Source organism: Clostridium sp. MCC345, from assembly GCF_018785345.1.
GTDB lineage: Bacteria > Bacillota > Clostridia > Lachnospirales > Anaerotignaceae > Anaerotignum_A > Anaerotignum_A faecicola.
Window position 1 is genome coordinate 1 of the sequence record NZ_WQPP01000006.1, and the last position, 57671, is coordinate 57671.

General features: G+C 46.9%; 55 protein-coding genes and 2 pseudogenes (1 of these 57 running past the window's edge). 24 read left to right on the top strand and 33 right to left on the bottom strand.

From position 1 onward, the window contains the following. Positions 1-82: 82 nt before the first annotated feature. The 16 genes and pseudogenes from GPK49_RS12855 to GPK49_RS01305 form a co-directional block, all read left to right on the top strand. A pseudogene (locus GPK49_RS12855) lies at positions 83-178 on the top strand (Maff2 family mobile element protein); the annotation flags it as partial. Positions 179-203: 25 nt separating this feature from the next. Continuing rightward, positions 204-1070, top strand: a complete 867-nt coding sequence (locus GPK49_RS01235) for a VirB6/TrbL-like conjugal transfer protein, CD1112 family (RefSeq protein ID WP_002578954.1) — start codon at positions 204-206, stop codon at positions 1068-1070. A 17-nt stretch (positions 1071-1087) separates the two neighbouring features. After that, on the top strand, positions 1088-1522 hold the full coding sequence (locus GPK49_RS01240; protein ID WP_215676517.1) for a PrgI family protein: 435 nt from the start codon (positions 1088-1090) through the stop codon (positions 1520-1522). Continuing rightward, positions 1482-3869, top strand: coding sequence for a VirB4-like conjugal transfer ATPase, CD1110 family (locus GPK49_RS01245; protein ID WP_008791945.1), 2388 nt, complete (start codon positions 1482-1484; stop codon positions 3867-3869). The genes GPK49_RS01240 and GPK49_RS01245 overlap by 41 nt, the downstream gene beginning before the upstream one ends. A gap of 3 nt (positions 3870-3872) precedes the next feature. Next, on the top strand, positions 3873-5609 hold the full coding sequence (locus GPK49_RS01250; protein ID WP_215676518.1) for a C40 family peptidase: 1737 nt from the start codon (positions 3873-3875) through the stop codon (positions 5607-5609). A gap of 14 nt (positions 5610-5623) precedes the next feature. After that, complete coding sequence (locus GPK49_RS01255) at positions 5624-5881, top strand: DUF4315 family protein (protein WP_002304378.1); 258 nt, start codon at positions 5624-5626, stop codon at positions 5879-5881. Further along, the gene (locus GPK49_RS01260) at positions 5871-6554 is read left to right on the top strand and encodes a DUF4366 domain-containing protein (RefSeq protein WP_215676519.1); all 684 of its coding nucleotides are present in this window, start codon (positions 5871-5873) and stop codon (positions 6552-6554) included. The genes GPK49_RS01255 and GPK49_RS01260 overlap by 11 nt, the downstream gene beginning before the upstream one ends. Positions 6555-6705: 151 nt before the next feature. Then, a complete protein-coding gene (locus GPK49_RS01265) occupies positions 6706-7938 on the top strand; it encodes an ATP-binding protein (protein WP_002304383.1) in 1233 nt (410 codons plus the stop codon). A 177-nt stretch (positions 7939-8115) separates the two neighbouring features. Then, entirely contained in the window at positions 8116-10191 is a 2076-nt protein-coding gene (locus GPK49_RS01270; protein ID WP_002578949.1) for a DNA topoisomerase 3, read from the top strand. Then, a complete protein-coding gene (locus GPK49_RS01275) occupies positions 10188-11033 on the top strand; it encodes an LPD16 domain-containing protein (protein WP_215676520.1) in 846 nt (281 codons plus the stop codon). Before GPK49_RS01270 ends, GPK49_RS01275 begins: the two co-directional genes overlap by 4 nt. Positions 11034-11046: 13 nt before the next feature. Then, positions 11047-11643, top strand: coding sequence for a YodL domain-containing protein (locus tag GPK49_RS01280; RefSeq protein ID WP_002304389.1), 597 nt, complete (start codon positions 11047-11049; stop codon positions 11641-11643). Further along, the gene (locus tag GPK49_RS01285) at positions 11643-11846 is read left to right on the top strand and encodes a transposon-transfer assisting family protein (protein WP_015564218.1); all 204 of its coding nucleotides are present in this window, start codon (positions 11643-11645) and stop codon (positions 11844-11846) included. The genes GPK49_RS01280 and GPK49_RS01285 overlap by 1 nt, the downstream gene beginning before the upstream one ends. A gap of 18 nt (positions 11847-11864) precedes the next feature. After that, on the top strand, positions 11865-20195 hold the full coding sequence (locus tag GPK49_RS01290) for an LPD11 domain-containing protein (protein ID WP_215676521.1): 8331 nt from the start codon (positions 11865-11867) through the stop codon (positions 20193-20195). Further along, on the top strand, positions 20195-20527 hold the full coding sequence (locus GPK49_RS01295) for a plasmid mobilization protein (protein ID WP_002578947.1): 333 nt from the start codon (positions 20195-20197) through the stop codon (positions 20525-20527). Before GPK49_RS01290 ends, GPK49_RS01295 begins: the two co-directional genes overlap by 1 nt. A 116-nt stretch (positions 20528-20643) precedes the next feature. Continuing rightward, the gene (locus GPK49_RS01300; protein ID WP_002578946.1) at positions 20644-20928 is read left to right on the top strand and encodes a hypothetical protein; all 285 of its coding nucleotides are present in this window, start codon (positions 20644-20646) and stop codon (positions 20926-20928) included. A 62-nt stretch (positions 20929-20990) separates the two neighbouring features. Then, positions 20991-22403 (top strand): annotated as a pseudogene (locus tag GPK49_RS01305) (relaxase/mobilization nuclease domain-containing protein). Between the two features lie 278 nt (positions 22404-22681). Here GPK49_RS01305 and GPK49_RS01310 read toward each other — a convergent pair. From GPK49_RS01310 to GPK49_RS01360, 11 genes are all read right to left on the bottom strand, one after another. Beyond that, positions 22682-23551 carry a zinc metalloprotease HtpX gene (locus tag GPK49_RS01310; protein ID WP_002588966.1) on the bottom strand — a complete coding sequence of 290 codons (870 nt, stop codon included), beginning with the start codon at positions 23549-23551 and terminating at the stop codon, positions 22682-22684. Between the two features lie 49 nt (positions 23552-23600). Beyond that, positions 23601-23864 (bottom strand): DUF1292 domain-containing protein, encoded by a 264-nt coding sequence (locus tag GPK49_RS01315; protein ID WP_002304397.1) that lies wholly within the window; start codon positions 23862-23864, stop codon positions 23601-23603. A 16-nt stretch (positions 23865-23880) separates the two neighbouring features. After that, the gene (locus GPK49_RS01320) at positions 23881-24135 is read right to left on the bottom strand and encodes a hypothetical protein (RefSeq protein WP_002588965.1); all 255 of its coding nucleotides are present in this window, start codon (positions 24133-24135) and stop codon (positions 23881-23883) included. A 9-nt stretch (positions 24136-24144) separates the two neighbouring features. Continuing rightward, positions 24145-25185 carry a hypothetical protein gene (locus GPK49_RS01325; protein ID WP_002304399.1) on the bottom strand — a complete coding sequence of 347 codons (1041 nt, stop codon included), beginning with the start codon at positions 25183-25185 and terminating at the stop codon, positions 24145-24147. Between the two features lie 19 nt (positions 25186-25204). After that, positions 25205-26074, bottom strand: a complete 870-nt coding sequence (locus tag GPK49_RS01330) for a hypothetical protein (RefSeq protein WP_002578944.1) — start codon at positions 26072-26074, stop codon at positions 25205-25207. Positions 26075-27167: 1093 nt separating this feature from the next. Then, positions 27168-27713 carry an AAA family ATPase gene (locus tag GPK49_RS01335; RefSeq protein ID WP_002304402.1) on the bottom strand — a complete coding sequence of 182 codons (546 nt, stop codon included), beginning with the start codon at positions 27711-27713 and terminating at the stop codon, positions 27168-27170. 47 nt (positions 27714-27760) lie between these two features. Beyond that, positions 27761-27922 (bottom strand): hypothetical protein, encoded by a 162-nt coding sequence (locus tag GPK49_RS13120; protein WP_002304403.1) that lies wholly within the window; start codon positions 27920-27922, stop codon positions 27761-27763. A gap of 1 nt (position 27923) precedes the next feature. Next, on the bottom strand, positions 27924-28109 hold the full coding sequence (locus tag GPK49_RS01345) for an epsilon antitoxin (protein ID WP_002293774.1): 186 nt from the start codon (positions 28107-28109) through the stop codon (positions 27924-27926). 12 nt (positions 28110-28121) lie between these two features. Then, positions 28122-28889 carry a 23S rRNA (adenine(2058)-N(6))-methyltransferase Erm(B) gene (erm(B), locus tag GPK49_RS01350; protein WP_255420040.1) on the bottom strand — a complete coding sequence of 256 codons (768 nt, stop codon included), beginning with the start codon at positions 28887-28889 and terminating at the stop codon, positions 28122-28124. A gap of 4 nt (positions 28890-28893) precedes the next feature. Further along, positions 28894-29238: a helix-turn-helix domain-containing protein gene (locus GPK49_RS01355; protein ID WP_198957774.1), complete on the bottom strand. Its 345-nt coding sequence runs from the start codon at positions 29236-29238 to the stop codon at positions 28894-28896. A 100-nt stretch (positions 29239-29338) separates the two neighbouring features. Beyond that, positions 29339-30475, bottom strand: coding sequence for a tyrosine-type recombinase/integrase (locus GPK49_RS01360; protein ID WP_002304408.1), 1137 nt, complete (start codon positions 30473-30475; stop codon positions 29339-29341). A gap of 382 nt (positions 30476-30857) precedes the next feature. Here GPK49_RS01360 and GPK49_RS01365 point away from each other — a divergent pair, with 382 nt between their 5' ends. After that, positions 30858-31235, top strand: coding sequence for a helix-turn-helix domain-containing protein (locus GPK49_RS01365; protein WP_002578940.1), 378 nt, complete (start codon positions 30858-30860; stop codon positions 31233-31235). 162 nt (positions 31236-31397) lie between these two features. Here the strand turns inward: GPK49_RS01365 and GPK49_RS01370 are convergent, their stop codons facing one another. After that, positions 31398-31952 (bottom strand): ImmA/IrrE family metallo-endopeptidase, encoded by a 555-nt coding sequence (locus GPK49_RS01370; RefSeq protein WP_002304410.1) that lies wholly within the window; start codon positions 31950-31952, stop codon positions 31398-31400. Between the two features lie 51 nt (positions 31953-32003). Beyond that, entirely contained in the window at positions 32004-32453 is a 450-nt protein-coding gene (locus tag GPK49_RS01375; protein WP_002304411.1) for a helix-turn-helix domain-containing protein, read from the bottom strand. A gap of 286 nt (positions 32454-32739) precedes the next feature. Between GPK49_RS01375 and GPK49_RS01380 the strand changes: the two genes are divergently transcribed. The 7 genes from GPK49_RS01380 to GPK49_RS01410 all read left to right on the top strand — a co-directional run bounded on the left by GPK49_RS01380 (position 32740) and on the right by GPK49_RS01410 (position 37546). Next, positions 32740-33303 carry a hypothetical protein gene (locus GPK49_RS01380; RefSeq protein WP_002304412.1) on the top strand — a complete coding sequence of 188 codons (564 nt, stop codon included), beginning with the start codon at positions 32740-32742 and terminating at the stop codon, positions 33301-33303. A 262-nt stretch (positions 33304-33565) separates the two neighbouring features. Continuing rightward, the gene (locus GPK49_RS01385) at positions 33566-33871 is read left to right on the top strand and encodes a helix-turn-helix transcriptional regulator (protein WP_002304413.1); all 306 of its coding nucleotides are present in this window, start codon (positions 33566-33568) and stop codon (positions 33869-33871) included. Positions 33872-34388: 517 nt separating this feature from the next. Continuing rightward, positions 34389-34793, top strand: coding sequence for a type II toxin-antitoxin system PemK/MazF family toxin (locus tag GPK49_RS01390; protein WP_002304415.1), 405 nt, complete (start codon positions 34389-34391; stop codon positions 34791-34793). A 6-nt stretch (positions 34794-34799) separates the two neighbouring features. Further along, a complete protein-coding gene (locus tag GPK49_RS01395; protein ID WP_002304418.1) occupies positions 34800-35036 on the top strand; it encodes a helix-turn-helix domain-containing protein in 237 nt (78 codons plus the stop codon). Between the two features lie 117 nt (positions 35037-35153). Next, a complete protein-coding gene (locus tag GPK49_RS01400; RefSeq protein ID WP_002304420.1) occupies positions 35154-35777 on the top strand; it encodes a helix-turn-helix domain-containing protein in 624 nt (207 codons plus the stop codon). Positions 35778-35781: 4 nt separating this feature from the next. Next, positions 35782-37155, top strand: coding sequence for a site-specific integrase (locus GPK49_RS01405; RefSeq protein ID WP_002304423.1), 1374 nt, complete (start codon positions 35782-35784; stop codon positions 37153-37155). A gap of 85 nt (positions 37156-37240) precedes the next feature. Further along, on the top strand, positions 37241-37546 hold the full coding sequence (locus GPK49_RS01410) for a hypothetical protein (RefSeq protein WP_002304425.1): 306 nt from the start codon (positions 37241-37243) through the stop codon (positions 37544-37546). A gap of 789 nt (positions 37547-38335) precedes the next feature. Here the strand turns inward: GPK49_RS01410 and GPK49_RS01415 are convergent. The 20 genes from GPK49_RS01415 to GPK49_RS01510 all read right to left on the bottom strand — a co-directional run. Then, positions 38336-39727 carry a tyrosine-type recombinase/integrase gene (locus GPK49_RS01415; protein WP_007862346.1) on the bottom strand — a complete coding sequence of 464 codons (1392 nt, stop codon included), beginning with the start codon at positions 39725-39727 and terminating at the stop codon, positions 38336-38338. Then, a complete protein-coding gene (locus GPK49_RS01420) occupies positions 39705-40142 on the bottom strand; it encodes a helix-turn-helix domain-containing protein (protein ID WP_117440306.1) in 438 nt (145 codons plus the stop codon). Before GPK49_RS01420 ends, GPK49_RS01415 begins: the two co-directional genes overlap by 23 nt. 104 nt (positions 40143-40246) lie before the next feature. Further along, positions 40247-40474 (bottom strand): helix-turn-helix domain-containing protein, encoded by a 228-nt coding sequence (locus GPK49_RS01425; protein ID WP_215676522.1) that lies wholly within the window; start codon positions 40472-40474, stop codon positions 40247-40249. Positions 40475-40504: 30 nt separating this feature from the next. Further along, positions 40505-40885 (bottom strand): type II toxin-antitoxin system PemK/MazF family toxin, encoded by a 381-nt coding sequence (locus GPK49_RS01430; RefSeq protein ID WP_002569115.1) that lies wholly within the window; start codon positions 40883-40885, stop codon positions 40505-40507. A 487-nt stretch (positions 40886-41372) separates the two neighbouring features. Further along, positions 41373-41921, bottom strand: coding sequence for a sigma-70 family RNA polymerase sigma factor (locus tag GPK49_RS01435; protein WP_006059623.1), 549 nt, complete (start codon positions 41919-41921; stop codon positions 41373-41375). A 300-nt stretch (positions 41922-42221) separates the two neighbouring features. After that, complete coding sequence (locus GPK49_RS01440; RefSeq protein ID WP_002592913.1) at positions 42222-42758, bottom strand: hypothetical protein; 537 nt, start codon at positions 42756-42758, stop codon at positions 42222-42224. A 104-nt stretch (positions 42759-42862) separates the two neighbouring features. Next, complete coding sequence (locus GPK49_RS01445) at positions 42863-43420, bottom strand: ImmA/IrrE family metallo-endopeptidase (protein ID WP_006059621.1); 558 nt, start codon at positions 43418-43420, stop codon at positions 42863-42865. Positions 43421-43488: 68 nt separating this feature from the next. Beyond that, positions 43489-43857 (bottom strand): helix-turn-helix domain-containing protein, encoded by a 369-nt coding sequence (locus GPK49_RS01450; protein ID WP_002569119.1) that lies wholly within the window; start codon positions 43855-43857, stop codon positions 43489-43491. Positions 43858-43988: 131 nt separating this feature from the next. After that, complete coding sequence (locus GPK49_RS01455; protein ID WP_006773000.1) at positions 43989-44951, bottom strand: helix-turn-helix transcriptional regulator; 963 nt, start codon at positions 44949-44951, stop codon at positions 43989-43991. Between the two features lie 28 nt (positions 44952-44979). Further along, positions 44980-45120, bottom strand: coding sequence for a hypothetical protein (locus tag GPK49_RS01460; RefSeq protein WP_006059618.1), 141 nt, complete (start codon positions 45118-45120; stop codon positions 44980-44982). Continuing rightward, entirely contained in the window at positions 45121-45999 is an 879-nt protein-coding gene (locus tag GPK49_RS01465; protein WP_215676523.1) for a DUF4261 domain-containing protein, read from the bottom strand. A gap of 12 nt (positions 46000-46011) precedes the next feature. Continuing rightward, the gene (locus tag GPK49_RS01470) at positions 46012-46791 is read right to left on the bottom strand and encodes a hypothetical protein (protein ID WP_024724967.1); all 780 of its coding nucleotides are present in this window, start codon (positions 46789-46791) and stop codon (positions 46012-46014) included. Between the two features lie 15 nt (positions 46792-46806). Next, positions 46807-47670, bottom strand: a complete 864-nt coding sequence (locus GPK49_RS01475) for a CbrC family protein (protein ID WP_020225633.1) — start codon at positions 47668-47670, stop codon at positions 46807-46809. 15 nt (positions 47671-47685) lie between these two features. Further along, entirely contained in the window at positions 47686-53904 is a 6219-nt protein-coding gene (locus tag GPK49_RS01480) for an immunity protein Imm33 domain-containing protein (protein WP_444876928.1), read from the bottom strand. A 516-nt stretch (positions 53905-54420) separates the two neighbouring features. After that, on the bottom strand, positions 54421-55395 hold the full coding sequence (locus GPK49_RS01485; protein WP_002588993.1) for a hypothetical protein: 975 nt from the start codon (positions 55393-55395) through the stop codon (positions 54421-54423). An 11-nt stretch (positions 55396-55406) separates the two neighbouring features. Next, positions 55407-55817 carry a DUF6966 domain-containing protein gene (locus GPK49_RS01490; RefSeq protein ID WP_002588992.1) on the bottom strand — a complete coding sequence of 137 codons (411 nt, stop codon included), beginning with the start codon at positions 55815-55817 and terminating at the stop codon, positions 55407-55409. Then, complete coding sequence (locus tag GPK49_RS01495; protein WP_186877970.1) at positions 55814-56764, bottom strand: hypothetical protein; 951 nt, start codon at positions 56762-56764, stop codon at positions 55814-55816. Before GPK49_RS01495 ends, GPK49_RS01490 begins: the two co-directional genes overlap by 4 nt. A 15-nt stretch (positions 56765-56779) precedes the next feature. Then, the gene (locus GPK49_RS01500) at positions 56780-57079 is read right to left on the bottom strand and encodes a DUF6881 domain-containing protein (RefSeq protein ID WP_006773009.1); all 300 of its coding nucleotides are present in this window, start codon (positions 57077-57079) and stop codon (positions 56780-56782) included. 10 nt (positions 57080-57089) lie between these two features. Continuing rightward, entirely contained in the window at positions 57090-57353 is a 264-nt protein-coding gene (locus tag GPK49_RS01505) for a hypothetical protein (RefSeq protein ID WP_006773010.1), read from the bottom strand. After that, a protein-coding gene (locus tag GPK49_RS01510) for an Imm51 family immunity protein (RefSeq protein WP_215676525.1) crosses the window boundary here: on the bottom strand, positions 57350-57671 show its 3' portion. Its footprint extends 119 nt past the window's final position; the window shows 322 of its 441 coding nt (coding positions 120-441); the start codon falls outside the window, past its right edge; the stop codon is at positions 57350-57352. Before GPK49_RS01510 ends, GPK49_RS01505 begins: the two co-directional genes overlap by 4 nt.

The following is a 57671-nucleotide window of genomic DNA, read 5'->3' on the forward strand; positions in this document are numbered from 1 at the left end:
CGACCTATCCGACACAATGCGCAAGTGCCGGATAGGAACGGCAAAATTTTTTACACTTCTATTACTTCTTTATCGCACATAAGCAAAATCACAGGGCATCAAGCAGCTCATGGCTGGCGGCGGTGTTGCCCTCATCGGCACCACCCTTGTACCTCTGCTCTCCGGACTGTTCGGTTAATCACAAAACAAGGAGGTAATCGCCTTTGGACAGCATACTCCAACAGATCACAGACTGGCTGAAAGAAATGCTCGTTTCAGCCATTATGGGAAATCTGTCGGGGATGTTTGAGTCCGTCAACAACCAGGTTGGCGAGATAGCAACCTCCGTTGGCATGACCCCGGCGAATTTTTCGCCGGGTGTCTTTGCCATGGTACGAAACATCTCCGAGTCAGTGATTATCCCAATAGCAGGCTTGATTCTGACCTTCATTGCCTGTTATGAGCTAATTCAGATGATTATTGACCACAACAATCTGGCGAATTTTGAAACCTGGATCTTCTTCAAATGGGTGTTCAAGACTTTTGTTGCGGTCATGTTAATCACAAACACATTCAATATCACGATGGCTGTGTTCGATGTGGCACAGCACGTTATAAACGCAAGCGCCGGTATCATATCCGGAAATACTGCCATAGATGCTTCGGCATTGGAAACAATGGAAGAAACGCTGATGGCAATGGATTTGGGTCCTTTGCTCGGCTTGTTCCTACAATCCTTTATCGTGCAGGTCACGATGTCCGCTTTGGCAATCATCATCTTTGTGATCGTCTACGGTCGAATGATTGAAATTTATCTGATGGTCAGCCTTGCCCCGATTCCGCTTTCCACTTTTGGAAACAGAGAGCAAAGCAATATCGGACAGAATTATCTGCGTTCGCTGTTTGCAATCGGATTCCAAGGATTCTTGATTATGATCTGCGTAGGCATTTATGCGGTGCTGATTCAGTCTATCGCATTCAGTGATGACATCATCGGTTCTATCTGGGGTGTTATGGGCTACACCGTCCTTTTGTGCTTCACCTTGTTTAAGACCGGTTCGCTTGCGAAGGGTGTATTCAGCGCTCACTAAGGGAAGGAGGAAATTGTTTGGCAGCGTATATTCCCGTACCTCGTGACCTGACGAGGGTAAAAACAAAAGTGTTCTTTAATCTGACGAAACGGCAGTTACTTTGCTTTGGTGCGGCGGCGCTCATCGGAGTGCCGATTTTCTTTCTGGTCAAAGCAACCGGAAATGTGAGCCTTGCAGCACTGTCCATGATGATCGTCATGTTGCCGTTGTTCTTTCTGGCAATGTATGAAAAGGATGGACAGCCGTTGGAAGTGGTTGTAGAACACTTCATTCAGACTAAATTCGTTCGTCCCAAGGTTCGCCCTTATCAGACGGACAACTATTATGACGCCTTGATGCGTCAGTACAAACTGGAAAAGGAGGTTGAACGAATTGTTTTTCAAAAAGAAGCCGCAGGCAAGAAACATCAAAATGCCTGCAAATCTGAATCGGAAGCAGCAACGAGAAATTAAAGCTGTTGTGGAACGGGCAAAGAAAGACAATGGTATTCCGCAGACTGCACAGCAGTCCATTCCCTTTCAGAGAATGTTCCCGGATGGCATCTGCCGTGTCACTGACAGCTATTACACCAAGACGATTCAGTTTCAGGACATCAACTATCAGCTGGCACAGCAGGAAGATAAGACTGCCATCTTCGATGAGTGGTGCAGTTTCCTGAATTTCTTTGACAGCTCCATTCACTTCGAGCTTTCCTTTATGAATCTGAGTACCGATGCAGAGAGCTTTGAAAAGAGTATCCGCATCCCGTTCAAGAAGGACAGCTTCAATCCTGTCCGTGCCGAGTATAGCCAGATGCTGAAAAAGCAGTTGGCGCAGGGCAACAACGGCTTGACCAAAACCAAGTACCTGACATTTGGCATTGAAGCCGAATCCATGAGGCAGGCAAAACCGAGACTCAACCATATCGAAAACGATCTGCTCAATAACTTTCGTCGTTTGGGTGTCATTGCCACTACTATGAACGGCAAAGAGCGGCTGCATCTGATGCACTCCATGTTCCACATGGGTGATAACGATAAGTTCTTCTTCGATTGGAAGTATCTTGTGGAATCCGGGCTGTCTGTAAAGGACTTCATTGCTCCGACGGCATTTGCCTTTAAGACCAACCGCACCTTCCAGATGGGCAGCATCTTCGGTTCGATGTCCTATCTGGCAATTACGGCATCAGACCTGTCTGACCGTATGCTGGCGGACTTTTTGGATATGGAATCCACGCAGATCGTGACCATGCACATCCAGTCAGTTGACCAGACTGCGGCGATTAAGACCATCAAGAGAACCATCACCGAGCTTGACCGTTCCAAAATCGAAGAACAGAAAAAAGCGGTGCGTTCCGGCTATGACATGGATATTATCCCGTCTGACCTTGCTACCTATGGCAAAGATGCGAAGTCGCTTCTGAAAGAATTGCAGAGCCAGAACGAGCGAATGTTCATGGTGACATTTCTGGTGCTGAACACCGGGCGCACCGAGCAGGAACTGGAGAACAACGTGTTCCAGGCACAGAGCATCGCCCAGAAGCATAACTGCAATCTGCGTCGTTTGGATTTTCAGCAGGAATCCGGGCTGATGAGCAGCCTGCCTTTGGCACAAAACCTGATCGAGATTCGCCGTGGTCTGACTACCAGTTCCACGGCGATTTTTGTACCGTTCACCACGCAGGAGCTGTTCCAGAATGGTGGGGAAACGCTCTATTACGGGCTGAATGCCCTGTCGAACAACCTTATCATGGTGGACAGAAAGAAGCTCAAGAACCCCAACGGACTGATTCTGGGTACTCCTGGTTCCGGTAAATCCTTTTCCGCAAAGCGTGAAATCACCAATGCGTTCCTGGTTACGGATGACGATATTATCATCTGCGACCCCGAAGCGGAATATGCGGCTCTGGTTCACAAGTTCAATGGTCAGGTGGTAAAAATCAGCTCCTCCAGTACCAACTATATCAACCCCATGGACATCAACCTGAACTACTCTGAGGATGACAACCCGGTAGCACTGAAAGCCGATTTTATCCTGTCCCTCTGTGAGTTGATTATGGGCAGTAAGGATGGCTTGCAGCCTATCGAAAAGACGGTTATCGACCGTTGTGTGCATCAGATCTATCAGAGATATTTCGACAATCCTGCACCTGAGAATATGCCGATCCTTGAGGATTTGTATGATGCCCTTCTGAAGCAGGACGAAAAAGAAGCTCATCATGTAGCGACCGCCTTGGAAATCTATGTTAAGGGTTCTTTGAAACTGTTTAACAACAGAACCAATGTGGATATTCAGAATCGTCTGGTGTGCTTTGACATTAAGGAGCTGGGCAATCAGCTGAAAAAAATCGGTATGCTGATTGTTCAGGATCAGGTCTGGGGGCGTGTAACTGCCAACCGTTCTGCCGGTAAATCGACCAGATATTATATTGACGAGTTCCATCTGCTTCTGAAGGAAGAACAGACGGCAACCTATTCCGTAGAAATCTGGAAGCGATTCCGTAAATGGGGCGGATTGCCGACTGGTATTACTCAGAATGTCAAAGACCTGCTTCGTTCCCCGGAGATTGCCAACATCCTCGAAAACTCTGATTTCATCTATATGCTGAATCAGGCAAGCGATGACCGAAGTATTCTGGCGCAGCGGCTGAACATTTCGCCGCATCAGCTGTCCTATGTAACCAACTCCGGTGAGGGCGAAGGGCTTCTGTTCTATGGCAATGTGATTCTTCCGTTCATTGACCGATTCCCGACCGATCTGGAACTGTATCGCATTATGACCACGAAGTTAAACGAGGTGGCACAGGAAAAGGAGGCGTAATGTATGGCAAAAAGACCTACACGACTCCGTTTTACCGAAGATGACCTTGCAGATTCTCATGTGAAGAAAGCTGCCGACCGTGCAGATAAGGCGGTTGACAAGGCTGAGAAAGCGGCAGATAAATTGGCTTCCAAAAAGGCAAAGCCAAAACTAAAGCTGGAAACAGATGCAGCTGGTTCCCGTAAAGCAAAGCTCCGTTTTGAAAAAGCGGAGTTTACGGAAATCGAGCGCCCATCTGTGGCAAAGCACATGGCAAGCCGTGGTGCCGCAGTCACGCTCACATCCAAAGCACATCAGGCGGTGTCAGAATATGAGGATGATAATATCGGCGTTCAGGCTGTGCAGGAAACGACCAAGGCTGTTGAATCCACTGCTTATACCGTCGATCATGCCGTTTACAGCCACAAGCTGAAAGCCTACGACAAGGCAGAAAAGCTGGTAGAAAAATCAGATAAGGCAAATGTAAATGCCCTGTATGAGAAGTTCAAAAAGGACAACCCCGATGCCGCTTCCAACCCGTTCTCCCGTTGGCAACAGAAAAGGGCAATCAAGAAAGAATATGCTGCCGCCAAATCCGGCAAGGATACCGCTTCGACAACGGCTTCTGCATCCAAGGGGGCAGGCAAGGCAACGGGCAAAGTAGCTCAGGGAGCCAAGAACATCACAGAAAGAGTAACGGAGTTTTGCACCACACACTCTAAAACGATTCTGTTTGTTTTGATTGCCGGACTGCTTTTTATGATCCTCTCAGGGATGTTCTCGTCTTGTTCGGCTATGCTCCAAGGCGGCACACAGATCATTCTGGGAACTTCTTTTACCGCAAAAGAGGAAGATATTATCGGTGCGGACAATGATTACAAGGCTTTGGAAGCTGCGCTCCGCAATAAAATCAATAATATCGAGCGTACTCATAGCGGATATGACGAGTACCGGTATGACCTTGATGAAATCAACCACAATCCTTATGAGCTGGCGGCATATCTGACGGTAAAATTCGAGGACTACACCAGAGATGAGGTGCAGGCTACCCTGCAATGGCTGTTTGAGCAACAATATGAGCTGACCCTCACAGAAGTAGTGGAGATTCGTACACGAACAACATCTTCTACTGATCCCGAAACGGGAGAGACAACAACAGAGGAAGAAGATTACGAATATTATATTCTGAATGTGAAGCTCAGAAATAAGGGCTTGAACAGTGTGATTTCAAATTCCGGATTGTCGGAAGATGATATGGAGCGATATAGAATTTTGCTTCAGACAAGGGGCAACAGACCGGATATTTTCGGAAATGACATTTACGCTACCCCTGGCGGCGAGTACACCGATTATGACATTCCGGGCGAAGCGCTGACAGACACAAGATTTGCCAATATGATTCGGGAAGCAGAGAAATATCTGGGATACCCGTATGTGTGGGGCGGCAGCAGCCCGTCCACCTCCTTTGACTGTTCTGGGTTTGTTTCCTATGTAATCAATCACTGTGGCAACGGTTGGAGTGTTGGACGATTGACCGCAAACGGTTTGATGGGCGTATGCGATATTATCCCCAAAAGCTCTGCCAAGCCGGGAGATTTGATTTTCTTCCAAGGCACTTATGATACCTCCGGTGCATCGCACGTTGGTATCTATGTTGGCAATGGCATGATGATCCACTGCGGAAACCCGATTTCCTACGCTTCTATCGAATCGAATTACTGGCAACAGCATTTTTACTGCTTCGGCAGAATCAGAAATTAAAGGAGGGATGGCGATTGAGTGCCAAGTTAGACAGAATAGGTGCAGACCTTGAAAAAGCCCGTAAGAAACGGGCAGAATGGGATGCTAAGGTGAAAGACCTGGAACGCAGATACCGTGAGGAGGAAAATTCCGAAATCCATGAGATGGTTCATGCTGCGAACCTGAATCCCGAACAGCTTTCCGAGCTGCTCCGTATGTTTGCTGCGGATATGGCTCCGAAGCCTGATACGATCAATACTATGAATGAGGAGGAAACGCAGAATGAGATTTAAGAAAATTGGAGCCGCATTGCTGGCGTGTGCAATGTGTTTTGGCGTGTTTTCTACAACGGCATTTGCCTATGTAGATGAAAGCGTAGCGACTGAAGAACCTGCGGTCGAAGAAAAAGTTCCCGAAACAGAGCCGGAGGAGCCGATGCTACCGCTTACTCCCGACGGCAATCTGACTTTGGTTGATGACGCTGGCTCGCCTACGAAAAGCGGAAAGCAGTTCATTACCGCTGTAACCAAAAACGGAAACTACTTCTATATCATCATTGACCGTGATGATAAGGGCGAGGAAACCGTGCATTTTCTGAATCAGGTGGATGAAGCCGACCTGCTCAAGCTGATGGACGAGGAAGAAGTTGCAGAGTTCACCAAGCCGGTTGAGGAAACAAAGCCGGAAGTAGTTGAAACAGTTCCTGAAATTACAGAACCGACACCGGAGGAAAAGCCGAAATCCACAAATATGCTCCCGGCGATTCTTACTCTGCTTGTGCTTGCCTGTGGTGGTGGATTCTTCGTATTTAAGAAAGTCCAGGAAAAGAAGAAGGCACAGGAAGCGGCAAAGCCTGACCCAGATGCTGATTATGTGGACGATGACGAGGACTATGGGTACGATCCGGAGTTTGAGGACGACGATGAAGATAGCTCCGTCGATGAAGATGATAATGAACCTGTGTAAACAGGATAGGCTTGATGCCTGGGGCAGCCTTCGGGTTGCCTTTACATAGTTTCCGCTTTCAAAAAATAAAAAAATTTGCGTTTTTGAAAGTGACATCTTGCATATACTATTAGCAGACAGTATAATAAGTACAGCGAAGCGGTTTCGAGAAATGAAAAAACTTCAATTTTTGAAAGCGGGTGACTATATGAAAACAATCACGAGAGCAAAATATCTCGATAGAATCATTGAACTGAATGGTACTCCTGACATCAAGATCATCACGGGCATTCGTCGATCTGGTAAGTCCAAATTGATGCAGGCGTATATTGCGTATCTGAAAAGCAATTTTGAAAACATCAATATTATCTTCATCGACTTCATGGATTTGGCGTATGAAGAAATCAAGGAATACCATGCCTTACACGCCTATGTGGAAGAACATTATCAGGAAGGAAAAACGAACTACCTGTTTGTAGACGAGGTTCAGATGTGTCCCAAGTTTGAGTTGGCAATCAATAGCCTGTACTCTAAGGGAAAATACGACATCTATGTAACAGGCTCTAATGCTTTCCTGTTGAGTGCAGATCTGGCAACTCTGTTTACCGGACGCTATATTGAAATTCATGTGTTTCCTTTCAGCTTCCAGGAATATTGCCAGTATTATGATGATATTAGTGACAAAGATAAGCTCTTTGATGAGTACGCTATCAAGGGCGGTTTAGCAGGTTCCTATGCTTATAGAACCGAAAAAGACAGAACAAACTATATCAAAGAGGTCTACGAAACGATTGTTACAAGGGATTTGGTACAGAAATATACTCTCCCGGACACTTTGGTTTTACAACGTCTGAGCGAGTTCCTTATGGATAATATCAGCAACCTGACTTCTCCGAATAAGGTCAGTCAGCTACTGACAGCAAATGAGACTCCAACCAATCATGTAACCGTCGGCAAGTACATTAAGTATTTGTGCAATGCTTTTGTATTTTATGATATTAAGAGATATGACATCCGAGGTAAGAAATACCTTGAAAGCTCTGAAAAGTTCTATTTGTGTGACAGCGGTATTCGATATGCAATACTGGGAAGCAGAAATATAGACTATGGCAGAGTATATGAAAACGTTGTTTGTATCGAGCTTCTTCGCCGTGGATATGATGTCTATGTCGGCAAGCTCTATCAAAAGGAAATCGACTTTGTTGCTCAGAGAGGTAGCGAAAAGATTTATATTCAGGTCAGCGACAACATTTCCGGGCAGGAAACATTTGAGAGAGAATGCTCTCCTCTGCTTCAGATTCGAGACGCTTATCCGAAAATGATTATTGCCAGAACCAAACATCCCCAATATAGCTATGAAGGAATCGAAATTCACGATATAGCCGATTGGTTGCTACAAGAATAAGCAAGGTGAAATATCTCCGTCATTCTCTTTTGAAATGATGGAGATATTTTTATTATGACGGAGATTGTAGAACAGAAAATTGTATCAGGTTGCAAAAATCCTTTCCGAACTTTTTACATAGCAGTCATGCACTACGGTGTGTGGCTGCTTATTTTTTTGTGAAAGGAGCAGATGCAAATGAAATTAGTTTTGGCTGAAAAGCCTTCGGTTGCACAGAGTATTGCCAAAGTGTTAGGTGCTGCCAAGCGTGAGGATGGCTACTTAGAGGGAAACGGATATGTGGTCAGCTGGTGTGTAGGGCATTTGGTGGAGCTGGCACAGCCGGAAGTCTATGATGCGAAGTACAGCAAATGGGCTTATGCAGACCTTCCTATCTTCCCGATGGACTGGCAGTATGAGGTTTCTGCCGGTACGAAAAAACAGTTTGGGATTCTGAAAAAGCTCATGGCCAGAGAAGATGTTGCGAGTCTTGTGTGTGCAACAGATGCCGGTCGTGAGGGCGAGCTGATCTTTCGGTTGGTGTACCACAAAGCCGGGTGCAGAAAGCCGTTTGAGCGGCTTTGGATTTCCTCGATGGAAGATGTAGCAATCAAGGAGGGCTTTGAAAATCTCAGGTCTGGAACGGAATATGATGCTTTGTATGAAGCAGCACTGTGTCGAGAACGAGCCGACTGGATTGTTGGTATTAACGCTACTCGACTTTTTTCGACCCTTTACGGGCAGACCCTGAATGTTGGTCGTGTTATGACCCCTACCCTTGCTATGGCTGTTATGCGAGAAGCTGCCATTTCCGCATTCAAGCCTGAACTGTTCTACACAGTTCAGATTGGATTGGATGGTTTTACGGCTGCAAGCGAACGCTTCAAAACCAAGGCAGCAGCCGAAGCTGTCAAACAAAGCTGTTCGGTGGCAATCGTTCAGAAAGCTGAATGTAAGGAGAAAACAGAAAAGCCGCCTGCGCTCTATGACCTGACCAGTTTACAGAGAGAAGCCAACCGTGTGCTTGGCTACACGGCACAGCAGACCTTGGACTACACGCAGAACCTCTATGAAAAGAAACTGGTCACTTATCCCCGTACCGACAGCAGGTTTCTGACGGAAGATATGGCACATAGCCTGACCGACCTCGTAAAGCTGGCTTTCCACACATTCCCCGTGGAGGATGTGGATAACATACCAGTTCATGCAGAGCAGGTTGTGAATAACAAAAAGGTCACAGATCACCATGCCATCATTCCGACCAGAGAATTGCAGAAATGCAATCTGAGCGAACTTCCCAAGGGTGAACTTGCAATTTTGCAACTGATCTCGAATCGGTTGTGCGTAGCTGTTGGCGATCCGCACCGATACGCAGAGACAGTTATTGAGCTGGACTGTGGCGGTACCGTGTTTTCCACCAAAGGCAAAACTGTTGTGCAGGATGGATGGAAAGCTCTGGTTCAGAAAAATGATTCGACAAAATCCGACGAAAACGTGCAGACACTCCCTTCTGTTTCCGTTGGTGACGAAATGACCGTCAGCGGCACGGAAATCAAGGAAGGGAAAACATCTCCCCCTAAACACTTTACCGAGGATACTCTGCTTTCTGCTATGGAAACTGCCGGTGCGGACGAAATGCCTGATGAGGTGGAGCGCAAAGGTTTGGGAACGCCTGCGACCCGTGCCGGTATCATTGAGAAGCTGGTTCGCATCGGTTTTCTGGAGCGTAAGGGTGATAAGAAAACCAAACACCTGATTCCGACCCACAAGGGTACGGCTCTGGTAACAGTCATGCCGGAACAGATTCAGTCCCCATCCATGACGGCGGATTGGGAAGAAAAATTGTTGCTCATTGAGAAAGGCGAATATGCCAGCGAGGACTTTATGGACGAGATCAAAGATGTGATTGCCGGTCTGATTCAGAACTATGAAGTAATCCGTGATTCCGAGGTTATGATGTCGAAAGAAGCCAATTCTATCGGCAAATGCCCGCTCTGCGGCAGTGCTGTAGAGGACAAAGCCAAGGCATTTTTCTGTTCCAACAGAGCTTGCAAATTTGCCCTCTGGAAAAACAATCGCTACTTTGCGAGCATCGGCAAGAGCATGACTTCTGCCACGGCGCAGAAATTGCTTGGTTCCGGCAAGGTAAAGCTCAAGAATTGCAAGTCCGAAAGAACGGGCAACACCTTTGATGCCACCGTCTTTATGGAGGTATCAGATGATGGCAAAACGAAGTTCAGTATGGAATTTGAAAATGGAGGAAAGCGCAAATGACAAATGAGTACAACCCGGATGGTAAGGAAATCCGATTTATCGACAGCCATTATAAGGATTTGTTTCATATCCCCGATGGCAGCTGTGTGCAGATTCACTACCCGGATGAAATGGTTGTGAAGCCCTGCACCTTCATTGACGAGTATCATACGCAGATCGGATACAATGTGTTTCATATCTGCCAGTTTGCAGAAATTATGGAGCGCAACGGCGCAAGCTATATGCCGGAGCCTGAGATTATGGGCGATGAAGCCGCATGGAAGGTCGGAAAGGATAGAATCCTTGCGGTGCAGACCTGCGAAGATGGTTACGACTACACCCTGTTGGATGAAAACTACAACGAGATTGATGGCGGTCAGGTTGATAACCCTGAACTGTCCATGCTCGAAGTCCGCCGGGATATTCTGGAATCCTTCGGGCTGGAGCGCCGGGAACTGCGGGCAATGTTCTATGAGGATGTCATGGAGCAGGCTTTTGAAGTCGGCAGACAGGCGGTGGTGGTCAATGACCCTATCGCTGAGCTTGCTTTTAAGCTCGACCGTTTTGCAGAGAACTTCGACCCCTATGAATATATGGATCAGGTCGATGATGTGCAGGCGCATATCCAAGAAATCAAGGCAGATCTTGCCGCTGGTAATACGGCTCCGTATCGTGAGTTCCTGAATACAGCCATTGAAGAAGCCCGTGAGGAAACTGCGGTTGAGGTTGCCAAAGTGCTGAAAAGTCAGCTGGATAAGCTCGACTTTCCGAAGCGTGAGTCGGTCATGGAAAAACTGGCACAGGCCGCAGAAAAAGCTGCGCCTGCCAGTCCCTCTCCCAAACGCAAAGAGCCTGAACGATAAGGAGGACACGGATATGAAAAACGAAAAATGGGATGATGTTCACGGAAATACCACCCCGGATGACAGAATGGTTGCTTTTCTGGAAAGCCCCACGGATTCCTATGCGATTCTTCAGCTGCGGGAAGATGTAGACGATAATATCCCGCTCATGTTTGCAAATTACAGCTACCTTCAGAAGAAAGAAATGGAGCCTGAGATTGACCGTTACGAGGTGGTCTATCATGGCTCCATTTCTATGTCCGAGGATGTGAATCGGCAGCTGGAAGATTTGTATGTAAAGTTCAATATTGACCACCCGGATGATTTCCGTGGTCACAGTATGTCGGTCAGCGACATCGTAGCCTTAAAGGTAGTCGGTGAGGTATCCTTTCACTATGTAGATTCTGTTGGGTTTCAGAAGCTGGAAAACTTTATGAAGTCCGAAAACTACCTGAAAAACGCAGAGATGGCAATGGAAGATGATTATGGGATGATTGACGGTATCATCAATAACGGAAAAGCGTCCGGATTAGAGGAACGTCCTTCGGTGTTGGAGCAGTTAAAGGAAAAGCCCGTGCCGGATGTTTCCCATAAGCCGCCCAAGAGCCACCCGGAAAGGGAGATTGAATGATGGATTTCACACAGGATGAGCGGAACATGATGATGCTTTACAGCCCTGGCACAAGGTCAGGGCTGTGTGAAGCACTGACACTGATGAAGGAACAGCTTTCGGAGGACGAGTCAGAGCTTTTTGCTTTGGCAGACTCGGTTCTCCGTAAAGTTTCAGCCATGGACGATGCCGCCTTTGAGAAGCTGAACCTTTATCCGGATTGATAGGATTGGAGGGATACAATGAACGCAAAAGAGCGATTTTATTCCGGATTAGCAAAAGAAACGATTGGGAAAATCACCTCGAACACAGATAACTGGACTTCGTTTTTGAGAACGATGTCCCGCAACTATGAGTTCACCTATCCGGAACAGGTGATGATTTATGCTCAGCGCCCCAATGCGACCTTTTGCAAGCCCTATGAGGACTGGAACGCTGAAAATTACCGCAGATATGTAAAGCGTGGCTCTACCGGCATTGCTCTGTTTGTGATGAACAGGGATAAACCGTATCTGCGCTATGTGTTTGATGTGGCGGATACCGGCGTTCGCCGTTCTTCCCCGGAACTGAAACCGTGGGAGGTGACGCCTGAAAACCGCTCCTATGTCATGGAAGCGATGGAGCGTACCTTCGGTGTTGCCGCTGACGGGGTACTGGAAGCACAGCTTGAAGATATTGCATCCGCACTGGCGGCTGAGTATTGGGACGATTACAAAAAGCAGTTCCTCGACATCGTTGCCAACAGCTTCCTTGAGGAGTATGATGAACTCAACATCGAAGTAGCTTTCAAAAATGCGGTGGCAAACAGCGTATCCTATACGATGTATTGCCGGTTCGTGGAAAGTCCCGACAACTACTTCGAGCATGAGGATTTCCAGAAGGTGTTTGATTTTAACACCAGACAGACGGTAAATGCCCTTGGTACTGCGGTGAATGCCATCAGCACAAGGATGTTTCAGGAAATCGAAAAAGCGATTGGAGAACATGAGCAGATTAAAGCTACCGAAAGGAGTACAGATTATGAGCGAGATGACTTACAGACAGGCCGGAGATTATCAGATTCCGAACCTTCAGTTGGAGAACGAGGGAGAGAAACCTCTGGGCAAGTACGGCAGGATGCGTCGAGCATTTTTGGAACAGAACAATCCGATGCTCCTGAACGACATGATTCTGACGGAGAGCCTGTTCCCGCACCTGTGGGAGATCGAGGAAACAGCGAAAGCCAGAGTGGAGTTTCTGATGGAGCAGTACCTGAAGGACAGCCCCGCACCGGACAAGGAAACGCAGCAGATGGCGTGGGTGCAGCACATGAACAGCCTGAAAGCACAGGCGGAGGAAGTCGTGATGACGGAGCTTATCAACAGCTGAGTCTGAACCTTTTCCTCTCCGAAAATGAACAAATCAGTTTTATCGACCGAGCAGAGAGCTTTACGCCCTCTGCTTTTTCTTTTGCCCAGGAAGAAATCGACCACTTCCTTCTGCTTGGTAGCAATACCGATGAAGCCCGAAAAGTCGTAGCGCTGGAATATATGAAGCAGAAGCCGTTGGAAGAAATCGTTCAGACCTTAAAGCAGGTCTATCACGGCGGCTATGGTCTGAAAGAAGATAGCGGGAATATCTGTGCGTGGTATGCCGAGGACGGTATCCACCTTGCCAAAGGTTCCTCTGCCATTGACAGCCCCAGAGCGCAGATCGTTTCTTGGGAAACGGTTGCCGAGCGCATTGGAGAACTGCTTGAAAATGGTCGGTTCGCAACTAATGTGGAACTGGTAGAAGCATCCGGATATGAGCGTCAGAAGTTGGCAGAATCCCTGTGGCATCTTTATCACGATTTGAGTGAAGAAGCCCGTTCCAGCAACTATCTGGCAATTCTTCATCAGGAACCGTTTCGTGGTTTCCCTGACGAAACCGCAGACTTGGCTGAAAAGTTGGATGACCCTCGTTTCCACGCAACCTTGGTACAGCAGTATTCGGAATTTAGAAAAACCCTTGCGGAAAATCCCGATCTGCTTCGTTTTCACTATCACAAGCTGAATCTCATTCAGAAACAGCTGTATGAGTTGAATATGCCTTTGCGTGAGTATCAGACCGATATGATGCAGATGCCCCTTGTCCGCCAGTTCATTACGGATGATGAAGTCAATGCAGACTTGACCCGTGGAAGCGGCTTTTCCGGTGGTAAAGCCCGTATTTATAACTACTGGCAGGAGAATCATTCTGCCAAGGAAAAGATGGACTTCCTGAAGCATGAATACGGAACCGGTGGTCATTCCCATGCCTGCTCTGGTGCAACGCACAGCGGTCAGGATCACGATGCCAAGGGTGTTGCTTACACCAAGAGCGGTTGCGATAAATTGCAGATGTCCTGGGCGCAGGTGGTGCAGAGAATCGACGGTCTGATACGAAAGGGACGCTACCTCAGCCCGGAGGAAGAAGCGGAACGACAGGCTATCGAAGAAGCTAAAACTGATCCGTTGGAAGATGTTTATGACCGTTTCGCAGTGATTGATACCGAGGATGGCGAGTATGCGATCTGGGATAATCAGACCGATGACTACTATGTAGACCCGGAAGGCGTTACGGAATACTTCACGGACGAATGGCTTGCCAATGACTATTTGGAGGAAGTTCGTCAGTCCGTAGCTGCGATGGAGTCGGTTCAGCCAGAAGCGCCTGTGGCAGAGCCTGCCGAAGTTGTGGAAGCATCTGCTTCCGAGGAACCGAAATGGAATTATCAGGTCGGTGACACGGTATATCTGGACGATACAGCTTTCCGTGTGGAGCAGATCACGGACAGAGAAGTTCAGCTGCGTGACCCTACGCTTGCTTATCCCATCTTCCGTGCCGAGAATCGTGAGAATTTCGAGCGTATGCTCTCTCAGGACGAAAGAAACCATGCGGTAAGGGTTGATGCCCAAACCGAAGAAAAGCCCGTTACAGAGGATTTTCTGGGCAAAACCGAACCGAGGGACTACACCCCTGAGTATCAGCTGTTAGACCGTCTGCGTATGGACTGCGAATACTTCCTTGGTGCAGGACAGCACAGCGAAAAGCATCTGTGGGCAGGCAACCGCCATGCACAGATTGCCAAGATGCGTGAGCTGTATGAAATGATTCCCGACAAACCAGAATGGCTGACACCTGAGATGATTAACAGCTACGAGGAGCGCATGGCTCCCCGCTATCTGGTTGCCGCCTACCATCACTTTGAAAACGGCTTCGATGATAAACTGGACTACTACACTCTGGAAGAAGCGGAAAAAGCTGCCCAGGGCTATGTGGACGGAACCATGGAGGATGACGGATTCAAGTACGATGGTGCTGCCGTTTACGATCAGCAGGAGCATAAGTGCATCCGTATCTATGGGGACTACCCTGACGAAAAGGCACACGCACAGGTCAGAGCCAGTGAGGAACCCGAACAGCAGGAACCGGAACACTTCATCGATCATTTTTATGTTGCCGAGGACATTCAGAAGCGGGGTGCGCTGGACATCAAGGAATACAGTTCCTTTGATGATGCCCTGCGAGCCTACTATGCACTTCCTGACACGCAGAGAAAAGCCCTGGGTGCAATGAATACCAGAGATCTGCCGGGTAGTCTGGACTTCGTACAGTGCGTAGATGGAAAGGACACCATCATTCAGGATTATGCCCAGGTGGACGGATGGCAGAATGCCGAAGTCATGGACATTATCGCTCAGCTTGAGCAGTCCATCACCACCAGAGAAATCCCACCTGTTCCTGCGGTGAACTTCCACATCACGGATGACAACATCGGTGAAGGTGGACCGAAGCAGAAATTCGCAAGAAACATCGCAGCCATTGAAACTCTGTTCAAACTGGAAAGCGAGAACAGGAACGCCACTACCGAAGAACAGGAGATTTTGTCGAATTATGTCGGTTGGGGCGGTCTGGCAGATGCCTTTGACCCGGACAAGGGAAATTGGGCGAAGGAGTATCAGACACTGAAAAACCTGCTTTCCGAAGATGAATATGCTGCGGCAAGAGCTTCCACCCTGAACGCACATTACACCAGCCCTACGGTCATTCGCTCCATCTACGATGCGGTCGGACAGATGGGCTTTGAAACAGGAAATATTCTGGAGCCTGCTATGGGTATCGGCAACTTCTTTGGTATGCTCCCTCCTGAAATGCAGAGCAGCCGTTTGTATGGTGTGGAACTGGATTCCATCACCGGCAGAATTGCTCAGAAGCTCTATCCCAACGCAGAAATCAAAGTAGCCGGTTTTGAAACGACAGACCGCCGAGACTTTTACGATCTGGCTGTGGGTAATGTCCCTTTCGGCAACTACAAAGTGTCCGACAAGCCGTATGACAAGCTGGGATTCTCCATTCACAACTATTTCTTTGCCAAGGCTTTGGATCAGGTTCGTCCCGGTGGTGTGGTCGCTTTTGTGACAAGCCGTTACACCATGGATTCCAAGAACTCTGACGCAAGGCGATATATGGCGCAGAGGGCGGAACTGCTTGGTGCAATCCGTCTGCCAAACGATGCCTTTAAGAAAAACGCAGGCACGGAAGTCGTGTCCGACATCCTGTTCCTGCAAAAGCGTGACCATCCGATTGACATTGTACCGGAATGGGTAAACCTTGACCGCACCGAAGAAGGACACACCATGAACAGCTACTTTGTCGCTCATCCTGAAATGGTTCTGGGCGATACGGTGGAAGAAAGTACCGCCTACGGCATGGACATTACAGTGCGTCCCATTGAGGGCATGGAACTGTCCGAACTTCTGAAAGAAGCAGTTTCCCACATCCAAGGAACCTATCAGGCTGTGGAGCTTCCCGAAGCTGACAAGGGTAAGGAAATCGAAACCATTCCTGCAACCCCGGATGTAAAGAATTTCTCTTATACCGTGGTGGATGGCAATGTGTACTTCCGTGAAAACTCCCTGATGCGCCGTGTAGACCTGAATGAGAAAGCAAAAGACCGTGTGATGGGCATGGTGGAACTTCGTGGTATCGTCAACGAGCTGATCGAATATCAGCTTGAGGATTACCCGGATGAAATGATTACTCAGAAACAGGCAGAACTGAATGATGCCTACGATGCGTTTGCCGCAAAGAACGGGCTTATCAATAATCGAGCCAATGGTCAGGCATTTGCTGACGATTCCTCCTACTATCTCCTGTGTTCTCTGGAAAATGTGGATGAGGACGGCAATCTGAAAAGCAAGGCGGATATGTTCACCAAGCGAACCATCAAGCCGGAACGCAGAGTGACGAGCGTGGATACGCCGTCCGAAGCTCTGGCAATCTCTATCGGTGAGCGTGGCAAGGTGGATTTGCCGTTTATGGCACAGCTGCTTGGAACACCTGGAGAATACGATGCGATTCAGGCAGAGCTTCGAGGGGTGATCTTCAAAGACCCGATGGCTCCCGATGCTGTGGAAGTTGGATGGCAGACTGCCGATGATTACCTTTCCGGTGATGTAAGAAGCAAGCTGCGTGTCGCACAGATGGCGGCAGACAGGGATTCTTCCTTCCACATCAATGTGGAAGCCTTGCAGAAAGCACAGCCGAAGGACTTGGATGCGTCCGAGATTGATGTGCGTTTGGGTGCAACATGGATTGATGCCGATTATATTCAGCAGTTCATGGAGGAAACCTTTGAAACGCCGTATTACTTGCGCCGTTCCATTGAGGTCAAGTTCTCCGAGCTGACCGCAGAGTGGCGCATCAACGGTAAGAGTTCTCCCAACTACAACGATGTGGCGGCGTATGTCACCTACGGTACAGAGCGAGCCAACGCATATCGGATTCTGGAGGAAACGCTGAATCTGAAGGATATTCGTATCTATGATACGATTGAAGATGCAGATGGTAAGCAGAAGCGTGTCCTCAATAAAAAAGAAACTACCCTGGCACAGCAGAAACAGCAGGCAATCAAGGATGCGTTCCGAGATTGGATTTGGAGAGATCCGCACAGACGAGAAACCCTTTCCACCAAGTACAACGAACTTTTTAACTCCACCAGACCTCGTGAGTATGATGGCTCTCATATCCGTTTCGGCGGCATGAACCCGGATATTACCCTCCGTGAACACCAGAGAAATGCTATCGCTCATGTGCTATATGGTGGAAATACGCTGCTTGCACACGAAGTTGGTGCGGGCAAGACCTTCGAGATGGCTGCATCGGCTATGGAGAGTAAACGGCTTGGATTGAGCCAGAAATCCCTGTTCGTTGTGCCGAATCACTTGACCTTACAGTGGGCAAACGAGTTCCTGCACCTCTATCCGAGTGCCAAGCTCCTTGTTGCCACCAAGAAGGATTTTGAAACAGCAAACCGTAAGAAGTTCTGCGCTCGTATCGCAACGGGTGACTATGATGCAGTCATCATCGGTCACAGCCAGTTTGAAAAAATCCCGCTTTCTGCCGAACGACAGGAACGGCAGCTGCGGGAGCAGATTGATGAGATCGAGGGTGCGATTGCGGAGCTGAAATGGCAGCGTGGCGAAAACTTCACGATCAAGCAGATGGAGAAAACACGAAAATCATTGGAAGCCAGACTGGACAAGCTCCTTGCCGCTGACAAGAAAGATGATGTCATTACCTTTGAGCAGTTGGGTGTAGACCGGCTGTTTGTGGACGAAAGCCATGCGTTCAAGAATTTGTTCCTCTACACAAAAATGCGAAATGTGGCAGGTCTGTCCACCTCCGAAGCCCAGAAATCTTCGGATATGTTTATGAAGTGCCGCTATATGGATGAGCTGACCGGCGGGCGTGGTGTGATCTTTGCAACCGGTACTCCAGTAAGTAACTCGATGACCGAGCTTTATACGGTCATGCGCTATCTCCAGTACAGTACGCTCCAGCAAAAGAACCTGACCCATTTTGATTCCTGGGCATCGACCTTCGGAGAAACAACAACTGCGATTGAGCTTGCACCGGAGGGAACCGGCTATCGTGCCAGAACCCGATTTGCGAAGTTCTTCAACCTGCCTGAACTGATGAATATGTTCAAGGAGGTTGCCGACATCAAGACCTCTGACCAGTTGCATCTCCCTGTTCCCGAAGCAAAGTTTGAAACGGTTGTGGTTCAGCCCTCTGAGTACCAGAAGGATATGGTGGCTTCCCTTTCAGAGAGAGCAGCAGATGTTCATGCCGGTATTGTAGACCCGTCCGTCGATAATATGCTCAAGATTACCAGCGACGGACGAAAATTGGGACTGGATCAGCGGCTAATGAACACCCTGTTACCCGATGACCCTGACAGCAAGCTCAATGCCTGCGTGGGAAATATCCTGCGTATCTGGCAGGACGGTCAGGCTGACAAATTGACCCAGTTGGTGTTCTGCGACCTTAGCACACCGAAAAATGATGGAACCTTCAATGTCTATGATGATGTCAAAACCAAGCTGATTGCAAACGGTGTGCCTGCGGAAGAAGTTGCCTTTATCCATGATGCAGATACCGAGGCAAAGAAAAAAGACCTCTTTGCCAAGGTTCGTACCGGGCAGGTGCGAGTGCTTCTTGGCAGTACGCAAAAGATGGGTGCAGGAACCAACGTCCAGGACAAATTGGTGGCAGTTCACCACTTGGATGTGGGTTGGCGTCCGTCTGATATGACCCAGAGAAACGGTCGTATCATCCGTCAGGGCAACCGGAACAAAGAGGTTCAGGTGTATCAGTATGTGACCGAGGGAACCTTCGATGCCTACCTGTATCAGACCTTGGAAAACAAGCAGAAGTTTATTTCTCAGATTATGACCTCCAAATCACCGGTTCGCTCCTGTGACGATGTGGATGAGCAGGCGCTGTCCTATGCGGAGATCAAGGCGCTGTGTGCCGGCAATCCGCTTATCAAGGAAAAGATGGACTTGGACATTGATGTGGCAAGGCTGAAGGTGCTGAAAGCTGACCACCAGAGCCAGCAGTACCGTATGGAAGATAAGCTTCTGAAATACTTCCCGGCTGAGATTGAAAAGCAGACAGGCTATATTCATGGCTTTGAAGCTGATATTAAAACCGTGGAAGCACACCCGCAGATTGCCGATGGCTTTTGCGGCATGGAAATCATGGGCAAAGCCTACACCGAAAAGGCAGATGCCGGTGAAATCCTCCTTGCGGCTTGTAAGGACACGAAAAGTGCCGATCCGGTTCCTCTTGGCAGTTACCGTGGCTTTCAGATGGAGCTTTCGTTTGACAGTTTCCGGAACGAGTTCGATGTGACCCTGAAGGGCGCTGTGAGCCACAGAGTAGCCCTTGGAACGGACGCACGAGGAAATATCACCCGACTGGACAATGCCCTTGCAGGCATCCTTGAGCGCTTAGAACGAGCCAATGAGCAGTTGAATAATCTCTACAATCAGCAGGAAGCAGCCAAGGCGGAGGTTGGAAAACCGTTCCCGCAGGAAGCAGAGCTGACAGCCAAAAGTCAGCGACTGGCAGAACTGGATGCAGCCCTGAATATGGAGGACTCTGTGGAAAATCGTGACGAAAGAAGCGAGTCAGAGCGTCCTTCTGTGTTGGCTGATCTGAAATCCAAAGCGGAGCATATCCCGCCTGCAAAATACTCTGAAACCCGTGAGGAGGTGTTGTAATGGCAAAGCGAGATCAGGATGTTCATTTCCTTGCATCCAAGGAGGAGGTCGAGCGAATCCATGAGAAGATGGACGAGCTTGGCATCCGCAGCATGGGAGCCTATCTGCGGAAAATGGCTCTGGATGGTTACTGTATCAGACTGGATTTGCAGGATGTGAAAGCCCTGGTTTCGCTCCTGCGAATCTGCTCCAACAACCTGAACCAGTACGCAAAGCGAGCGAACGAAACAGGCAGCATCTATCGTGCTGACATTGAGGATTTGCAAAAACGGCTGGAGGAGATCTGGACGGACATGAGAGAAGTTCTTGTTCGCCTGTCCTCAATCCAGTAATCCGACAACTTGTTGGGAAGTCGCAGTTTCGGCTGCGGCTTTTACATAAGGGTTGACATCATTGCGTTATGGCAGATACCCTTGTACAATATAATTAAAAGAAAGGGGTTGAGCCTATGAAGCTGGTATTGAAGATATTGGCACTGCCGGTGCTGTTCGTTGTAAAAGTGATTTGCATTCTTGGAAATCTGCTTACAAATGTTGTGTCCTATGTAATTGGTTTATTGCTCTTGGTCATTGGCGGATCTGCGATTTACTGCATTGTAAAGGCTTTGTGGCAGTCCCTGCTTATTCTTGTGGTTCTTGGAATTGCGACAATAGCAGCGGTGTTCTTGCTCGTCTGGGCTGTTATGAAAGTCGAGAATATTGGAGAAAGTCTGGGAGCATTTATCAGGTCATAAGATAATATCAGAGAAAAGTCACCGACCGGTGGCTTTTTCTTTTTGGGAAGGAAGTGATGGGAATGGCAGCGACAAGATTGATTGCACTCCATGTGAATAAGGGAAAGACGGTCGCTCAATGTTTGGCAGACAGAACCGACTACTCACAAAATGCCGCAAAAACCAATGATGGCGAATTTATCAGTTCCTATGAGTGTGATCCAAAGACAGCAGATGAGGAATTTCTGCTTTCCAAACGGCAGTATCAGCATATTACCGGCAGACAGCAGAAGAACAATATCATCGCATACCAGATACGCCAGTCCTTTAAGCCGGGAGAAATCACCCCGGAAGAAGCGAACCAAGTCGGCTATGAAACAGCGATGCGATGGACAAAGGGAAAACACGCTTTCATCGTTGCGACCCACATCGACAAATCCCACATTCACAATCATATCATTTATAATTCGACCTCGCTGGATGCCACACGGAAATTCAAAAACTTCTTTCTTTCCGGTCTGGCGGTGCAAAGACTCAGTGATATGGTTTGCCTGGAACACGGGCTGTCCATTATTACACCGAAGCCGTATCGGGAGCGCCAGAAAAGAACTGTTTATCCCAAGAAGCGTACCCAGCGTGACGAATTATGTGATGCGATTGATGCGGTGCTGAAGCAGAAACCAAAGAGCTTTGATGGCTTTGTTCAGGCTCTGGCTGACATGGGATTTGAGTTCAAGGATGGAAAGCAGCCTGCGTTCAAGGGCGAGAATCAGAAGCGTTTCATTCGGCTGCGTTCCCTGGGCGAAGGATATAGCAAAGAGGAAATTCAAGCGGTTATCTCCGGCAAGAACCTGCACAAATCAAAAGGCGGCTCTGCCAAGGCTCCTGCCCCGAAGCAGTTCCAGATGCTGATTGATATTCAGGCAAAGATGGCCGAGGGCAAGACGGTCGGTTATGAAAAGTGGGCGAAGAAGTTCAACCGAAAAGAAGCTGCCCGAACGGTAATCCTACTGAAAGAAAAAGGCTTGGGCAACTACGACGATCTGACTGCTCATATTGAAAATCTGTCTGCCCGGTTCGATGCGCTTTCTGATTCTATCAAGGTCGCAGAGAAACGTATGGTTGAGGTTCAGGCGTTGCAGCAGCACATCAAAAATTATCGCAACACAAGGCAAATTTATATCGAGTACCGCAAGTCTGGATATAGCAAAAAATTCTTTGAAGAACACCGTCAGGAAATCACAATTCATAAAGCGGCGAAGCAAGCCTTTGATGAATTGCAGATTACAAAGCTCCCGTCCATGCAATCATTGTATGAGGAGTTTCATCAGCTGGCAGTCCAGAAAAAGTAGGACTACGCTGAGTACCGTCAGATCAGAAAAGAGAAAGAAGAACTGCTGATTGCCAAACGGACGGTTGAAACGATTTTGAATATCGACAGGCAGAAAGAGCAGGAAAAAGAGAAAGAGAAAGAGGAAAAGAAGAACTTCCGTTAAAGCAAAAAGCCACGGTCTGCACTCCCCAAAGGGTGCGGATCGTGGCTGCTTTTTTGCTTTTCGATTTCGGTGCTTTCAACCATGGGCAAATTTTTATTCTACTGTTCTTTGAGAAACGATTGAAAATCGTGTAGCCATCATCGGCAGATGATGTTCAAAGGGGATTGGGGATGCTTCCCCAACAAGCAAATTTGCGAAGATTGCACCGAAGGGAAAATCGAGAAAATGAGTGAACCTGTACAGGTTTACACTGCTTGCCAATTTGTGAGATTATGAATTTAGTATCGAGAATAGGGTACACCTAAATTTTGCAATGCTGCAACCCTATCATCGTTGCATGGATGAGTTGAGTATATTGCACTGAGAAAACCATCATGCGGAACATCTGAGATATGTTGGTCTAATACCGTCGCTAATTCAAGACCAAAACCAATTTTATAAGCAAATTCATCAGCCAGATACTCATTTTGTCTCATAGACCACATCAGAAAAAGCATACAGAACTTTACCCATAACCAAGAAAGTGCTGTTGATATTCCTGCGAAAACTGCGGTAATTATACCCATTACACCACTACGAGAGCATATTGCGAACAGCCCCATGATTGCAGAAAAAATCCAGTAGGATATTTTGATTAACAGGAGGCACCCGGATATAAATATATTGCCCCCGCCAATCAATAATTGGATAACAGTATGTCCGTATGAGAGATGTCCGATCTCATGGGCGAGAATTCCAAGTATCATATCATCGGAGAGTAAAAGCAATCCGTCAGTTATGCATAGTGTTTGCCTACCTAGAGCAAATGCATTTGGAGCAGGATCATGGATAATCTTCACTTTCACTTTTTTAGGACAGTATGATGTGTTCTCTTTTGCTTTATCTAAAACATATTGAACCAGCGGGACAACTCGAAGTTTTATATCTACTCTTTTTATATCGCTTGCTCCTGCGAAGGCAGCCAGGCACATTTCGCCTAATGGGGATAAGCTGATAGCTACTGTGAAAAAGTAAATACAAATCAGTTCAACAATGCTTCCTGACGAACCGAACACAGCAACAATCAGCAGAATATTAAGAGTAAAGAACAGAAGAGTTCCTAAGTTTGAGAAGCGAACAATTCTGCCTACACGATGCCAAATATCCATAATGCACCCCCCTTTTATCGTGTTGTTGGTTTGAGCTTGCATTGTTTAATTACTCAAATGTAAAGAAATCTTTGTTTCGCTCTTTGAACAGAGCAAAGACAGTCTCTAACACAAATTCGTTTTCAACACCAACATATTCTTCTGTTTCATCGTCAATTTCTTTCAGCTGCAAAATAACAACTTGCCCATCCGAATCTCCAATAGGAAGCAGGACAACATATTCGTTCTGGCGATACGGTATTAAGTCAAGAAATTCAAATTCAACTTCGTTCCCATTCTCATCATTCAAAGTTATAATGTTGTCTTCATCCATGTCGTCGTTCCTTTTCTTAATATAAATAATTATCGTTGATAATGATGCCTAATAGTTCAAAGAGATTATCCTTTTTGGAAAGAATGCATTTTTTCATGGCTTGTTTAATTTGTTCCGTTGAAATGCTATCAGGCAACATTTCCCTTGGGACACCATGACCGAATTGCCGAAAATACTGTTCTTCGATTTCATAATACTCATTATCAATTTTCGGTTCAGGTGTATTAAGGAAGCTATTCATAAAATCTGCAACGCTCTTGTTTTTGTCCATTGTATGCACCTACCTTTCTCTGCTCAAGACCCTAACATGATTATCTGGTCTAATAGAATCAATCATTGAAGAAAAAATACCAAACGCTGTAGGAAAGAAATTTGCTAATAGCTCTAATTTGCCTTGGTCTCCCATAGACGCTTCAAAAAAGTGGGCAAAGGCTTCTGCTTGTAGATTGCCCGGTCTCGTCCAATAGTTCCTTGAGTGACCATAATTTCCGTGCAATTGACCATTTGTTGTCGCATCAATTAAGTCCGAGAAGGAGTGAGCTGAATCCTGCCTAATACGGGTCAGAAAAGCAGTTTGCTTTTCCACTGGAAGATTGTTATATAAGCTCAGGATTCTTTGTCCGTCCTCAACCAGTGCCTCAGCAAATTCTGGAGTATTGGATAGATTGCTCCGATAGTTGCACGAAGCATGGTCGATCATGTGAGCAAGCTCGTGGAAATAAGTTGTTCCTGCACCTCTTGGATTTGTCATATCAGAAGCTGCATTGTAGTAGACTCCTCGTGAATGCCCTATATAATTTCCCGGTGAGTAATGTGCTGTCTGATCCGGTGGATATTCAGAATCTTGTATCATCAGTTTACCAGCGAAATGGTCAAACACTTCTCTGACATTCTGCTCTGCATTTTCATGGCGTTGTGATATAACAGCGATATATCCGTCTGGTGTGCTACCTTGGGTTAGCACGCCAAGGCAATACTGATAAGACGAATTACCAACATTAGGTGTTTGCAGACCCTGGAGGAAAGAATTTCGTGCAGAAGGAGTGTCCAAATTAACATTATCATATTCTTGTACACTTTTGGCAAGTGAAGCAACGTATTTTTCGGCCTGAAGCATAATCTGTAAAATATCATTCAGGGCTTTGTTGCAATCTTTTACGATAGTTCCCAGCTCATCGTACTTCTTGTCATTCCATCCAATTCCCAATTGCTGATATTTCATCTTCACAGAACTTCTTGTAGTTTCGATAGAAGAAATGGAGGTCCGCATATTTTTCAGTATTGTCAGTAATTGAGTTGCATCAGCATTTACGTTGCTCAAACACTCACCTCCTCATTTGTTAATCATTTCGAGTGTAGCTACCTGTTACTAAAACCGGGATATATGTATCAAGCGATTGAGCTGCAAGTGTTCGATGTCGCCCATCACTCTGAAATACATAATAAGAACCTACCTGCGCAACCTGGACAGGATTATTGTAATAGCTACGAATGGTATCATCTAACACTGGGTTTTGTGAAAGCTCATCCAAAGACATTCCTGACTCAGTATTTTGACGAACATCTTGGATGTGCGAAGCTCGCCTTAGAATGTTTTCTCTCGACCATCCCTCTCGACCATTCCGTGTCCAAAATCCTTCCGGGTTCCCAAGTTCTCGGTCACTGAGATAAACTCCTTCAATATCCCTTGCTCTAACGTATACGAGTTCTGGATTTTCATTTCGAGAAAAGGTATAGTTCCCGTTCTCCCAATAATCTCGATATTCTTCATAGTGATTTCCACGGGAAAAATATCGTTCAGCTGATAGTCTGTCTTGAACAAATGCAAGATTAGAACCAAAGGTATTTGACTCAAAGGTGGTTGTATCTGCACTTGATGGTGTAACAGCAAAACTACTGGTCTGAGGTGTGCTTGCAGATATTCCATTTGTAGATCCTAGTTGAACACTTTCGTATTCACTAAGGCTCTTGGCGAGTAAAGCCACATATTTTTCTGCTTGAAGCATAATTACCAATATGTCATTGAGAGCCTTGTTGCAGTCTCTTACAACCACGCCCAACTCGTTGTATTTTTTATCTTGCCATCCAGCACCTAACTGTTCATATTTCATCTTTACAGATTTTTTGGTAGTTTCGATGGAGGAAATGGAATCCTGCATTTTTTTCAGCATTGCGAATAGCTGAACGGAGTCAGCATTTACCATACTCATTTCATCACCTCCTGGCAGCGGATTTTGTGAAGTGCAAAGCGGCGATGTGTCAGGAAAGTCTGACACATCACTGCTTCGGCAAGATTTAATTTAGAGAGGAAAGAAATTGTTCCAACTCAGCAGCGGTCGGTGCAATGTACGGTTTCATCTGGTAAGTATCCTTAACACCGTCTGTGAAGTATACGCTCCTTTCTTTTTTCGTTTTGTTGGTTCATTTTCGCCAGTGTGTTCGTGTCGTTTGCTGTGACGAGAACGCAACATAGACACAAAGAAAACACAAGGGCGAGCTTGCTCGTTTATATACCCTTGTGTTTTCGACTGGATATGTTAAGGTAACAAACAGTAAATGACACGTTACAGACTGCAAAATGTACCAACTGAAAAAAGAAAGAATACCGTTGTGTGCTTTATTTCTCGATCAGCTTTTCAAACATGAGGAAAGGTTTTTATAAAAAAAGAGTAGTTACCGTTTTTTGGTAACTACTCTTTTCCTTTTTTAAGGTTTAAAGTCCTGGAAGTTTAGGTGTTTTGGGTATTGGTGGTGTAGGTAGCTGCAAGCTTTCCAATTTTTGTTGAATTGCTTTAAATTCAGGGGTTTCTTGGTGTTGATTTTGAACCATTTTTTGCTCTATTCTCTCCAAAGTCGGTTGAATTTCTTTCCCTGATACTTTACGATTTAATTCTCTTTCTAAGGTCTCTTTCGGACTAATGGAAGGCGTTTCTAAACTTGAATAGAAGTTTCACTCCTTCTCTATTATAAAGCCTTATATCGCTAAATAAGCCCGTTTTATGAAGGGTTTCTAAGCTGAAATGAACGGGTTTACACCCGGCCTTGACCTCCGCCCGCTGTCCCGCTGAATGGGTGGACAAGGCGGCCAATCCCTCAAAGTGCTTGGACGCTCTCTTTCTGATTTTGGAGCGTTTCTTTTCTAAAAATTGAAATGGGCGGGAAGCCATTTTAGGGCTTTCCCGCCTTGATTACTTTTTAGCAAAGACGGGCGTGACTGTCAACGGCGGCGCATGAAATGCGCCGTTCATCTTGACCGTTGACTGGCTCGGCTGGCTTTGCTATCTTCCTGACAAATGGGAATGTCTAAGATAGTAAAGACGTCCCACATGCAACTCTTTCTTTTATTGCGGAAACCGTATCTTTAATTGTGAATGTAGTTGTGTCTATGACATTTGATTCATATATCCCCAAACCGGAAAATTGCTCCCACATTGTTTCCACTAATTCAATATTTGTTTTTCTATCTAATTTTGAGCGTTCCACAGCTCGCTTCATAGTTTCTTTTTTACTCGCTCTTAATACAATATAGTGTACCTCGTAATCTTCTTGGGCAAGAGCTTTCCATGGCTCCAAAAACCATGGCCCGACAATCCCATCTACAATTACATCATATCCGCCACGAGCATATCGCTTTGCAGCTTCTAAAAAGGCTTCAATGACAACCAGATTTTGCTTGTTGGATTCTGGCAAATGTGGTGGTATTGCGCCTTTGCTTAAGTAATGAAAAAAGTCATCGGTGTGCATATGCACTGATTTATCCATATCTGATTCCTTTGCGACAATTGACGCAGTTGTTGTTTTTCCTGTCCCCGGTGAGCCTGTAATCACAATAATTCTTCCTTGATTCATCTGTATTTTCCCTCACAATTTGAATTTATCACTTTGTTCCTGCCTGCTCAATCATCTTCTTCGCAAACTGGTTTTCCCTGACCCTGATTGCCCACCAAGTAAAAAAGCGGTTGGCGATTCAACCGCTTTTTTACTTGAACCAATTCTTCTAAATTATCATTTAAGCGATTCTCAAACTGTTTGTCAGTAAAATTGACTATATTTGCCATATTAAGCCACTTTCTCTTTATTCAAAACTTGTTTTGAGTAACGATTCATTGACCGCCAATACTCATGAACGGCTTGTAATTCTTCTAAAGAATAATCAAAAAGATTTACACGTTTTGCAAGCTTTAATTGGTTTAATAAATTGACTTCCAATAATTGAGAGTCATTTTTATTTAATTCATGGTTCAAAACATAGTTTAATTATTTCCTCCCGTTAAATAATAGATAACTATTAAAAATAGACAATACTTGCTCATAAGTAACGGTACTTAAATTGTTTACTTTGGCGTGTTTCATTGCTTGATGAAACTGATTTTTAGTAAACAGTTGACGATATTCTCGATTGACCCATTTTGAAACAAAGTACGTATATAGCTTCCAATATTTATCTGGAACATCTGTGGTATGGCGGGTAAGTTTTATTAAGACACTGTTTACTTTTGGTTTAGGATGAAAGCATTCCGCTGGCAGCTTAAGCAATTGCTGAATCGAGACTTGAGTGTGCAAGAGCAACCCTAGTGTTCGGTGAATATCCAAGGTACGCTTGTAGAATCCTTCTTCAACAATCAGATAGATGTCAGACGCATGGCTTTCAAAAACCACTTTTTTAATAATTTGTGTGCTTAAATGGTAAGGAATACTCCCAACAATTTTATACCTCTGTTTGTTAGGGAATTGAAACTGTAGAATATCTTGGTGAATTAAAGTGACACGAGTATTCAGTTTTAATTTTTCTGACGATAAGTTGAATAGATGACTGTCTAATTCAATAGACGTTACCTGTTTACTTATTTTAGCCAGTTTCGTCGTTAAATGCCCTTTACCTGTTCCAATTTCGTAAACGGTATCGGTTTCTTTTAAATTCAATTGTTTTATTATTTGGTTGAGTACTTTTTCACTCGTTAAAAAGTTTTGAGAATATTTTATATTTTTGTTCATGTAATATCCCTTTTTATTTGCTGTGAATATTCGCTCATTTTTCTTCCTCAATAAAAACTCTACCAGCTAACCAACATTCGTCTAATTCATTTGGGAATAATTCAAGCTGGCGAATCATATAATGTGTACTTGGAATGTAATCAAAATAAAACAATAGTGCTAGATATAAACTCCATGGAATTGGGCGTGTCCGATTTTCGTAGGCACTATAAGTTTGTCGTGAAATACCAACAGCCGAAGCAATTTCTTCTTGTGATGCACCAACTTTTCCTCTGAGTGCGGGTAACTCAATCGCCAATTGAGTGGCCAAGTTCTCTTTCTCATCTTTACTAAAATTCCAAAACTGCTTATAAGCATCTCGCCCTACAAATTGAATCAATAAATCTCCTCCTGGGTATACTCTTTCGTAGAGTACATTACTCCACGAAAAAACACCGCCAAACACTGAAAACTCAGCATTATTTGACGGTGTTGACAATTTATTTGACGGCTAATAAATCAGAAAGCCGTTGCATATTTTCTCTTTTTAAATCCATGGATGGGTGTACATAGCGATTCATTGTAATATTCACGCTGGCATGACCCAATATTTCGCTGAGACTTTTTACATCGAATCCAAGCTCTATGCACCTTGTAGCAAATGTATGACGTAACGAGTGATAATTTGCGGAGGTGATTCCGCTGTTTTTCAATACCTTCTTAAAATGATTTTGCATGGTTCTTGGTTCTAATGGATTCTGATCGCTATTGGTTAGGATGTAGCCAGTAGAAGAAGCTTTGTGTGCTGTAAGAATAGTCATTAAGCCATGGGGTACTGGAATAGTACGGATGGAGCAAGCACTTTTTGGTGTGGTAACAACAATCCTTGTCTTGTATTCACTGTTGGTTCTATCTTGGATTCTCTGGAGCGTTTGATGCACGTGGATTGTGTAATCTGAGAATGAAACATCTTCCCATCGTAACGCACAAATTTCACCTACTCTGAGACCAGTGAATAAACATACTAATATACCAATATTGCAGGAATCAAGATTAGAATACAAGTATTGGCATAATTTTTCCTGTTCAGCACGACTCAAAACTCTCATTTCCTTCGTTTGACGTTTTATCTGTATAGATCGTGCGTCACAAGAAATGGCTTTCCCGTTTCGGGTGGCAAATTGTAAGACATTTCGAATTAGAGATAAAATATCTGAAACAGTTTTAGAGGAAAGTCCATTCTCCTTTAATCCACCAGAAACAAGGAAAAAATTACACTGCGTTTCAATAAACTCGTGTGTTATATCACGCAATTGTTTGCTTCCGAACACAGGAAGTATATACGAGCTGAGAAGATTCCTATATTTGTTGCTTGTAGATTCCTTCACTTTAGGACATATAGCTTGAAACCATTCCATAGCAACCTGTTCAAATTGATCTGAGCTAATTTCTGGATCGACAGTGACAGAATTACTCGTGCACGAACTTTGACTGATAAGTTTTGCCTTGACTTCTCGATATGACTTTGCATAAACATAACCGTAATTGGCTTTGCCTGTAGAAGATCGGGACTTAATGTATCTTCCTTCCCATCTGCCGTCTTTCCTTTTGTAAATATTTTCTCCTTTTCGTGCCATAAGGTACACCTCCTTCAATATGACTATAATTCTGACGGCAAATTGTGACTTTGGAACTTTCTAAGATGGATTTTTGTGCAAAACCTCGTGTTTTATGTCCCTAACATATTGACAAACAGTGCGACAATTTGTAAAATAAAGATATAAACTAAAAAAAACAGAGAAGAATGCGATTCGTGGAGTAATGTACTCTACGAATTTTTTATTTTAAAGAACCTCAAGATAGCTCATATTGTCGTCTTGGGGTTCTTTTCATTCTATCATTTAATGCAATCTGCCTATAAAATTTTATCATATTGCATTTATAAATGCAACTTGCACCCGATGTTGGTTGTTGAGATTTTTGGTACATTTTATAATGTATAGCAGAATCATACACAGCATGGAGGTGATTGAAACGCAACCGGAAATTGATTACGTTAAGATTGGTCAGCGCATTAGAGCTGCCCGACTGGAAAAGGGTTATAGTCAGGCTGATTTGGGTGCGTTGGTTGGTTGCTCGAACAATCATATGAGCCATGTTGAAGTTGGACAGACGAAAGTTTCTTTGGCAATGCTTCTAAAACTGGCATTCGTCTTGGAAAAGAACTTTGACTATTTTTTACTGGATACCCCATATGCAAAATGCGACAGCATCATTGATAATGAGATTGCTGCAAAACTGAAAAAGTGTAATGTAACAACATTGATAACCGTAGGAAAGTTGATTGATGTCTTGATTGACCAGCAAGAGATGATAAAAAAAGCGGAGCTTGATTGATATAATGAAAAAGAAGCCCATTGACGGTACAGAGTGAACTGCTATGGGGTTCTTTTTTGCAGCACAATATACTGATTCTTTAAGAAGCAAAAAGTCCACCAGTCATGATGCACTACGCATCGTACTGGTGGACTTTTTCTGTAAAGATATAAAAATAGATATTCATATATCGCCATAACCAATGTCGTTATCGTAGGCATGAAGATCTTCTTTCAGGAAATCTGCTTTACGAATATACATCGAATTTACCAGCTCTCCTTTTTCGTGGAGCAGGCTGAATTTGTAGTCTAATAATGCTGCCGGTACATAGAGCATTTTAGCCGTTTCAAAAAATGTGTGTTCCGAAAGGCATTCCAGGACTTTCCCATCTTCTAACAGAAGCTCCGCCGCAAAGAAGTTTGCTTCATTTTCTTCGATTGATCTATCATCAAAAACTTCCATTTCTTGAAAGCCGTGCATCATAGCGATTTTTGTATGCAGGACAGCGTGTCCTAATTCATGTGCGACTAATATACGCTCCAGGATACCGTTCACATTGTGATCTATCACGATATTCTTTTGTCTGGACTGGTAATAGAAGAAGCCCTTCAATTTCTTCTGTAAATCGTAATAGTGGATTTTGATACCTAACAGCTGACATAGCTCGTAAGGGTCTCTGGTGTGATATTTTCGCACAAGCTTATCGACAGTTTCAATGATATGCTCTGCCGTTTTCATTTGCTTCACCTCCGAATCGCACACAGAAAACATATTCTGTGCTTGAGGATTTTACTCTTTATCTTTATGCTTTCTGTATTTCTTCGGAGTGTACTTTTCCCGTGCTGTTTTCTTAGAGTCCATATAAACTGACATAATCGCCTGGAAGAATACATCTTTTGCGTCCTCGTCCAATTCTCCACCGGCAAACAGAGAATTTACACGACCCAACACTTCCTGAGCTTCTTTTGCTCCTTTTGAACCGAAGTTTTCCTTTGCCTCTAAAATAAACATATCCTGATCTATATGGCTCTGGCTATCCGTTTCAGATTCGTCCAAAAGATAGGACACAGAGATATGCAGTGCTTCAGCAAGTTTTCTGATGTTGCTTTTTCTGGGGAGTGTTCCGAGCTGCTCATAGGTGTAAAGGGATCTTTCGGAAATGCCGGTCATCTGGGCAAGCTCCGTTTGAGATAGGTTCATAGCCAAACGAGCTTCTTTAATTTTTTCTCCAAATGTCATGGTAGTATCCTTCCTTTCAAAAAATATTTATTCGTAACTTCCGATTATTTGTTGACAAACTTCTGGAAAATGCTATAATAAGAATCATAACAGAAGTTTTAATTCCACTTAATTATATATCGGAACTTTTATAAAGTCAAGAACTTCCGATTTCACTTCTGTTATTTTAATCAAATATCGGAAGTTATAGTCATTCTTGTCCCATGGTATTTGTTTCCCTTTAGCCAAGTGACAGGAGTTAGAAAGGAATTCTTATTTTATGGATTAGGCTGAAAGGAGATTCTGAATGAGCAGATATAATACACAGGTATTAAGCAGTATTCGAATGCTTTGCCGGATGCAGAACATTGACGAGAAGGTTCTGTATGAAAGAGCAAAGCTGATTTTATCCATATATCGAGAGGTGTGCTGGTCTACCATTGATCGTGCGAATGATGTATGTGATACCCTTATTTGTACTTACGGTGACAGCTTAGATGGTGCATTGATTTATCTGGAGAACTTTGCTCCGGATGAAGCGAGAGAACGATTTGAAGAACGCATTCGCAGCTTATTTGAGACAAAGTGGATCATTGAACTGGTAGATATGGCTATGTTGAAAATCAGAGAATATCCAGATAAAGGCGCTCTGTACTGTGAGATTATCTCAAAGGCATATCTCAACCGCTTCAAGTACAGGGAATCAGAAATGCTGGAGGTTTTGAATATGGAACGCAGCACCTACTATGACCGAAAGAAAGAAGCGATACTGTTATTTGGTCTGTCACTTTGGGGAACAGCCATTCCTAAATTGAAAGATTTCCTGGAAAGTGCCCGGGAGGAAGAAGCATTGTGTTATTGTGAATGCTAAGACAGGATTTTAGTCCGACTAAAATCCGATGAAAATACGACGGTTCCCCTACTGAAAGTCCGACTTGTCCAGTGTTAAAATGGCTATGCTGGGAGATAGCGGCATAAAATTGAATAGAGAGAGTTACGCCTCGTGCCTGTAATGGGTACGGGGCTTTTTTTATACCTGCCTATTTTCCCCCATAATTAACACAAAGGCATGAACGAGAGCTTGGAGTAATTTACTCCGGCTCTTTTTTTATGCCTGCAAGGAGGACAGGCAGATGGCAAAGGGTATTGAGAATCGGGCACGATCTCCTCCCGCTGTTTTTGATTTTGCAACTTCACAAATTCAAAAACACGGAGGAACGAAAATGTATTACGACTTGGTTGAAAGCGGAAAAAGAATTAAAGCCTTGAGAAAGGAACATGGGCTTACACAGGAACAGCTTGCGGAGCAGTTAGGTGTTGCCGCAAACACCATTGCACGAATTGAAACCGGCAACAGAGGTATCTCTATTGATTTGGCAATCGAACTGGTTGTGCGCTTTGAGACAACCCTTGATTACATATTTTTAGGTCGTGAATAACCTCAAAACTATACCTACGAGGCAATAAAAACTTGCATGAGGAACAGGTACAATTTAGATACAGCCAAAGAAAATCGGCTGCTTGATCCTTGAAAACTGAATACACAGTCATCGAATACGTTCCTGTTGCCGGTGCGAGAGCATCAGCCACATCAGCGGTACGCCGAGACGTATCGGATAGAGAAACAGAACGACTTTCTTCTATAAATTAAGCGCTTGTCTCTCTCCCGATGCCAGCGATCAATACTGGCTTGTAAATATTGGGTTGCTCCCAATACGGCCATGAAAGCAACAGGATTAAAGATACTTCTCTACGGAGCTGGCGGAGAACCCGGCAGAGGTTAGATTCCTATGGAACTGATTCGCAATCAGTCGTTCGGTGATTCCCTGAGGGCGTAAGCCCTCTTTCCCAGGGGTGCGTGGCAAATATGGGACACATAGACTTTTGGACTGACTGCCTGATTCCTTTCTGGCAGTCAGTTATTACATAGCCAACGAAAGGAGGTCATGGCACATGATGAAAGAAAATTGGGTATATTGCCGTGGTGATATTTATTGCGCCAAGCTGGACCCGGTAGTTGGGTCGGAACAAGGCGGCATCCGTCCGGTTATCGTCATTCAGAACGATACCGGTAATAAACACGCTCCCACATTGATTGTGGCAACGGTCACCACCAGAATCCATAAGAAAGCGAATATGCCGACGCACTTTGTTATTTACGACAATCCTGCATTCAAAGAAGCGTCCGTTGTTCAGCTGGAACAGATTCGTACCATTGATAAAAGCAGGATTGATAATTACTTAGGTAAGGTAACGCCCCGTGAAATGGTAGCGATTGAGAAAGCCTTATCTGTCAGCCTGGCAATGGAACAGCTGAAAAAGCGTTCCCCAAAACATAAAGCAAAGAGAGCGAAGGAGTGAACATAAATGTTTGAAGAAAGAATCGCTGCCATGAATCAGCGCACCGAAGAAGCGATGGCTGCTAACGCAGTTCAGTTTGATAAGAGAACCTATACGGTTGATGAGATTCAGGATATTCTGGGCATCAGCAGAACCAGCGCATACAACCTTGTGAAAAAGAAAGTTTTCCATAGCGTCCGCATCGGTGGCAGTATCAGAATCTCCAAAAAGAGTTTTGATGAGTGGTTGGATCATCAAATGTAAGATTTGTCAAGGGCGTCGTACAACCCGGCGACAAACTTCAAAACATATTGAGAGTTCGATAAAATGTAGCCATGACAAGAAACACATGGCTACATTTTTTACATAGGAGGTTGTACGATGGCGGAAATGAGAAAACGCACGAGTATGTCTGTTCTGGAAATGGGCAGGATGCTCGGTCTTGGTAAAACGGAGTCATACTGGCTCATTAAGAAGAATTACTTCAAAACCATTCTTGTCGGCAACACCATGAGGGTGATGATCGACAGCTTTGAAGAATGGTATGCCAATCAGTTCAAATACCAGAAGGTCGATGGAACCCCTCCCGGCGAGGAATTGAAGAAAACTACATATTCAATGGAGGAGCTTGGACAGCGCCTTGGGCTGAAAGAAGCGACTGCTTACGAACTGGTTGCCAAAGGGCATTTTGATGTGGTCGATGTCCTGGGCAAGCGCAGAGTGACAAAGGAGAGCTTTGAAAGATGGTATGCTTCTCAAACCGATTACCGCACGGTAGAGGATCAGGAACTGGATGCAGATATTATGGCATCCACCTACGGTCTGCCGGAAATGGCAAGAATGCTTGGGGTACATCGTCAGACCATTTACTATATCGTTGCCAATGAAGATTTTGAGCTTATCAAGGTTGGCAGGTATAAGCGAGCTACCAAAGAGAGCTTTGAAAAATGGTATCACAATCAGACCCGCTACCAGTTAGCGGAAGATAGACAGGAAAGGAGCTGATTACATGGCATCTATCGTTAAGAGAAAAAAGAAGTATTCTGTGGTTTATACATACACCGATGAGAACGGCAACAAGCGTCAGAAGTGGGAAACCTTTGAAACGAATGCCGAAGCAAAGAAAAGGAAGTTGCAGGTTGAATATGAGCAGGAGTCCGGAACCTTTATTCCCCCTTCTGCTAAAACCGTCAATGATCTTTTGGATGAGTATATGTCAATCTATGGTGTGAACACCTGGGCGATGTCTACCTATGAAAGCAGAAAGAGCCTGATTGCAAACTATATTCGTCCCCTCATCGGTGATATGAAGCTGGAGGATGTCACGCCGAGAATCATGGACAAGTATTACCGAGATTTGCTTTCTGTCAAAGCGGTTTCTTCTAAGTATGTAAAAGCCCGTACAGAATATCTGACTCCGCATACTGTCCGAGAGGTTCACAAGACATTGCGAAATGCTTTCAATCAAGCGGTCAAGTGGGAATTGATGACCAGAAACCCTGTGGAGCACGCTACGCTGCCGAAAGAAGAACACAAGACCAGGGATATCTGGACAGCAGAAGTGCTCCAGAAGGCTCTGGAAGCCTGTGACGATGATATTCTTCGTCTGGCTATTAACCTTGCCTTCTCCTGTTCCCTGCGAATGGGCGAGCTTCTGGGGCTTACCTGGGACTGTATTGACATTTCCCCCACCAGTATTGAACTTGGTCAGGCAAGCATCTTCGTTGAAAAGGAGTTGCAGAGAGTAAATCGTGAAGCGATGGCAGATCTGGACGGTAAGGACATCATGTTCAAGTTCCCACCGACCTTCGCCAGTACGCATACCGCATTGGTTCTCAAAACTCCTAAGACCAAAACAAGTGTCCGCAAGGTGTTCTTACCGAAAACCGTAGCGGAAATGTTGGTACAGCGAAAGGCTGACATCGAAGAACTGAAAGACCTTTTCGGTGACGAGTTCGTAGACTTCAATCTGGTTTTCTGTTCTTCCAATGGCAAGCCGATTGAGGGGCAGGTTATCAACCGTGCTTTCAATAAGCTGATTGAGGAGAAGGGACTGCCGAAAGTGGTTTTCCATAGTCTCCGACATTCCAGTATCACTTACAAGCTGAAGCTGAACGGCGGCGATATGAAATCCGTTCAAGGCGATTCCGGTCATGCACAGGTCAAGATGGTAGCGGATGTTTACTCCCATATCATCGACGATGACCGCAGACTGAACGCTGAAAGAATGGAAGCTGCGTTCTACTCAGGCAGACAGGCAACGCCTGAGCCGGTTCAACCAGCCGCAACGGAAAGCTCCGCTGATGATAAAGAACTTCTTCTGAAGCTTCTGCAAAATCCGGAAATGGCAGCACTCCTGAAGTCGCTGGCAAAAACATTATAGTAACTGCAAGGGCAGATCCTTTTACATAGCTACAATAGCTGTAAAAGGGTCTGCCCTTATTTTTTTGTTATGGAGGTCAACGAGTATGGATAGAATCTTTATGGACGAGTATTACGAGCATCTGAGAGCTGACAATATCGAGGCATTTTCCAAGGAAAGGAACGACGAATATGTTGGCAGAGCTGAGGAATACAAAGCAGCAAAGTCGGCATTGCTTGAAGGATTGGGACTTGAGCATTTGTTTGACCATAGCCATGAACTGACTCCGAAAGAGAAAGAAATATGGATGCTGTTCGATAGGGTTGATGTAGCAGAGCTTCTTGCAAGGGATGCTTTTGCCAAGGGTGCTTATATGCTCGGCGCTGAGGATAGAGAGATTATGCTGAAATAAAAAAAGACCTGCTTCGGCGGGTCTAAATTACATAGAATCATTGAGTCTGAAAAACCTTTGAAATTCTTAATAATTCTGGTTGAAAAATTCATTTTGAAATGATATATAAAACAGACTGAAATCTGTGTCTAAGGACACCCGCACCCTCACACGAGAATGAATAGGATTTCCTATCATTTCGCATCACGAGAAGTTACATAGTGACATTTACTTGCACTTGCAACGTCCACCAAAAATCGAAAGACTTGCTAATTTCGAGCCAATCGGACGGTGTAAAATCCCTCTGAATTAGCTATCACAGCGTAGTATCAGATGGGATTTGAAATGCTGAAAAACCTTGTATTTCCAAGCATTTTTAAGCATTAGATGCCACTTCCCGATGTCGTATCGGGTCTACTCCTAAGCGAAAGGCCGTGGGTTCGAATCCCGCCAGGGACGCCAGCAAACACGCCGAAAACCTTTGATTTATCAGGGTTTTCGGCTTTTCTTATTTCTGCGGCTTTTGTGGCTTTTTTGCAAAAAACCTTGGTTTGCTAACATTTGCTAACGAGATTTGGCCTTTTGCTAAGAAAGGCGGTAAGTCAGAGGTTCGATTTTTACCAAAGGAACTTGCAAACATTTGTTAGCAGAAATTAGAGGAAGTTGCAAACAAAATCGCGAATTTGCTAACATCGCTCAAAAATGCTTTCAGAACCTTGCTAACAAAAAAAGTGTTTGGTAACTGTGCAAAGTGGTTCAAACGAAGAAAACCTCTCACAAAGTGAGAGGCGTTCTTCTGAGGGAGGGACTTTATAAAGCTTTTGCCAGCTGCTTGAGCAGTGCGGCAGTTTCGGGATTTTTAAGCAGTTCCAGTATCTTCGCTGCATCACTTTCATCACTTTCAGTGACGGCAGTATCCGCAGTTTTAGGCTCTGTATCTTCAACAGGGTCAGGAGTCTTGGATGAGTAAAATGCTTCCTCCAATCGCTGAGCGTTTATGCAGCGATCCTCGTCGATGATGTGAGAGTAGACATCTGCAACCATTTTTACCTGAGCATGACCAGAGTCGCCCTGGACGGATTTCATATCGCCACCATTGAGTTTCAGCTTGTAGGTGATACTGGAGTGACGGAGAGAATGGAATACAACATGAGGCAGTCCGTTTTCTTTGATAAGTTTATTGAAAGCACGGTTAATTACCTGGCTTTCCATCGGACGACCATTGCTGGAGCAAAAGACCAGGTTATTGTCGATGTATTCATCTCCAAACAGATCCATCAGCTCATCAATTTCTTTTTTTCTTTCTACCAACATATAGGCAACTGTTTTCGGCAGGTACACACGGCGAATACTGGTTTTGGTTTTAGGCTCTTTCAGGACCAGAGCAGTATGGGTACTGGCTATGCAAGGTGGAAACTTCTTAATAACACCTTTGTCACTCAAATCGTCCAATGCACCTCGTGTAACCCGTTGCAGCTCTTTGTTGACGAATATATAAGCTGAACCATTTTCTATGCTCTGTGGTGCAATATCAATGCAGTCCCAGGTAAGGCCCAGCATTTCGCCAATGCGTAAAGAGCAGGAGAACGCCAGATTTAAGGCAAGGGAGAGGATAGGATCATCACAGACTTCCATCGCCTTGCTCAGCGTTTCGGCAGTCCATATATCCCGTTCTTTATGTTCTTCTTTGGGAAGTGTTGCATTCAGGACAGGGTTACGGCTGATTAGTTCCCAACGCACCGCCTGATTAAAGGCACTGCGAAGTAGCTTGTGAATTTCTCTTACTGTATGCGGGGTCAGATATTCGCTTGTGGGTTTGCGGTTGTTGACGCTTACCGTTTTCACAGAGAGCAGATCACGGTAATACTTATCCATCATCCTTGGAGTGATGTCGGATAGTAACATATCTCCGATAATAGGAGTTATGTAGTTTCTCGCCAGACCACGGCGGCTTTCATATGTTGACATTGCCCAGGTATTTACACCATAGATGGACATATATTCATCGAGCAGATCGTTCAGGGTCTTTGCCGTAGGAATAAAGAAGGTTCCAGAGTCCTGCTCATACTCAATTTGCTTTTTTCGTTTTTTTGCTTCTGCATTTGTGCTGAAGGTTTCCCAACGCTGTCTGCGTTTTCCGTTTTCATCTGTGTAATCATACACCACAGAATATTTGCTTTTACGCTTCACGATAGATGCCATTTTCATTGCTCCTTTCTGAGATTTTCACATAATGAGTTTGCTTTTGATACCAGGCTTCAAAACTGCTGGTAATGATACGAATTCTTCGATCAATCAAGATCGTCTCAAAATAGCCCCTTTTAACAAGGTCATAAGCTGTGCCAGATTTCAGCCCCAAAAGATCCGCCATTTCCGGAACTGACATCGTAGTATGCCTCCATTTCTCTCCGGGCGGTGTACCATCCACTTTTTTATAGTGGAACTGGCCGGCATACCAATCTTCAAAGCTATCCAGCATAACTCTCATTCGTCCGGCCACTTGAATTGTTTTGAAATAGTTCTTTTTAACCAACCAGTAGGATTCTACTTTACCAAGCCCAAGCATTTTGCCCATCTCTGGTACAGACATACTGGTCTTTACTCTTTGTTTTTGCATGGCTTTTGCCTCCTCTATAAAGTTTTTCTTGCTATGGCCTCATTGTAAGAGAAAGCAGAAAAAAAGTTAAGGATGTCGATTTGGAGATCGGCATCCTTGACAAATCATTCATCTCCGTGATCCAGCCAGTCATCAAAGCTCTTTTTGGAAATGCGGATATGACCGCCGACTCTGACGCTGTGGAATACACCCTGTTTTACCAGATTATATGCTGTGGGACGACTGATACCCAGAATGTCCTGAATCTCATCGACCGTATAGGTTCTTTTGTCATAGCTGACAGGATTTTGTTCATTAAAGCGGTTCAATTCCGCAATTCTTGCTTCAAACATAAAAACGTCTCCTTTATCCGGTAAGTGGCCTTACGGAGCCTCCATTTCCTCCGGAATATGAATATCTAAACTAACTTGCAGAGCATCATCAATCGCTCTCATTTCTTCGCGAGATACGCGCCCAATGTACGATAAAACACGCCTTTTATCAATCGTTTTAATTTGCTCCAGCAGAACAACAGATTTCAGTCCAAGCTCTGGAACGCTCTCCAGTGCATAGTGTGTGGGCAGCTCCTTTTTCTTAATCCATTTACTGGTGAGTGGAGCTACGATCAAAGTGGGGCAGAAAAAATTCCCCACATTGTTTTGAAGAACCAGGACAGGACGGGTGCCGCCTTGCTCTGATCCAAAATAAGGGTTCAAATTGGCATAATATAAATCCCCACGCTTATAAATCCAATCTTCTTTCATGTTCATCCTCCTATGTTTTGAGATTTGATTATGTAAGAAGGAGGCTCTGCAAATTACAGAGTCTCCTTCAATTTAGCGCCTGTTTTATCCCTTACTTGTCCACGACACCCCAGGGATTTGGGTAATCATTAAGCCGCAGGTGGCTGGCCTGCTTCTCAGGAGTTTCACCTCCACTTCGTTTGGTCTTACCCATGGCCTGCGACGGTTATTATCACGCTCGGACTATGGCTGTAAGAGAGCTTTCCTCCTTGTTATGCCATGACCGGATGCCATCCGATGTATTCCAGCCTGATATATTTCTGATAAACCGAAAACTCATCTATACAGCAAAAATGGGTTGGCCTGTTATGCGAGTGGCAGCTCTCAGAAAATATACCGCTGATGTAGCGGCTATTACGCCCAAAGAGGATCAAACTTAATGATTCGTATATGAGGTTGTCAAGGTGCAAGTGAAAGGATTTCCCTCTCACTTGCTACTGCCACTTTTTTAGAAAATCGCAACCAACTTTTTTATTTTTTCTTCAATTTTTTTCAATCGCTTATCTGCGGCTTGCCGAGTAATACCATATCGTTGGGCTAAACAAGTTGCATTTGGTATTTTCATTTCATAATAGGACAATATAAAATCTCGTTCTGCTGGACTCAGTTTCAATAGAGCTTGGTGTAAATCCTCAAGAAGTAAATTCTGAATAGCTTGTTCCGCAGTATCAACAGATTCATCCACAAACAAATCTGTATCCTGATAACCTTCCTCTGTGCCGTCACGATCTCCCACATGAGAAGCCGGGAATATAGAGCGACTTTTCTCATGTTCCTGGAGATAGCGGCTGTGGCGGTCCTCCTGTTGGTATTTTTCAAAATCTTTGCGAGAACATTCCATGATAATGCGGTCATCTTCATCACGGAACATTTTGACTGTTTCAACAAAAAAGCGCCCAGTAAAGCAACCATTGCGGCGTGCCTTACTGAACGCTGAAAAACTGATTTCCTCCCATTCCTGTGGGCTGTTATTTTTCCAAATGAATACTCTCGTCATATCCTTTCCTCCGTTCAAATTCTTGGTAGTCAGCGAATTTGAACGGTGTCATGGATATTTTGCTATGTACGCCTCCCAGCGCATACCGGCCTCCTAATACCGGGCAAAGAAAAAGGCCGGAAGTGTTTTCACCTCCAGCCATGTTCCTGCCGCCATATTGCAGCAGGAATGAAAAAAGCCCGGTTAATGCCGGGCCTTATGTAGAAAAGTATTCAATTTAGCGCATTCCTGCCACTATAACAAGTATAGCAGGTCGGAAGTCGGAAGGGAGTAGGGATTAGGTCGGGGATTTGTCGGGATTTAGTCGGGATTTAGTCGGGGCAGCTCCTCCAGGACTTCTGGAATAGAATATCCAAACAAGCAAACAGAAAATAAATAGATGGCTTCTCGTTTTCGGTCATAAAAGACACTGCGCTCTATATTTAGTTCTTCCAGCAATTCTTTCTCTGTACTGTTGAACCGATAGATAAATTGCTTAGTCAAAATTTCATAGTAAAGTTCTCCTCGATCCGGATACCGTTTCAGACGAAGGAGTGCACGGTCAATAATATTGACTAGCATTTGATTTTGAACAAGGCAGCAAACTTTTTCTTCAAAGGCTTGCAGTTCAATATCTGGTGCAAAATTTTCAAGATAGCAGAGGCCAGACTCTATATCTTGTTCTCCCATAATCCAAGCAGTTTCTTGTAATTCTTCTGCCCGTTCACTCAGAACCCAGACTACATCACGGTAAATCTTTAGAATCAGCTTACTTCTATGAAACGCAGCGTCGCTGTTAAGCCCCAAAGCTGTTAGCCTGCTGTTACATTTTTGGATTGTTGTGCTTTCTTTTCTCATAGAACATCCCTCCTTGTTCGCAATATTGCGAACATATTAGGTACAAAATAGCATAGCAGAGGAGCGTGAGAGAGGGCAGTGCCTCTCTCTATTCCCCCATTTGGTTATATCAGGTTTCTGGATTTTAGACGAATCTGCATTGCTTGCTTGGAAACCTCAAAAATATTTGCCATTTCAGCAATGAGCTGTTCATCTGTCCGGCCTATTTTAAGCCGGTAAAAACATTTTTTGATCTGCGGTAAAGGCATCAGCAGAGCAGAAGCCAGAGTATCCGCCTGACGCTCAATTATGCCATGACTTTCGTCGGAAGAAACATTTCCGTTATAAGCAGCAACATCTCCAGTACCAGAGTACAACTTCTTATGTAGTACCCAATGAGCCAGCTCATGGGCACAGGTAAAACGGAGCCGCCCTAATTTTGACGGATCACAAAGCCGTTCATCAATTAAGATTGTACCGGCTCTTACTGCAATCATTCGATACTGTCTCTGTATCTGGTCATATAAGACAACAGCACCGTCATCGAAAATTGTTTCCCCTAATATCTTGGGGTTTTTTCTTAGTGTATGAAACTCCAGGATTAGATCAAACTTTGTCTCGATAATGGTTTCGATTGGCACAGGACATGGTTGCCCGGATAGCAGAGAGGGATCATATTCCATCAGGATTTTTCGCCCTACTGCCTCGATTGCTTCTGTACGGATTTGTGGAATTGACAAAGCTCTCCCCCCTATCGTTTACGCTCCTTTAGCATTTTCATAAATGTCTGCCATTCTTCATCGGTAGCATCTACTTCTTTTGCCACACGCAAGGCTGCCCGAACAATATCTTTTTCCATGATATAGTCTGGCAAATCAGCAGATACTGTATTGCGTGATTTTGCAGCCAGATCCAAAAGCAACTCATGTTCTGATTTATCCAAATTCAGAAAGGCAGAGATGCGTTCCACAAAATCTCCATTGGGTGCAGGACGGCGGCTTTGCTCAATATCACACAGATAACCGTAAGCAATATTCAAATGCTTGGCTGTATCGCGTAAATTGAATTTGTGCGCCTTGCGTTTCTCGGCTATAAATGATCCAAAAGTTATATTGCCCACAGCATTCACCTCTCATTTGTTCGACGAACTGCGAACATCTTGCTTATATTGTATATCGAACATCCGTTCACTTCAAGGATAAAAATTTCATTTGAAAAGAGGTGTTAAAAATCAATAACACCTCTTTTGCGCTATATAAATTCCTGAGCGATTTGCTGCATTTCCGTAATGCACTCTTTGGGAGAGAGAATTTTTATTTTCCCTTTGAATTTGAATATCCAGCCATAAAAAGTTCCACTGGGGTTCACTTCAATTTTGGCTGTGAAGTGTGTATCATCATACCTATCAACAGCAGCATCTTCTCCATAATGATCTATGATTACTCTCATCAATTCGTTTTCACATAGAAGGGTTACTTCCTTCGATGACTCCGATGTAAACATATCAACCATTTTATTTGTATAGGAGGCTACATCAAATCCCTCTATCGGCATAAAGTAAGTTTCCAGATTTTCTACACTTGTTAGCCGATCTACACGGAAGTGAGCAATTTTCTGATGCTTCAGAGAAAATCCAATCAAATAGTAATGGTCATTTTTCCATTCAAGCGCATAAGGATTTACGACATAATAATATCCATCATGCTTTAAGATTTTCTTTTTTTCTTGAGTATATTCATAGTATTGGAACCGAATTTGCTGATGGTTTCCAATCGCTGTTTGGATATTGTCAATGATGTAGTAAACCTTTTCATTATGCGGTTTGACACGGCTGGATAAAGCAGCAAATTTTTGAAGCTGCTTTGCCTGATGTAGACTGGTCAGACGGCATAATTTCTGCACCAGCTCCTCAGACTTCTTGGCAGAAATGATCTTCGAGGATGCTACTGCGTCTGTCAGCATTTTCAGTTCTGGATACTCAAACAGGCGGTTTCCCATAAAATATTGGTTTTGGGTACTCTTAACCACCACAATATCAATCCCCGCATCGATCAGCGCATTGGTATCTGCGTAAACAGTCTGCCGCACTGCCTGAATTCCTTTTCCATTCAGATGGGCAATGATGTCAGATACTGTGGCGGGATGGTTTTCATCGGTCCGCTCATAGAGAAACCGGAGTAATTCCAGTATCCGCATATTTGTTGAATTCTGCATACTTCACCTCCTCGATTCTTAAAATGGCCTATTTTGTATGGTGTCCAGCCCCAAAGACCAGAAGCAGGGCGACAGCACAGAGAAGCAGGCCGATCCAATTTCGATCTATAATCAGCTTGATCACCGCCACAAGCAGAAGTCCGCCTACCAGGAGCACAACGCCATTCATTCAGCGTCCTCCCGAAGCATAGTTTCCCATGTTGATGTCCAGCACCCCTCTGGGCGGCTGGATCAAGGCATCTTCATATTGGCACTTCCACTGGATCTCCCGGCACATCTGGCCATCCGCCACGCCGTCTATGGTTTCCCCATCCTCAATGGGGTTATCATGCTCCAGAATATAGGACGCTACATTATAGGCGTGGTTTACCACCCAGTTGGGGTCCATGCCGTGGAAGTGGTACTGGAGATCCGGCAAAAACAGGGTGCTCATGCCCACCGTGTCGATGAGCATATCCTCCGTGCCCTCGATGTTGAAGAAACGGACATTGACGCCAAAGCGGATGAACCGATCCGGCCCCTCAATCTGATGGGAGCGCACATCCTCTGCCAGAAACAGCTTACCGCAGTTCTGGAAATAGAACGCCTCACAGGTGGGGTACAGCTCTGCCAGAGCCTCCAGAAAGTCGGCATCCAGGTTGGCACGCTCCAGCGCTGGAAGCGCCGCAGTCAGCATATCGGTGGCCACCACCTGATATTTGCACTCCCGGAAGATCCGGTCACGGTCCTCCTGGCAGTCCCACATCTGGCTCATCAGAAAGGCATCAAAGCCTTTGCCCTTGAACTTGTCGCATTTCATCACCATCAGCTGTACCGGGCACTTGCCGTCCTGAAATTCCGCGACATGATCCAGGGCGGCAAAGCCGGCCATTTTCTTATCATAACAGAAGCACTCTGTTGATCCGATGTGCTTCTCCATTATGGCAGTCATTTTTTCTTTATCCGGCATTTCTACCGGCTCTTTGAACAGCATCTGAATGAGATAGGGACCTCCGGGCTGGGGGCCTTTTTTGTCGTCCAGATTTTGCTGGAAAGCTTTATTGCTCATTTGGTTTCCTCCTTAATAATCAAGCAGGATAGGCACCTGCTGTTCCTCGGCAAACCGCATGGCCCGCCAGAACATGGAGAAGGCGAACTTGGCCAGGGATTGGGTGTCATACTGGGTGTGTTCCGGGATGTCTGCCTTGCTGTACTGTCCATCTGAGTCTACGGTTCCGTCTACCGGGTATCCCTCCGTGTCTGCCCAGCCAAGGATGGTGTCCTCATCGGCCTGCCATGCCAGCTGGTTCAGCTTTTCCAGCTCCTTCCGCAGTCCGCCCAAGGTGGCGATAGCGGCGGTGTCATCGGTAGGCAAGGACCCTTGGAACAGAAAGCTGTCAGAAAGAGGGAGCCACCAGGTAGCCCCACGAAACAGGGACCACACCCGCTCCTCATCTGATGCAAGGCGGGCGACCAGAGGATGCTCCCCGAAGATCCAGTCCTTCTCCACGGTGGAAGGCACCGGTTCCTCGTATGTACGACAGGCGGCCACCAGCAGCATAGCGCCAAAGGCATCCCAATCCGGCTTATCGGTGTAATAGGGCCGCTCGTTGTCCTCCGGCCATGGAGTGTAGGGCGGTTGGTTCGGCTGGGAAATGGCGGCTAAGATCTGATCCCGCCAGTTCTCCACCGCCGCCTGAACCTCGGCCGAGGACAGCTCCTCCTCGTTGTCGGCGGGTTCTCCATCCGGGGTGATGCGGTTGAAAGAGTATCCGTTTTCCTCCGCCCACTGCTGCACAACAGTTTTCCAGTTGTGAGAATAGTACCGGGTCAGCGTCCCGGCGTAGATGTCAAGTCCCATAGTAATGTCTCCTTTTCAATCAAAATCCATCCAGACCAGGTGTTTTCCGCAGTGGAGGCACTGGAACAGATAGCATTGCAGATGCCCGCCATTGACAGATTCCCGGATCATTTCTTTTTGCTCATCGTCCCACATCGGATCGTCCAGTACCTCCTCCAGCACACCCAGCGCCCGCAGTTCTCTGGCACCCACATGGCCCAGGTAGGCGCAGTAGTCGCCACAGTGGGCGCGCCAGTATTCCTGCTGCCAGCCGGAGTAGCCGGGGGTGCGGTGGATCAGCTCGTCCAGCTTCTCCGGATCGTCTACACCATCATCCACAGAGAAATCATCTTGAAAACTACCGTCATATTTCCGGGCTGCTTCGCCGTTGGCGATGCACTCTGGGCACAGATATGCAATATCCTCCACGGCGTAAAAGGGGGCTGTATAGAAAATATGGGTCGTCTTGCCACAGCAGTCGCAGACAACGCCGTCTGCGGATTCCTCAAAAGCCCCAGTTTCCAGAGGGTTTGGGTGATACCGGAAGGCGGGCAGGCCCAGCTGGGCCTGCCGTTCCTTCTCTTTCTGCTTTTCCTCCGGCGTTTTGGGCTTGGGGAGAGCATAATGATTGCCCCAGTTTTCCGCATAGTCCTTCAGCGTGCCCAGCCGCTTGAGGGTCTTTTTATCGGAACGATTTCCGATTTGGCAGAGCAGTTCGTAGGCGTCCTTCTTAAAGTCCAGCAGGTCATATACATCCACCAGCACTTCCTTGGCCTGCTGATCCTCACTCTGCTCAAGTTCTTCCTTGAAGGTATATAGAGCGCGGACATTGTCTGGACCTTCATTGGTCGCAACAAACTGTTTTTTTAGTTCGATATAGGTTTTCTGATATTCTGTCATTGGTCGCACCTCCCATCAATCCCACCAGAAATACCAGACAGTGGACTGCCACAGGACATCTGCCAAGGAGCCAATGCTTCCATCCTCATTCTGATCCAGATCTGGGCAGAAGCCATATTGCTCCACAGCCACTTCCATAGCTCTTTCCTTGGAGATCGGAGTCGGAAGTTCAAACTCCAATTCATCGTGGCTCATGGCGGCAGGGATGGCACCATGCTGCTCGAACCAGTATTTCGCCACTGCCATCAGGTCCGGCGTGTCGGGGCACTCATTCCAATTTCCAAAGGGCAGATAGGCGAAGATCTCCCAGGGGTTCTTGACCGGAATTTTGGCCAGAATGAGCGGATAGGTCATGTGGCTATCCGAATCCCAATAGCAGGAGAAGCGGTCATTGTCATAGCCGCCCTCCATCTCGCCCAGGACTTCCGCCTCCCAGTCCATGTCATCGTCCTCGGCTTCTTCCTTGCGCTGGCCGGTCAATTCCTCCAGAACCGCCTTTCCGTCCTTGATGGGAGCGGAGAGCATCTTCTTTCGATACTCCTCTACTGTTTTGAGGTCAAATTCGTAGAAGTCCGCATTGTGCTCCGGATCGGCGTTCATCACCAGACACTCCAACAGCGTTTCATCATCCGCCTTGATGAGCACGGGAACAAAGCCCTCCCGTACCCCCAGCCGCTGGGCGTAGCTGTATGCCGACATGATGGGGTCATCATCTGCCATGGATGGGAAATAGGTACACTCGCAGTCCAGATACTCCATGATGGCCTGAGCAACCTCGGAAGGCTCCAGCGTATCCTCGTCGAAGTCCTGTCCCTGCCAGTTTTCAAACCGTTCCCCGATCACCTCTGCCATAGCCTGATAGTAGTCCTCGTCAAAGGGGATGAACAGGTATGCCTCCTGCTGGAACTCATTGGAGTGATACCGTTCCGGGCCGAAGAAGCGGAGGGCATTGTCGTCAATGTCGGCGGGATAGTAGGGACTGTCGCCCTCTCCGTAGTAATAGCCGGCAAAGGCGCGACCTTGCTGATTGAACAGCACAGAGAACAGGCAGCCGTCCAGCTCATCTTGGATGAATGCCCTCAGGTCTACGCTGGCAGGGTCGGCTTTGACCTGTTTGACCACTTCGCCGTGTTCTTTCAGGAAGTCCTCGCCCATCAGTTCGTGCTCCATGCACCAGCGCAGGTAGATGGCCATGTGGTTATAAGCGTTGATGGGGTCAATTGGCAGTTCCTTCTCCTCAATGCTCTCGATATGATAGGAGGCATCGTCCATCTCACCGTCAAAATCATCATTGGAAAGGGTGCCACGGGTGATAGCATCCTGACGATCAGGCTCCACCACAAAGCTGATGCCGTTCATTTTGCCCAGCAGGGCGTCCGCGTCATGGGCCAGCTTATATTCCAATTCATCCCGGTAGAGAGGAATCACCTGATAGAAGTTGACCTCCTCGCCACTCGGCAGGATGCAGACCTCGCTGCCATCTTCGGTATCCTGGGGACCAGTCAGAATGGCGGCGCACAGCTTTGTGTCCTTTGCAAAATCCTCCTCATTGTCCATGGTATGGCCGAAGCCCAGCCAGGTATCGCTGGCAATGGGAAGGCGGGCCAAGGATTTCAGCAGGCGGATGGGCCAGTACCACTTTTCGTCTTTCATGGACTCCTGATCCAGCTTCCAGTCCGCAGGCAGGGCAATGGCCAGCTCCGCCCGCTCCAGCTTATATTCCGCCAGTTCCTCCGGCACATTCATCCGGTGAGCGCCCATGCCCATGGTGACCAGGGTGCAGTAGTCCCGCTCCTCAGAGGGCGGCACCACGCAGATGTCCACATGGATGTCGGGAGAAACCAGCTCATGGAACACATTCTCGAACTTGCCGAAATACTGCTCAATGTGCCCCTCGACGGCTTCCATCTCCTCCTCGGTGTAGACTTCGGGATTACTGAATTCTTCCTCATCCTGCGTGTCATCATTGTCTGAGTGGTCGCAGCTGTCATCCTCCGGATCTCCCTTTATAGGCTCGTAACCGATCTTCAGGGTCATCTGTTCCTCCGGCAGGGAGACGCCGGGGCTGCGGGTGATGGTGTGCTTATCGTCCGCAGAAAAACCGATGGCCTCGCCGTCTTGCAGTGTCACATCACACGCCAGCACATAGGAGGCAAGGCTGGCCAAAAAGTCCCGCAGTTCCTCCGGCTCAGCGTCGGTGTTCAACACCTCCATTTCCTCCTTGCCAAACACATCCATGCCGTAGGTGTAGCCGTTTAGGCCCCCCTCGCTCCGGTACAGGCCGAACCAAACCCAGTTGAAGATGGGCAGTTCGTCCTCTTTGAGCATATCGGCAAGGCCCTCATAGAAACGAGGCTCAAATACCACGCCGCTGGTGTAGACACCGGTGGCGTATTTCTGCTTGCAGCACACTGCCATCGCCTTGGTGAACAGCTTGCCCCGTTCCAGCAGTTTTTCCTCCTCGCCCAATACAGCCACCATGATATGGGCCTTGTGCGCTTTGGCCACCTCTACGGCCTCTGGCCACATATAGTTGTTTTCGGCGTTGATCTCCGCTTCATTGTCCGGGATGTGACCGTGGAAGAGTGTCACGATCAGCATCATGCCGCCGACCCGCATTACCACAGCGTCATCGCTGTTCTCATCATCTTCGTCGCCCTCAGCCGGCTCATCGTCCACGATGCCCCATTCTTCCCGCAGATCTCGAATCAACTGCTCCTTGTCCCACTCTGCTTTGGAGAGGAGCACAGATCCGGCAAAGGAACCCTTATGGTCGGTTTCCTCCTCGTCGGCATCATCCTCAAGACCCTCTACATCTTCATCCGGATCATAGAGGGATTCATGCTCCAGTCCGCGGATAAATTCCTCAAAGCTATCTGCCAGATGGGTAATTTTATAGTCATTTTCCTGATCCACATGGACTACCGCAGGCTCTCCCTGGGGACCGCAAGCCCGGTAGTCCAGGAAAATCATATCGTGTCCGGCGCTTGGACAGTCGCAGATGGCCACGCCGATGGCAGGATACTCCCACTCATCGATCATAAACTGGCTGCCCAGCTCTCCACAGAGGGAGCAGCTCTTTTCTCGTCCGATGCCGAAAATGCCGGTGATGGCCACATGATCATCTGACCAACAGGTAGGCTCATCGCAGGGATAGCAGGTGTTCACCGGAATACCGCCGTTGTGCTGCTTCATCAGCCAGATGTAGGCAGCGGGCAGCTTGTAGCCCAGTTCCTCCTCCACGCTGGCAATCAGCTCATCGGAAGGCGGATCACTGACATATTCTTTCAGTGCATACCAATTATCATCCCAGAAGTTGGTGAGGTCGAAGCCCTCAAATGGAGTATCACCGGGCACGAATTTGGCCTTCTTCTTCCGGCTGCGCTGGCGTTTCCGAATCTCCGCCTTACACTCCCGAATTACTGCCGGGGCATTTTCATCCTCCGGGTCCAGCTCCGCCCACCGCTGAGCGTAGGGAATGGCCTTTTCCTCCTGGCCGTAGAGATACTGATAGCCATAGGCCATCCGCATATTCCACTCCGCCTTGTCCTGGCCTTCCTCCCGGACGGACTCCAGCACCTCAATGGCCCTCAGAAGGGCTTTGTCTCCCTTGGATTTCAAAGTACCTTCGTCATGGTCCCCGATGATGGCGTAGTTCTCCAGTGCACGGGCCAGGGCGTAGGCGGTGCGGTAGTTCCTCCAGTTCTCCGGGATGGCATTCAGTGCCTGGATACAGCGGGTGTACTCGTCTTCGTCGTTCCACTGCTCCAGCTGAGCGAAGAATGCTTCGGCGTTCTGTTGGGTGTAAGGAATATAGTCCATGCCCGTCAGCGTTTCGTCCAACTCGTCATCCTGATTCTCAGTTTCTGTCCCATCATCTTGTTGCTTTAGGGATACAGAACCGGCTTCACGGCGGAAGGTGTGGAAGATGGCCCATGGGATGTCCGTGCCTTCAAAGAACTCTTTCGCCATGTTCAGCGCCTCTTGGATGTCCCAGGCGATGAAGTCCACATAGCCACAGTAGAGGCCGGTAGCCCCGCCGGTGAGAGTGAGCACTTCCGAACCATCCCCGCCGGTGAGCACTTCCTCCAGTTTGTCCCGGAAGTCGAAAATTTTCTGACTGCCTTCCTCCTCCCGCAGGGTATCCAGGGGATAGCAGAAGAAGCCCGCCACCGCGCCGTCGGCATGGAGATCGTCCATAAAATCATTGTCGGCATTCAGATAGCCGTTGATGAGCGGCACACAGCAGGTGGAACCGGCCATTACATCCAGCCGCCAATCGGCGTCCGGGTCCTGTTTGGGTTCCATTTTGTAACCAAGGTAGCTCTCCAGATAGGCTTCCGGGTCGGTGGAGAGCTCCAGGCCCTGCTCCCGCAGTTTGTCGGGCAGCTGGGACAGGAGGAAGGACGGCTCTGCCTTGGGTTCCTCCAGCACATCAAAGCTGTCTATGTATCTCATGTGGGAGATCTCGCCCAGCACTTGGTCGGTGAAGGTAGTGAGCATCCACCAGGCCCGGCCTTCTTCCTCCCGGAGCATAGGCAGCAGCTTTTCGCAGTAGGCGGAGATGGCGAAGCTGTTTTCACCCTGCTCCTCCAGCCAGATCTGCACATCCTCCCCGGAGATGTCCCAGACATCCTCAGTACGCAGGCCGATGTTCTGGAGAGGCTGACGGCCCACAAGGATATTCCAGTGCTCCAGCACCTCCTTGGGGGCGTGCTTCTGGAAGTAGACCAGCTCAAACAGTTTGACCTTATCCCCCTCCGGGGTGAGGATCAGCTCATGCTTTTCGCCGTTGAAGCCAATCTCGAAGGAAATCTCGTCAAAAACCAAATTCAGGGTTTCCTCCATTTGGGCCACGATCTCCGCACCGCGGGTGTGATCTTTGTCCTCGTCCATCATCTGGCGCAGCTCTGCTTCCATCTCGGCAAAGGTTTCCCACCAGTTCTCTGTCCGTTCCCGGAAGCACTCCCAGAACTGCGGCAGAGAAATACCCTTTTTGCACGAGTCAATTAGTTCCTCCATGTCCTGTCGGGTGTTGAGCTTAGGATCATCACCGGGATGCAGTTCCAGAGCTTTTTCAAAATGCCGCAGAGCGCGGCCCTCCTGATCCAGATAATAATAGGCATACCCCATACGGAAATTCCAGGAATAAGTATCTCCCAGTTCCTCCTCATGGGACTGCATCAGTTCCAGTGCCTGGTGAAGCAGCTTCCTTCCCTCCGGCTCGCTGGAGTCCGCCAGATTGTTGTAGGCGCGGGCCAGCTCCATATCCATTTCCGGGGTACGCTCCTCGGCAGAGATTGCCTCCAGTGCGTCAACGATTTTCTGGTGTTTGTCCTCCTCATGCCACTTCTGGCACTGCTTCAAAATATCCATATCAGGGTCCTCCTCGTCCTCATCTGGTTTCCAGTCTTTGATCTGCTGGAACACGCCATTTTCATCCCGCTCAAAGGCGCAGGGAGCGGGGGTGTTCAGCAAAGGGATGATGTCGGGATCGTCATTGCAGATCGTGTTCAGCTTGTAGATCCCGGCGTTGTTAGGGTCGTCCATGTACTCGTCGCTCTCATCACCGGCGGTAAAGCGCCAGCCGCTGTCCCAGCCGCCGTCCGGCTCCTCCCTGTAGCAGTAGCCCACCTTGCGGCCCTCTACTGTGATGCGGTTGGTGGCGATGCAGCCATCGGCGCCCTCCCAGTCGGGAAGCAGATGTTTCACATCTTCCGCCTTTACATGGTAGTCCCGGTTGCGGCCGGAGGCTTCGTACAGCTCTTTCCGCAGCGCCTCCACATCCCGAGCCATCTCCTGGATCTCCTCATCGTCCATCATCTCACTGAGGTCATATTCCAGCGGATTCTGGGCAAAATCCGCCAGTGCCTTGTTCATGGCGTCATGCTCCTCTGGCGTGACGGTGATGCGGATGCGGCGGGCAGGGGTGTTGTACTCGTCCAGATCCTGAAGGTTTACACTGCCACTGACGCTGCACTCCAGCAGGATGGCGGCCAGATCGGTGACCACATCAATGGCGAAGTGGAAGTCCATCTCCACGCCATCGGAGTGTGTAAACTCCAGATACTCCACGGTTTGGCGGAAGTCCCAGCTCTGCTTGTCCAGACCGATCTTGGCGAAAATCTCGTTGAGGGGGATCTCCTCCTTTTTCTGATCCTCTAAAAATGCCACAAGGTTCAGACTGTCATCAGAACCGCCAATAAAGTTGCCCCAGTATTTTTTGATATACATTTGTCGTGCCTCCTGTTCTGAATCCAGTCGATCAATGAGCTGATTCAAGTGTTCCAACCACGCAGGAGCGATCTCACCGCTGTCCTCGTTCTTCCAAAGATCCACAATCTCACGGATGCCGTCCTCGTCCGGCACCTCGTTTTTGATGTCGGTGAGCTGCCGCAGCAGGAAAGCAAGGGCTTCTTTGGATGCTGTGAAACCGGTGACTTTATCCCATATAGCTTCTTCATGATCGTAGTCCAGTTTGCTGTTATCCTTCCATTGGAAATACAGCTCCGCCAGAGCCATCGCAGTATTGTCAAAGAGGAAGTCGATTTGTGAGAAGTCAGATCCCAGCATGACTTCCTCTTTCATCAGTTCGATCATCTCGCCCAGATCCATTACCGGATGCTCCGGTACATATTCATTTTTGAGGATGTCCAGTACATCCAACCCTTCGTCACGCTCTAATGCTTTTATGCCCCATGCTCCCATGTCGGCACCTCTCTTTCTTTATTTCGTATCAAGCTTCTATTGTCAATCATAGTTCTCCAACCGAATGATAGGCCGATAAAAGTCATAATCTCCGTTTAGTTCATTGTCCTCCTGCACTTCTGGCTTACAGTGGGGCGAACAGGGTAGGAAACCGAGAAATGGGCCCAGCCCACCGCAGATATTGCATCCGCCGTCACCGCCGCAGGTGGTAAGCCTATCAGCCTGCACCACTTCCCGCATATAGGGATCGTAGGCGATGGACAGGCCGAAGAAGTTGGGCTCCTCCATGTCATAGGGCCGGTTCTCATCCTCATCCATGTTCTCAAACCAGTGCAGACGCATGGAGTAGTCTAACCCATCTCCCCATGGAAACAGGGTCCGACACCCGCCGCCACACAGGTAGGCCCACTCGTCCGCCGTGGGCAGGGAGAAGCCCCTGTTTTCCAGCATGGCAAGAAGCGCATCGTAGTCTGTGTGGTTATAGATACAGATCTGAAAGCCCTTTTCCGTCCGCTCAATGCGGGCCGACTGATGCAAGGTAAGACTGCTGCTGTCACTCCAGGCAAAATCACGGAATTCCTTCAGCCAGTCAGGGTGGACAGTCAGTCTGGGATCATCCATTTTGACTGGCTCCCAGTTAATTTCCTCCAGCTCCCGGCCCACCAGCATGGGTCCAATGGCCGCCTGCCGAACAGGAGCCATGCTTTCCCGAATCATCTCCTCCGGGTCCCGCTCCATTTCCCATTCTCGGAACAGATACTCCAATTCCTCCCGGCTCTCCTGATTCAATCCCACGGCAAACTGCTCCCAGCCCAGGGTGACGGTATCGCCGGGGACAAAGACGAACTCCCGACCATCTTTCTTGAAGATGCCGGTGGTGCAGCTCTGGCCCCAGCGGTCAAAAGTATGTAGACCGAGAAAGGTCATATCATAACGGGCAGCCAGGCTCTCCATCAGCACCTGCTTCTCGATGTTTTCCATTTGATTGAATTGGGTGCGGAATAGTCTTTTGTTCATAACAAGTCCTCCTACAGCCTATCCAGGTTTTCCTGTAAATCGCCCTGCATCAAGTGCTGGGCAATGGCTTGGTTCAGTGCCTTATGGGGGTGATAGGCTGCCTGCTCTACATCGTGCAGGCACTCCTCCATCAATGCCTCCGGAGAAATGCCTTCCCGTTTGCCATAAAGATGGCCGAAGGCATAGCACACGGACTTGAGAAAGTCGAAAATATAGTCGTGATTTCCACGCATACTGGGCAGGTCGTTGAACGAGCCCATACCTCCGTATGCCCGAAGATGGTGGGCAACCTCCCGCCGCTGGTTCCAGTCCTGAATGTCCCGCTCCAACCAGTCGATCCAGTTTTGGAACTCTGGATGGTCTGCCAGAAGGATGGAGCGCAGACAGGTCAGAGCCTCGGTATAAATATCAGACTGTTTCATTGGCCATCGCTCCCCCCAATACCTCCATAGAGCACACCATCTTTTCCAAGGAACAACATCCGGCTGCGAAGCAGGCTGCACTGCTCCACAGCGACCTTGTTTCCGTCACAGGTGGGAATAGCCTCCTGTTTTTTCCCAAGGTGATCACCATGAGCGGTAAGGAAGTAGAATTTATCCCGTTGCTGGTATCCGCCTTGAAACAGGAAGGTATTGCCGGACGGGGCAACAGAAAAAGCTCCGCTTCCTTCGATTGGCAGTTCAAATACAAAGTCCTCTTTGAAGTTCGTCCGCACCAGCCGGAATTCATCGTAATAATAAAACCACAGGTTTTCTTCTTCGTCCAGGCTGATGGCGTAGCAGTCATAGATGGAATAGTTCTCATTCTTCCAGAGAGGAGTTCCCTCCGATGTCCATGCAATCAGGCCGCAAGCACCCAGAGGTTCATCCCAACCGTAATTACCAAATACACCTTCGTCAAAGTAGCTGGTAATGATGGTGCCATCTTTTTTTACCACACAGTCTTGAATGCCATCCCCCAGGCAGAAACGGGACAGCACAGCTCCGTCCCGGCTGACGATCCAGGCGTTCTGGTCGGGGCCGTTTTCCCGATAGGCGCATCTTGCCCCCAGCAGGAGGAAGTGATCACCTGCGGGCCGCAAATAATGAAACTGGAACTTCAAGAGGCCAAGAGGAAACAGCGTCGTTTCCAGCACCCGCTGTTCCGCCCAATCCAGCTGGATTTCCACTGCGGTATAGGTGGAAGGAGTGCTGAGCCAGTCCTTACCCTGTGTTTCGGACGGCTGTTCCATGAGAAGATAGACTTTTCCATCCCTTGCCGTGAAAAAGTCTGTCACTTCTGTGCCCTCCAGATGTTTTTCCCGGCGCAGCTGGTCCAGGTCAATGATGGAGAACAACGGCAGATTTTTGGCTTTTATAGGTTTGTTCATAGTGTCTCCTCCTGGCTACTTTAACGCTCCATCATAGGTGTGGCTTTCCCAGGCGGCCTCAAATTCCGCCTGCTCTATGACGCAGGCGTGGAACTCCTCACCCCAGACATGGGCGTTCAATTCCTCCACGGTGGGGATCGGCGTGATCTCGATGGCGCCGTCGTAAAGGTCAGGGATATTGCGGGTGCGGCCATCTGCAAAGATGTCAATGGAGTGGAGGGCCAGCCGCTCATTTTCTGTATCCACTTCATAGAGGATCACCGACGGTTCTCCCTCCGGTGCGTCCTCCCAAAAAAGCTTGATGTACTCCATCATTCCATTCCCCTCATTTGAACCAATGCCACCCCGTCATGGTGCCGGTTACCTCATCTATCTGTATTGCAATATCATAATTGCCGCGACAGCCCAGCAAGGCCGCGAGATGATCGTTTTCCATAATCAAATCATAAAACTCAACCGCTATGTCTTGGAATTCCTTCGGAATTTCCAGTGCAGAGAAGAAATCCACTGATTGAGCATTTTGGAAAAATTCAATGGCCGTTTTACTGCATTTTACTATAATCCCTGTTTGAGTGGTCAAATCTTTCATGCTTTCGCAACCTCGCTCATGTTCAGATACATCCCCATCGTTTTTTCATTGTCACAGGCCGCCCGGATCATTTTGGACAGCAGCATCAAATCGTCGATGTATTGGGAGTACACGCAGAACACATCCTCGTCAGAGTCGAAGTGAAACAGATCCACGCCGCTGTTATTTTCCTCGAACTCCTGGATCACGCCCCGGACCAGCCGCTCCCAGTCTCCGCTGCTTCCAGTCAGTCCCAGCCGACGGAATACTTCCGTCCGGAATCCATTGTTGATTTTCAGCAGAAGGAAGAGCGCATAGGGGTGGTGGGGAATGAGAAAG

What these genes read in the sequence shown, in the direction of transcription:
- GPK49_RS01430 (WP_002569115.1), bottom strand. Translation starts at nt 40,885, where the DNA reads ATGAAAGAAGATTGGATTTATAAGCGTGGGGATTTATATTATGCCAAT.
- GPK49_RS01470 (WP_024724967.1), bottom strand. Translation starts at nt 46,791, where the DNA reads ATGGGACTTGACATCTACGCCGGGACGCTGACCCGGTACTATTCTCAC.
- GPK49_RS01385 (WP_002304413.1), top strand. Translation starts at nt 33,566, where the DNA reads ATGGCAAAGGGTATTGAGAATCGGGCACGATCTCCTCCCGCTGTTTTT.
- GPK49_RS01290 (WP_215676521.1), top strand. Translation starts at nt 11,865, where the DNA reads ATGAACGCAAAAGAGCGATTTTATTCCGGATTAGCAAAAGAAACGATT.
- GPK49_RS13120 (WP_002304403.1), bottom strand. Translation starts at nt 27,922, where the DNA reads ATGGCAAATATAGTCAATTTTACTGACAAACAGTTTGAGAATCGCTTA.
- GPK49_RS01285 (WP_015564218.1), top strand. Translation starts at nt 11,643, where the DNA reads ATGGATTTCACACAGGATGAGCGGAACATGATGATGCTTTACAGCCCT.
- GPK49_RS01380 (WP_002304412.1), top strand. Translation starts at nt 32,740, where the DNA reads ATGAGCAGATATAATACACAGGTATTAAGCAGTATTCGAATGCTTTGC.
- GPK49_RS01435 (WP_006059623.1), bottom strand. Translation starts at nt 41,921, where the DNA reads ATGACGAGAGTATTCATTTGGAAAAATAACAGCCCACAGGAATGGGAG.
- GPK49_RS01425 (WP_215676522.1), bottom strand. Translation starts at nt 40,474, where the DNA reads ATGTTTGAAGCAAGAATTGCGGAATTGAACCGCTTTAATGAACAAAAT.
- GPK49_RS01250 (WP_215676518.1), top strand. Translation starts at nt 3,873, where the DNA reads ATGGCAAAAAGACCTACACGACTCCGTTTTACCGAAGATGACCTTGCA.
- GPK49_RS01330 (WP_002578944.1), bottom strand. Translation starts at nt 26,074, where the DNA reads ATGAGTATGGTAAATGCTGACTCCGTTCAGCTATTCGCAATGCTGAAA.
- GPK49_RS01335 (WP_002304402.1), bottom strand. Translation starts at nt 27,713, where the DNA reads ATGAATCAAGGAAGAATTATTGTGATTACAGGCTCACCGGGGACAGGA.
- GPK49_RS01270 (WP_002578949.1), top strand. Translation starts at nt 8,116, where the DNA reads ATGAAATTAGTTTTGGCTGAAAAGCCTTCGGTTGCACAGAGTATTGCC.
- GPK49_RS01465 (WP_215676523.1), bottom strand. Translation starts at nt 45,999, where the DNA reads ATGAGCAATAAAGCTTTCCAGCAAAATCTGGACGACAAAAAAGGCCCC.
- GPK49_RS01440 (WP_002592913.1), bottom strand. Translation starts at nt 42,758, where the DNA reads ATGAGAAAAGAAAGCACAACAATCCAAAAATGTAACAGCAGGCTAACA.
- GPK49_RS01310 (WP_002588966.1), bottom strand. Translation starts at nt 23,551, where the DNA reads ATGGATATTTGGCATCGTGTAGGCAGAATTGTTCGCTTCTCAAACTTA.
- GPK49_RS01395 (WP_002304418.1), top strand. Translation starts at nt 34,800, where the DNA reads ATGTTTGAAGAAAGAATCGCTGCCATGAATCAGCGCACCGAAGAAGCG.
- GPK49_RS01370 (WP_002304410.1), bottom strand. Translation starts at nt 31,952, where the DNA reads ATGAAAACGGCAGAGCATATCATTGAAACTGTCGATAAGCTTGTGCGA.
- GPK49_RS01445 (WP_006059621.1), bottom strand. Translation starts at nt 43,420, where the DNA reads ATGGAATATGATCCCTCTCTGCTATCCGGGCAACCATGTCCTGTGCCA.
- GPK49_RS01315 (WP_002304397.1), bottom strand. Translation starts at nt 23,864, where the DNA reads ATGGATGAAGACAACATTATAACTTTGAATGATGAGAATGGGAACGAA.
- GPK49_RS01455 (WP_006773000.1), bottom strand. Translation starts at nt 44,951, where the DNA reads ATGCAGAATTCAACAAATATGCGGATACTGGAATTACTCCGGTTTCTC.
- GPK49_RS01495 (WP_186877970.1), bottom strand. Translation starts at nt 56,764, where the DNA reads ATGAACAAACCTATAAAAGCCAAAAATCTGCCGTTGTTCTCCATCATT.
- GPK49_RS01295 (WP_002578947.1), top strand. Translation starts at nt 20,195, where the DNA reads ATGGCAAAGCGAGATCAGGATGTTCATTTCCTTGCATCCAAGGAGGAG.
- GPK49_RS01265 (WP_002304383.1), top strand. Translation starts at nt 6,706, where the DNA reads ATGAAAAAACTTCAATTTTTGAAAGCGGGTGACTATATGAAAACAATC.
- GPK49_RS01490 (WP_002588992.1), bottom strand. Translation starts at nt 55,817, where the DNA reads ATGAAACAGTCTGATATTTATACCGAGGCTCTGACCTGTCTGCGCTCC.
- GPK49_RS01375 (WP_002304411.1), bottom strand. Translation starts at nt 32,453, where the DNA reads ATGACATTTGGAGAAAAAATTAAAGAAGCTCGTTTGGCTATGAACCTA.
- GPK49_RS01415 (WP_007862346.1), bottom strand. Translation starts at nt 39,727, where the DNA reads ATGGCATCTATCGTGAAGCGTAAAAGCAAATATTCTGTGGTGTATGAT.
- GPK49_RS01360 (WP_002304408.1), bottom strand. Translation starts at nt 30,475, where the DNA reads ATGGCACGAAAAGGAGAAAATATTTACAAAAGGAAAGACGGCAGATGG.
- GPK49_RS01480 (WP_444876928.1), bottom strand. Translation starts at nt 53,904, where the DNA reads ATGTATATCAAAAAATACTGGGGCAACTTTATTGGCGGTTCTGATGAC.
- GPK49_RS01405 (WP_002304423.1), top strand. Translation starts at nt 35,782, where the DNA reads ATGGCATCTATCGTTAAGAGAAAAAAGAAGTATTCTGTGGTTTATACA.
- GPK49_RS01485 (WP_002588993.1), bottom strand. Translation starts at nt 55,395, where the DNA reads ATGAACAAAAGACTATTCCGCACCCAATTCAATCAAATGGAAAACATC.
- GPK49_RS01505 (WP_006773010.1), bottom strand. Translation starts at nt 57,353, where the DNA reads ATGAAAGATTTGACCACTCAAACAGGGATTATAGTAAAATGCAGTAAA.
- GPK49_RS01365 (WP_002578940.1), top strand. Translation starts at nt 30,858, where the DNA reads ATGGAGGTGATTGAAACGCAACCGGAAATTGATTACGTTAAGATTGGT.
- GPK49_RS01390 (WP_002304415.1), top strand. Translation starts at nt 34,389, where the DNA reads ATGAAAGAAAATTGGGTATATTGCCGTGGTGATATTTATTGCGCCAAG.
- GPK49_RS01245 (WP_008791945.1), top strand. Translation starts at nt 1,482, where the DNA reads ATGCCTGCAAATCTGAATCGGAAGCAGCAACGAGAAATTAAAGCTGTT.
- GPK49_RS01275 (WP_215676520.1), top strand. Translation starts at nt 10,188, where the DNA reads ATGACAAATGAGTACAACCCGGATGGTAAGGAAATCCGATTTATCGAC.
- GPK49_RS01410 (WP_002304425.1), top strand. Translation starts at nt 37,241, where the DNA reads ATGGATAGAATCTTTATGGACGAGTATTACGAGCATCTGAGAGCTGAC.
- GPK49_RS01280 (WP_002304389.1), top strand. Translation starts at nt 11,047, where the DNA reads ATGAAAAACGAAAAATGGGATGATGTTCACGGAAATACCACCCCGGAT.
- GPK49_RS01320 (WP_002588965.1), bottom strand. Translation starts at nt 24,135, where the DNA reads ATGGACAAAAACAAGAGCGTTGCAGATTTTATGAATAGCTTCCTTAAT.
- GPK49_RS01460 (WP_006059618.1), bottom strand. Translation starts at nt 45,120, where the DNA reads ATGAATGGCGTTGTGCTCCTGGTAGGCGGACTTCTGCTTGTGGCGGTG.
- GPK49_RS01300 (WP_002578946.1), top strand. Translation starts at nt 20,644, where the DNA reads ATGAAGCTGGTATTGAAGATATTGGCACTGCCGGTGCTGTTCGTTGTA.
- GPK49_RS01475 (WP_020225633.1), bottom strand. Translation starts at nt 47,670, where the DNA reads ATGACAGAATATCAGAAAACCTATATCGAACTAAAAAAACAGTTTGTT.
- GPK49_RS01400 (WP_002304420.1), top strand. Translation starts at nt 35,154, where the DNA reads ATGGCGGAAATGAGAAAACGCACGAGTATGTCTGTTCTGGAAATGGGC.
- GPK49_RS01500 (WP_006773009.1), bottom strand. Translation starts at nt 57,079, where the DNA reads ATGATGGAGTACATCAAGCTTTTTTGGGAGGACGCACCGGAGGGAGAA.
- GPK49_RS01260 (WP_215676519.1), top strand. Translation starts at nt 5,871, where the DNA reads ATGAGATTTAAGAAAATTGGAGCCGCATTGCTGGCGTGTGCAATGTGT.
- GPK49_RS01420 (WP_117440306.1), bottom strand. Translation starts at nt 40,142, where the DNA reads ATGCAAAAACAAAGAGTAAAGACCAGTATGTCTGTACCAGAGATGGGC.